The organism is Vibrio sp. 1-2 (7-a), assembly GCF_013048515.1.
Taxonomy (GTDB): Bacteria; Pseudomonadota; Gammaproteobacteria; order Enterobacterales; family Vibrionaceae; genus Vibrio; species Vibrio diabolicus.
The window spans coordinates 1-57,671 of sequence record NZ_VHSQ01000015.1; the positions used below are offsets into that span (position 1 = coordinate 1).

Genomic DNA, 57,671 nt, shown 5'->3' on the forward strand with positions numbered 1-57,671 from the left:
CATGAGACTACGACGATTGATGGGTGTAGCCGATCAGATCGTAGCTTCTTGATTTAGTTCCATCGATTTAAGCAACAAAGCCGAAAGCTTCGATGCCGCTTCGAGTTGGGTTCTTGAAGCAAAAGGCATCGCTGTGTGAATTTCATTTGATAGGGTTTTTAGAGCTTGAATGTTCATGCTTCTCCCTTTCGGTTTGTTCATAAAAAAACCCCAACGCTAAGGCCGGGGCTTTTTCTTTTTGCCCTTGCACTAGGCTAGGGGCTTATGCATGCTGTTTAGTCGTGAAGCTAAAGGATAAACCAAGAGCTGTGACGATAGATAGCAATGTTTTAAGGTTTGGATTTCCTTTGGAACTTAGAGTTCGGTATAAAGTCTCGCGAGACAATCCTGTTTGAGCGGCAAGATCTGTCATGCCTTGTGCTCTTGCAACGACGCCTAGAGACTCGCTGATAAAGGCTGCATCACCAGTTTCAACAGCCTCGTTGATATACGCCTGAATTGATTCAGGGCTATCTAGATACTCGGCAGGGTCGAACTCTGCGAGCATGGCTGTGTTTTTTGACATGGTTATAGTATCTCCCAATAAATAGTATTTAATCCGAGGTTGAAGATAAAGCCAGTGGTTAGCTGGCTTTTCGGTATGATTACAAATCAAGTTCTTTTGCAAGCTCTTTCGCTTTTTCAATGTCCTTTGATTGAGTCTTCTTATCTCCACCACATAGAAGCACAATGACTTCATTACCACGTAGTTTGTAATAGACTCTGTAACCCTTGCCAATGTGAATTCGTAGTTCGCTGATTCCGTTTCCTACGGGCTTCACATCGCCAGTCAATCCTCGGGTTAGTCTTTGCACGCGCGCGGCGATTGAACCTCGCGCCTGACGATCTTTTTGATTCGTCAGCCAGTCACTAAAGACTTTAGTGCGTAGAACGGTAAAGTTCATACCAAGTATAGTAGCTTAAAAGCTACGTAGCTTTCAAGCTACAATTTACACCTTAATGCTCAAGTGGACAAAAATCAACCATTGTTAGGTAAAAAGGCTGGTGGTGTATCAGTATAAAGGGATGAGTTCGGCACGTTCTGACGGTGCAACCGTAATGAATCGGCCTTTGAAAGCGCTCGATAAGTTGATGAAGCTACTAGAAAAGTATTGCTCAACGGCAGGGCTCCAATATTTGGCTCCCTCCGGTGCTACACGTTTGATTGTCTCGATATCCATAGACTAAGACTCGCCATTCTCTTTAAGCCAGTTACGCAGCGTTTGGGGCGTAATGCTTTGGCCAGTGATAACGGTAATTTCTCGCAATATATCGATCTTCTTCTTGCCTTGCTTTAGGCCGCTTAAGATCCTGTCTCGATGCGCGTCGAGTTTGTGCTTACGCTTTTTGATTGTGGTCATGGTGATCGATACATTCCTGTTTGGTGTTAAAGACAAGCTCATGGCCTGTTAGTTCTAGAGAGATACCCAAGGCGGTAGCGAGTCGAACAAATTGATTGTCCATTCCGCTAATAATCATGTGTCCAGCGCATTGTAAGTGTCGCTTTTTGTGACAGACGAATCGATCTGATTCTAGTATCTCTGTCATGCGTTCCCGTCCTAACCAGCCTTTTAGAGCGTCCTTTTTGAATGGACAGTCTCGGCAGGGCTTTTTAACGTGGGGTAGGTTGCTCATTCGGTTCATGGTGTGTAGTGGCCTTACTGTAGGTTGCCTATTGGTTCTTCCACCAGCATTTGGTGATACTGCATATTGAATCCCGCCTCAAACTGCGTCTTCCCTTGGTTGTCAGGGGCAAACACTTGCACGTATCGAATGCCATGCTTAGGGCTCACGAACTCCGGTAACATTCTGTAGAATTTGTAGGCTTGAGTAACGTAGTTGTCGATAAGGTGATCGTTATACTCGATAGGCTTGATGTAAATTGCCATATCCCGACCGGATTCAGGGGATTCAAATAGATCAGTAATACGGCCATCTCGGTAGCCTTCTTTCAACCAGCTCTGAAAGATGGTGTTGAAGATATGCAGGGCAGCGGCTTGTGAGACGTTCGTTGCAATAAGATCAGGTAAACCCGATTGTGATGCACCTAGCGTGTAAGAAAATCCAAGTTCCCCAACTGAGATGATGCTAATCCCGATGGTTTGGATGTTGTGTCGGTGAAAGTTCGTCGCTTCCACGTTCCGTTTTAACTTGTCTAATGGGGTCATCATGTGGCCTTTTCAGAGAGTGAGTGGACTTCCCCGTTTTTGAATAAGGTGATGCGGTCGCCTTTGAGTACGACGACCGCACCTTTTTTGCTCAATCGGTACAAAGAATTAGCAGGACGGTTTATATGTTCTGCAAACGCTGCAACCGTGCCAAAGTATTTTTTTGCAAAGGTTTCAATCGTATACGCTTCCATTAATGATTTTCCTTCATTCTTTCTGCGTACCCACCATTCCCTTTTGCTTCCGCTATGGCTAAGGTTGCTTCTTGTTGGGATGCACACTCAATGGTTTGGTCGGGACTGGTCATAGATGCCATATCTTTATCGCAGTGCCATATGTGGACAATTATTCCTTCCAAAACTATTTCCTCTTCTCTCATTAAATTACTAACAGCTTTTTACTATCGGCGGTAAATTTAATTCATTAAGTGTATTGTTGCAAGCTGATATGATCTGCATTCATTAAATTTAATAAATGATTGAACTAAGATCCTCTCGCTGATATGCTTCGCCGTAATTCCTAACAGAAAGTGCATTATTTGATGAAAAAGTACACGTTCTCTTTGAATGACAAAGGGCATTGGTTAGAAGTGACGAGAAAGGGAGCAATACTGACCTTCACTGTTTTTCTGAATGGCCATGTGAACCACATTTCAATCACTGAGCACTATGGAAAGGAAGAGGCCGCGAAAGCTGCTTTGAGCGAGATAAACGACCATAACGTTAAGCAGGTTATGAGTAAGTTTTCTTTCTCTTCAGCGTTCACGAAACAGATGATTAACGCACTGAGCAACGTTAAGAAGAATGGCAATCCCCAAAAAGCAGTTGAGCTTGATTATCGAGCTTATGGAAGCAATGCCTATGGACGGAACGGAATACGAAACACCGCCACAGGTAGAACTTATCCCAAACGATGAAATCTATATTGGTTATTTTGACAAAACCGTCATTGATAAAATGCAATTCGTTGGCCTTATTGAGCTGGTGGGTGTTTTTGATGATGAGAGGCAAGCGTTAAAGCTTATCCAAAGAGATGATTTTCTATCAAGTTGGGAGGCTGGCGTCAGAGAGGCGAGGTTAGGTAACGATCTGCACTACGCCGACTACAGCAACAACCAGTATGCGTTTAGTGCCGGGTACGAACACTGGCATGCGCGAAACAAGAAAGCCTTAAAGGGTCGCATGATCCACTACTCAAGCGAGGCTGAGTTTGTCTGTCATGGCTTCATTGATGCCACTACAGGCGAGATACACAAGCAGTATTAACTACACACAAGCGAGCAAGCAAATGAACAAGAAACACAAGAAATCAAATCCTAATGAACTATCCCCGCTACAAGAGATCATCTTAGCGACATTGGCGACAGCAAAGGAAGGCTTATCCGGTTACACCTTGACTCAAGTTCTCGGCCCGGTATGGGCTGCAAGCCATCAACAGGTTTACCGAGAGCTTAACAAACTGGCCGACCTTGAGCTGGCCAAATGGACGTATGTACCACAGAACGGCAAGCCAGATCGCAAAGACTACAGCATTGCAGATGCCGGGCTTGAGCTTTACGACTTCTTGAAAAATGAAATACCCGAGGCCGTCATGCTTGATCCGCAGCGTTGCGAATCACTCAGTAAGCTTGCTCTTGGGAATTGGGCTTACTTTGAGGTGTTGGTAGAGAAACTAAACGGTCAGATCACATGGGCGAAAGAACTACTAGCAGACGAGCACACTGTTTATTCGACACCTTATGGCAAGTTGCTGCTTGAGCGAAGCCTTTCGCATTGGCAGTCAGAGTTAGAGTTTGCGACTAAAGCACTGGCCTTTACCACCAGCGCAGCACGATAAATCGCAAGCATAAAAAAAGCCGTGAAATGAATCACGGCTTTCTTTAATGGTCAGGCCCAAGCAAAGACCATGACCAACTACACACCAATGAGCGCGAGCAAAGCGACACATTGATGGCCAAAATAGTAAGGTGTTTTTATGGCGAAGACAATAGAAGAGAAGCGAAAAAAGGCTCAAGAGGCGCAAAAAGCGGCCAGAGATAGGGCCATTGCACGCCAATTGGCCAAGCAGAAAGATCCCGAGTTTAAAGAGAGGCAGCGGAAAAAGGCACTGGCTACCGCCAAGCGCCAGCAAGACAGAGCGATAGCTAAGGCTAAATCGCCAGAATATCAGGCACAAATCGCCAAAAAGCGGGAGGAAGCACGCGAGCGGGCCCGCACAAAGGCCACCAGCCGCAGAATTAAGCCAGTTCAAAGCAAAAAGCCAGCTAAGGCTAGTCGAGGCTTGAAAGGTAGAACACCAACCGCTGAAGAAAAGCGCATTATGGACGCAATTTGTAAGCTACCTTGCATTGCTTGCTATCTACAGGGAAGAGAGAACCCGGTTATTTCGTATCATCATATTGATGGCCGCACTAAAGAACTGGCACACGCGAGAGGCTTACCGCTTTGTGCGCATCACCACGACACGCCAGCTGACAAAGCAGTGATCGAGCAATATCCTGACTTAATTCCCGTACACGCTCGCGGAACGGTCGGAGGTAAGCGTGCTTGGGAAGCCATTCACGGTACTCAACAATCGCTTGTTTTACGCTGCTATGAGATGGCCGGGATAAGCGTTCCTGTCGGTCTTTTTGATTAACCCATAAATTCCTAATCACTCCCCACAAACACAAGTAAAAGTTGATGTGTTTGCGGGGTTTGATGCTAAACTAATCACGCCCCAACCTAGAAAATACGCGCTCACTAAAGGATATGCTCATGTCCCGTAAGCGCATTGCCGTTGTCACGCTTTCCACCGGAAAAGCACGCCTCATGCTGTCTGGTGTTCAAGATGGCGCGGTCCACATTGTTGAATGCAAAAACCTACCGAGCAACATTAAAGAGCTTAATAAGACACTGCACAAACGCTTGGACGCATTAAGACGCCAAGGCTTTATCGTGATCGTTGATGAAGTGTTGCCGAACTTTGCCAAACATGGCCGGGCGGTCCGTTTGGATGGTGAATCCGCTTCAGGTACACCGATTGTTGTTGAGGCGATGAAGACATACCAAAACCTCAAGAAATTTCAGTCCATCTCATTCCCGGCCAATGCTGGTGGCATGATGGAAATATCAGAAACCCTCTATAACGAGGTGAGAGGTAACGACGGCAAGGTCCAATATCGCATTGATTGGCACTCTATCAAGCCTGAAAGCGTGGCGTTGCTACTCACGGTATACACCGCTGTTAATCCCTCTCTTGGAGATGCACAGAGCTTTTCTGACTTTCTGAATGTGTTGGGGCAAGGCTCTGGCCACCAGCAACAAAGTCCAATGAATCGCTTTTCTAACATCATCAAAGCAACCAACGAGCGCATGCTGTCAACGGATCCGCTTGAGAGAGCGTTGAGAGGTGAGCATGAGTGATTTGCCTCGCCTGTCTGACTTAAACATCCAAGACGATATATTGCGTTCGTCCTATTACCGGATTGTGCTGGATTACGTCAGTAGTGCCGACAGTGATCTGGCCGAGTACGACGTCAAGATTGATGAAGAGTTTCGCCCGGACCTGATCAGTTACCGCCATTACGGTAGCGCAGATTTAGGTTGGCTCATTATGTTGATTTGCGATCTGGATGATGCCACCGAGCCGCTACCAGTAGGAGAGACGATCTATCTACCGCCTTCAGCATGGGTGAGACGAACCATGCGGCAATTCATGGATGAGTTGAGGCTGTAGCCATGCCTAAGTTCGAGAAGCTAGATAATGGCGCGTTCGACTCGTCGGGATTGACGGCCAAGAAGTTTAACCAGCTTTTTAACCAGATTGAAAAGGCGCAAAAGAAAAACCGCCGCAATGCCAAGCGCACGCTGAATCGTGGAACGTTCAACAATCCAACCAGCAAAGCACTTAAGGCGCTTGGTGAGAAAGCAAAGGGCATGGGCTTTACCAAGTCCGATTTAGAAGCGTTCGACAAATCTCGTAAAGGGGTGGCCAAGAAGTACGACTCCCGAACCGCCGGGATTGTGTATGCGTTTTTGGTAAAGAACTCCCGCCAAGTGGATATCGACCGCTCTAACAACCGGGTGGACGATGGTACCGGGGTGCAGTGGGCCAACCTAAAAGGGGTTAAAGGCAATGAGCTCATTATGTCGGTTGATGCCTCTCAAGTCTCAAAGCACCAGCATCACCGGGTCAAAGTGCGCTTGGAAGAGTGGGACGACTACATGGCGTCGCCGCCTGACGGGGATTATGCCAAGGCGGTAAAGGCTGCTTGTGCGGGTCGTATCTCGATAGATTGTGATTGTGGGCGTCATCAATACTGGTACCGATACATCGCCACGATGGGTAACTACCAAATCAAGCCACCAGCTGAGTTTTCTTTTCCGAAGATCCGAAACCCGGAGCTCGCGGGCGTCGCTTGTAAACACATCCTACGTGCTACCCGGATGATGCAAACGCCATCCATACAAAGGCAGCTTGTGAAGCAGATGAAGACACAGGCCGACAAGGTAGGGTTTGGCAGTGACAACCGGACACAATTCATTGATGAGAAAACGCAAGCGCAGATACGCCGAGCGAACCGAGGCAAGCAGACCGACCGCAACAAAGCGGATAGAGACTTTGCCAAGTACCAAAAAGCTCAAAAGGCACTGGACCGTAAACTCGCCGCACAAGGCAAGACTAGCGACAAGGTAAAACGCCAAGCGCGAAGACTACGGAAGCAGCAAAACCAGTTAACGCAAATGAAAGACATGATCGTGTTTGGCTTTAACTCGTTTGCTGATGGCTACAAGGCCCAAGGCAAAACCAAGGCGCAAGCAATCAACGATTACGCCAAGCAATTAAATGTCACGCCGTCACGTTTGAAAGGGTTATTGAAATGACGATGAGAAAGGCCAGATTTCATGGCCATGAAGCACTAAACGCCGCTATCCGTAAGGACTGGCAAACTGCTATTGCACTCTCCCCGGATTCGTTCGAGGCGTTCCTTTATCGACCGATAGAAAGTGCGCCCAATGCTGGTGGCGGTCACTATGAAGAGGATCAGGTTACAGACATTGACGTTAACCAAGAAACCTTGGAGTACGCCGATTATGAAAAGGTCGCCGTGTTGGAGTGTCCCGACGAAATGGAGACGTTCTTTGTTCAAGACAGTGGTACCGCCAACTTGGGTGAAGGTGACGGCGTGCTGTTACTGCGTATTGCGAGTGATAGCGTGCCTCGGGGATCGGCATTGGAGTGGGACGAAGAAACCGCAGACGGGATAAGAACGGTTTTCTGGTATGTACAGCAATCACTTGGTTTTGGTACGGCGAACGTCGGCAACCTATACGCTTGCGTGCCGTTGAGAAACTTTGAGGCAGAGCCAAGCGCGACAGAGAACGAAACGGCCACCAGCGGCGAACCAGAAGCCAATACAGAAATGGAAGTTCAACCGAGCACCAATGACGGTAACGAAGCAGACGAATTAATTGAAAACAACGGAGTAACGTACCTGTAATGAATTACGAGCAACCAAGAGCAAAGGCCGTCGTGTATATCTCTGGACCAATGACAGGCATCGAGCAATACAATCATCCCGCCTTTAACGAGGTGGCCGAAGATCTTAAGGCTCACGGCTATGTGGTATTGAATCCCGCCACGCTTCCACTTGGGTTAACGGATGAAGCCTATATGGATATTGGTCTTGCCATGGTCAGAGCGTCAGATTGCGTTGTATTGCTCGATGGTTACAAACAATCAAAAGGCGCAATGGCTGAAAAAGTCTATGCCGAACGGATTAAGATTCCGTGCTTACCGATTGATGAGTTACATTAAAAACAAGCTCCCCGCTTAAGAGAACGCCACACTCGCTATTTAAAGGTGGCAACCATGAAAAAGGCTTTCTCTGTAGAAGATTGCATTCAAAAACTTCCAAACCTCGTTAACGGCTGGCCAATTGCCATGACGGTACTTAACGTGCGCTCGCAAGGCTGGCCAGAATACGAAACACAAGCGCTAACTAAGCATGATGGCGTGAAAAAGCAGGTGATCCACTTCCTTCCTGATAGCGAAGATGAAGCGTCATTGACGACACTCGAACAGGTGAAAGGGCGCGTTGTTGATGTGGCCGTTAGTGCCAACGTTTTAAATCAAATGACCAATCTTGATGAAGGGCTGGCAGAGCTGGCACACGTCCCATTCGAAACGCTGGTGATTCAAATTCACGAAGGCAACCGCAGTGGTAAAGCCAGTGGTACCAAAAAGCGCAACACTTACCAGAAAAACCAGCCAATTGAGGCTTATGTGCGTCCAGTACAGCAAAACTTTCACCGATACGACATTACGTTGCATCGAGCGGATAACTGCATTGTTGTTACCAAGGGCCGCAAATACTACCAGCTAGACGATACCGAGGTATAAGCCAATGAGCAGTCCGTTAGAGTCATTGGTCCTCAATGAGAACGTGAATATCTATACGGGCCTCACTGAGCACACCGACTTGGAGGATGTTGACCGTGCCGTCGCGGGATTCTTCAAGGCGGTGGTTAGCTCTTTAGTGGTCACGGATACCGAACGCAGAGAAAACAAAGAGTTTGCCCGATTTGCCGAGCAGCCAAGCAACCGAAAGATCTACATGGGAAGCGCACCAGACACACAACAGTTCGTGCGTAAGCTGGTGGCCAAGTTAGCGGCAGGAGAAAACGCCATTCCACGCAATGAGTTATTGCCAGCGGTCCTCATTACTCGAGAGCCGGGCTTTACCTTTTCTAACGGTGTGGATTACAGCGACCTTACCGGGTATGGCGAGTTGAAAAAGGAAGACGGCAAAGCCTACGCCCAAATCAATAAATCCTTTGTGAAGCTCATCTACACGGTAAAGGCCGTTGCATGGAACCGACCAACGTTAAACCGTCTCGCCCTTGGCATGATGATGTGGATACGTCACACCAAGCAAGGGTTAAAGCATACCTTTCAGGCTAAAACGATGCTGGCGGGCGTGCCGCTCAATGTGTCGATATCCATCGAAGGGCGACGAGAGGCCGCACTGGAACCGGAAGAATTCGACTTTGAATCTAATCGTGTGATGGCGTTGCCGTTTAGTGTCGAAGTGGTTGCCGAGGTCTACGAAGCGGAAGAACTCATACAAAAGCCGATTGTGGTTGATTTGATGGAGGGGGATTTCATTGAGTAACCAAGAGCGTGAGTATTTCTTTGTCCAAAAGGTAACGGTAGAAGGTGAGGATATCTTTATGCCTCACGTTCAATCGTGCGCTTATATCGAGAACGCCAGTATGGAAGGGGTCAAACTCATCCTAACGCTAATGGACCAAGCGGGCACGTATCGAGACGACTACAACCTAGGGGAAGGACAGGAGCTAGAGATCACCTTTGCCGAACCGGGCGGGCGAGGTGATGAGATTTGGATAGAAACGTTTGTTGTGGCCAAGCCTGAAGCGAAAGAAGGGCTATTGGTGATCAATGGCTTTGCCAAATCGACGCACGCCTTAAAACAGCCAGCGCTCAAGCCTCGATTCTTCAGCCAGAAACAGCCGAAAGACATTCTCTCTCAGTTGTTACCCGGCTTAAAGGTGGATGCGGATACGTTCGAGCGGGGTGGTACCTATCACTTGTTACCGGGCGTGCCACCAGCAAGGCTCATTCGCTCGATGGCAAGAGACTATGGCGCAGCGTGCTTTATTTCGCGGGGAACGGTCTATTTTAAAGCGCTCAAGCGCTTAACCATGGCCGAGGATTTTAAGATCGAGTACGGCAATCCAAACGCCGACTACAGCTTTTCCCGGTACGTGATGTTAGGTGAGCGGTACCTAGATCAGCGCTTGCTCAATAAGTCATACGTGAGTTGGGATACCGTGGAAGGCATGAAGACCGCCGTTAATGGTTCTAGTGGTGCCAAGGTGTTAGTGAGTGTTGAGCAACGAAAGGCGCTTAACAATCAGCATATCGCCATCATTCCATTATTGGATGTAGAGCTGGTGGGTAACTCAAAGCTGGCTCCGCTTCAGGTGGGTACCGTGTTATTCCATAAGAAAATGCCACAAGACCAGCTCAATGAAGCGCTACCAGAAAAGATGCTCATCAACTCTGTCACGCATTACGAAGACGGGAACCGGTATCTCTGTCGGGTAGAGCTTGGGGAGGTGAACAAATGAGTGAGAGATTGCAGGGCCGATCTAATGTCACTAACCGTCTTCATGGGAGCTATCAAGCTGAAGTGACAGGCGTTGAGCATCCCGACGGTTTATTCCTGGCACAAGTGCGTTTACTTGCCCTATGGGATGGGGTCAATTCAGACGATCTTCCATGGGCTGAATTCCTTTTGCCAATTGGGGCGAAGCCGAGTAACGGTCACGTTATACCTGTCGAGGTTGGGGATTATGTGTGGGTCGATTTTCCAAGAAATGGGGATACTCGATACCCACGCATTACCGGGAGTCTTTACCATGCGCCCGACTATCAATCTAACTTGCCAGATGAGGTAAACGGGACCGCCTATGAGCCAAAGCGGGCGAAAGGTGAACCCGTGCCACCAGCGTACACGCGCAAGGACTATCTCTATGATCGTTTTGGTCTGCGTGAGCATCGAACCGAAAAGGGTGGCTACTCGCTCACACATAAGGCGACCGGGACCGCAATTGAAGTGACGGAATCCGGGCAAATGGTGATCCATACAGAGGGAGACGCTTTTCAAAGCGCAACGGGTAACAAGAGCGAGCAATACGGGAGCTTGACGATTGTTGTGAAAGGGGATGCCACGATCAAATCTGATGGTGCAGCGACCGTGGAGTCGGGCGGTGATTTGAATCTGGTGGCTGGTGGTAACGTCAATCTAACCGCAGCGGGTAACTTTGCCGTAACCGCAGCCGCAGCACCTTGGAAACTTGGGTAAGGGGAAATATGCCAGCAGTATGTCAAGTAGGTTCGGTTGATTCTGGCCATGATGGATTTAGCCCCGGTAGTGTTGTTACCGGGGAGCCACTTTTTACCGTGAACGGGGTGCCACTGTCGAAAACGTCAGACATTAGCGTGATGCACGTAAAGCCAAATAACCCACCTCATGTGGGCGTGATTGCCGGCTCAAGCTTGCTCACGGTGAACGAGGTGCCTTTAGCGCTTGTTGGGGATCCGATGGCGTGCGGGGCCGTCGTGGTATCCGGGCAAGATTTATTTACGATTGATTGAGAATAGCCATGATTACAGAAGATAAAATTGATAGTTTCATTGCCTTCCAGCAAGCGGGCGGGCTCAGTAAAGCGGAGAACTTAACAAAAGGGATGGCGTTACTATCTCTGTCAGGCGCACTCAGTGCGTCATACGCAGCAACAGTAGAGCAAGAGGCCGATTATGCCGCCGATGGTGTTCAGCGTCTTCCTGATGCCATCCAAGCACTCTCTAACGAGCTTGGTTATGCCGCTTCCGTGCTTCCCGGATGGAATGAGTTCATCTCTCTTGCCAGCGAGCCAACCGATTTAGAACAAGTGTCCCAAGGGGCAAAGGTGTACCGAATTGTCGAAGGGGTGCCAAATGATACGCTGTGGCCGTCGGTGTTACCGATCACCAGCAAAGCCGAGTTGTTAGCACTAGAAGTGGCAATTAATGCCGTCAAAACGCATATAAACGCCGTGCAAGCGCTCATGACTGAAATCAATGCGTCAGTGTGGCCAGATGAGATCGTTGTTGTGGGTCCAGATGGAAGTGAGACGTCAAAGCGAAACCCGGTACCACTTACTAGCCAGCAAAAACAGGCCTGTTTGTCGCTAGCGTATACGCTCGATCTCGAGGTCGGTAAGGTGCAAGCAACGGCGGCGGTCATTGATGGCATGGTGAAAGATGCCACCAGCAGCCGCGCAACTGCATTGGATTGGTTCCAAAAGGCGGTGGCATTCACGATTGCCAACAATCAAGTTGATCGCGAAGATATCGGCCCGGCAACAAGAGAAGTGTTCAAACATTCCTAATCAGTTCTGTTACAATGCCACTTTTACAGCAGTCAGTAAGAGATAGGTAATAATGGAGCTTTATTTGGCGGTCGCTTTGTTCATGGCGCTGGTGGCGTTGTTTTTGAGCTTTAACGGGCCGTCTGTTGGGGTAATCAAAAAGAGCGCAAAACCGGGCGTGTTCTACTTTCATTCCAAGACGTTTTCCATTGCGTTTGATGAAGTGCATCGAGAACACGGTGAGATTTACTTCTTGAATAAAGGGGAGATCACAAGCTCAATTCGTTGTGGTTTGGCGGTGATTGAGCGTCAGGTTCGAATGATTGAGAAAGAAACCAACCTTTCTGTAAAGGCTTGTTAGTCTCAAAAAAGAATAAAAAAAAGCCGCTCAATAAAGAGCGGCTTGAGCAAAGTCAATTGGAATAGTGCAGATATAAATAAAAAGATAGTTTTACTATCTATGTCTATGTCTATGTAGAGAAATAAATTTATCAAAAATTCCTAATATGTACAATTTTTTCTTAACCAAAATGTTTTAACTAGCATTAAGGAGTGACAAAGATGGGCTTTGACAAGCTGTTTGACCGAATTATGGGTCATGAGGGTGGCTTATCTCTAAATCCGAAAGATCGCGGCAACTGGACCAGTGGCATTGTAGGTGTGGGCGAGCTGAAAGGCTCGAAGTATGGCGTGTCTGCTATGTCTTACCCGGATTTAGACATTGCCAACCTGACGCGAACAGAGTGTAAAGAGATCGTTTACCGCGACTTCTACAAAGCGCTTGGTATTCATCATTTTTGCGATGCGATGCAGTTCCAAATGATGGACGCGGCCTACCACCATGGCATGTATAACGCGACAAAGATTTTCCAACGTACCGTGAAAACAAAAGACGATGGCATTGCGGGCCGTAATACGATGAAAGCGGCGAAAGCAATGTCAGAGAACGACAAGCTATTGCGCTTTGCTGCGTACCGCCTGTTCTTCATGGCCAAGATTGATTCATTCGATGAGTTCGGTCGTGGTTGGAGTAACCGAGTGGCAAACAACCTACTGTATGCCGCAGAAGACAATACCGAACCGGTATTAACTCAATAACCAATAAGGAAAAGTGATGAGCTTTTTTTCTGAACTGCTTGGCCTGTTTAAAGTGGCGGGCGTTGATTCAGTAACAAAAACCATTAATGACGTCTCCACTTTGGCAGACAAGTTATTTACCAGCGACGAAGAGCGTCTTCAGTGGTCGCAAGCGATGGCCAAGCTTAACCAAGCAAGTCAATCCGCAGTGGCACGAACGGCGCGAGGTTCGTTAATTTGGGCGCTTGCTATCAACTTGGTTTACTCCGGTGTGGTCCGTGATGTGCTCATTGGTTTTGGTTTAAGCCTACCACCTTCAGCAATTGATATGGCCGAGCTACTCGAGAAAGCCATGTTTCTGCTAACTGGTGGCGCAGCTTAATAGACGCGCTCCCCGCCGTCTTAACCATCATTTTGTTTAAAAAAAATATCCAGCATTAATTCCCTCCCTTATTCCTATCTAATTTAAGTCACTTCATGGCTTTATTGCTCAAAAATCATTACCTGACAACAAAACACCACCAAACGATAAATAAACCTTAATATACAACTAGTTATATCACCTTTAGGCGTGGTTCTAATTCATTTTTAAACCTTCTAATATCGAGAGTTGGATACATTTCGCCGCAATCATGCGGGTTTTAAATTCCTAATAACATTCTCAATAAAGGGTTATTTAATGAGTGTAAAAGAAAGTTTTCAAGAGCGTATTGGCTCAATTGCCAATTTTGCAAGCCGCATGAGAAACCTCAGCATCGAGTCACAATTCGATCCTGAAACAAATGCTTTCTTAGCTGACGATGCAGCGCGTATGGGCGGTATCCGTACCGCTATCGCTAACGAACCAATGTTTGAAAGCGTGCAAATGTCTGACGAGGCTAAAGTGGGCGTCGTTACGGCAATGCAAAGCGCAGTACGTAACTATGAGCAAACTCACGGCGAACTGCCACGCGATGAGATCATGGCGTCAGCTTACAAAACAGTAAGCAATATGATGCTGCTAGAAGGTCGTTCAGCGAACGGCTCAAATGGCGCAATGATGCTGGAATCTATCGGCCAATCGCTATCAGAATCAACGGGCGTAGAAATCCGCGCAAAAATGGTTGGTCTAGTGCTGCCTGTTCTTCTAGAGACAGCAACACTTGACGCTGTAACCTTGATCCCGGCTGGTGCGAACGAAGCGGAGATCTTCAAGGTTTACCGTCGTGCGGGTTCTGACTTTGGTGGCTACAAGAAAGGTGATGAAATCGACCAGACAACGGTTGGCCATTACACCTCAATGAAGCAGCGTTACCCATTCGTAGCGGGGCAACGTCCAGACGGCACGAAAACGTCATTCGTGTTCAACAGTGCAACGGATCTTCCAAACACCTCTATCCCAATTCCATTCAAGAAAGGCTCTGTGTCTCTATGGGTTAACCGTAAACGCATTGCACGCGAATCAGCAAGCGGTCAAACCACGCTGGTTGGTAAGGCACTGATTGAGTCAACGGAATACACAATCAACGTAAATATTGACCGTTCGGCGGGCAAAGTGACGGTTGCGCCAACGTCGGCACTGCCTGAAAACGTAGAGCTTCACGTTGAATTCGAAGTTGATATCGAGTCGAAACCGGAGCTTATCCCGGTAATCGATCACGACATGGACTCTCAGACGATTCACCCAAGTCAAAACGTAGTAGCAGCTGACGCGACGATTCAGGCGATTTTCACGATGCAGCGTGAATTCAACACTGATATCAAGTCAATGCAGATGAGCCACATGCGTAACACGCTGGCGGCTGAAAAGTCACAACGTCACCTAACAGACATGAAGTTTGTCACTTACAAAGAAGAGACATTCAACATTTACACGCCTGACGGTGAAGATTGGCGCATGAAGCGCGAGCGTCTACACGAAGTGCTGCTAAGCATTTCTCAGAAGATCCTTGCAGATACAAAAGTAACGGGCATGACGGGTATGTTTGCGGGCTCTTACGCTGCAACCATTCTTAAGTCGCTCGGTGCACCTCACTTCATCCCACCAGCGAACTACCGCGAATCAAACAGCATTCACTACGCTGGCCGTCTGTTCGGTGTATGGAAAGTTTACCAAGCGCCAATCGTACTCGATGCGGGCGAAATCATTTGTTATGGCCGTGGTGCCTCTCACTCAGAAGCAGGTTACGTAGCGGGCGATGCAATCGCAGCAACCATGTACACGCACCCAATCGGCGCAAACATGCGAGCGCGTAACACGCTTTACGAACTGGCCTACGGCGAAGTTCACCCATACCAAGGCGAGGAATACTTCTACCGCCTCAACATCATCGACGAAAAGCCAGCAGCACAAGCGGCATAACTAGATGAGAACGGATAGGGCGACGAACGTCGCCCTTTTCAGGAGTAACCATGAAAAAGCAATACCTCGTCTCTAACCATTCTTTCATTCAGCGCAGCATCAAAGGCTTGGTTATCCCGCCATACGCGAAGGACATCCCTGTCTCTGAATCGCTGTTTAACGAGCTAAAGCTCCTTTATCCAAACATCCTGAAATACAAGGTTGTGGAAGGTGAAGAAACTCAACAATCGCAAGAGCCTGAAGCAGAAAACGCACCTCAAAAGGACACTTTGACGCTGGTGGCCGAGCTTGAGCTTAGTGCCTCGGTAAACAAAGCGCTTCAAACCGCGCAGATCACTGAAATCAGCCAGTTAACTGAAATGACTTCAGAAGACGTCATTGCCGTTAAAGGCATTGCTGAAGCGGGCCTGAATGAAATTGTAGCGGCTCTTAATGCCATTGGCCTCACACTAAAAGAAGGTGAATAATGACTCAAAGTATCTCATTTCAAATGGGTAACGTGTCGGGTACCGCTGTTGCGCCTATCAATGCAGATGCAACGGTAGCAAGTGGCGCAGCCAGTAACGCCCTAACGTTTATCACGCCTATTATCGCTCAGAAGGGCCGACCTAATGAAGTGATCGCCGTAACAAGCGGTAACGTTGATAGTGTTCTAGGCAAAGCGTATCACTCGAGCTTTGGTCCAAACGCTGACGGTCGTCGTGTTCTGGATGAAGCGCTTAAAGGTGGTTCAGGCTACGTGGTGCGCGTCGTCCCGGCAACGGCCACTTACCCGGCAATCAAGTTCACAAAAGGCGTCGATGATGCTGTTACTTCAGTAAAAGAAGCGATCAACTACAGCACCGAGCTATCTCTAGCGGATAACGAGTTCTTTGCTCTGGCCATCAAAGACGGCGCAAACTCTGATAAACGCACAGTCTCTATCAAGTCAGCAGATGCAGCAGTATACGGTGCGGGCATGTACTCAATCGTGCTCAAAGAGTCGAACGATGCAGGTTCAGAAGTCGTGTTAGAAGAGTGGATTGTTTCATTCCATCCTGAAGCAACAGACTCTATGGGCTCGCCAGCTTACGTTGAAACCGTTCTAGAAAGTAAGTCTGACTACCTTGAGTGTGTTGTTGATGCCTCTGTTACCTCTGAAGCGGCGTTTGTTTTCAGTGAAGTTCTGGACTCGCCATTCACAGGTGCCAGCAATGGCAGCATCAAAGATATTACGACCGCAGACTTTGCGAAGGCTATTGAGCTCATTGATACGACGACCGTGTCATTCAATCACATTGATGCGTTCGGTATCTATGACACTGACGTACAAAAAGATCTCATCGCTATCGCTAACGCTAAACGTGTGGGCTGTTTCTTTGACCTCGATCCACGCCTGACGTTTGAAGAAGCACTAACAGCGAAGCAGGGTTTAAACCTGAATGAGCATCGTGCGTCGTACTACCACTTCCCATACACAGCCAAGTGTCCAACTTACCAAAACAAAACGGTTTGGGGTCTATCTGGTATTGCGTTTGCGGCGAAAGCAAAAGGCTTGTCACGTAACTCGCCAACTCCGGGCTGGCACTACACGGCGGCAGGTGTGGACCGCGCAACGATCTCTCGTACCAACCTAGCGCCAATGAAAGGAGCGGGTAAGCCTGACTATGAAGCGATGTACAAAGCTCGCTTGAACAAGGTATCGAAAGACGAATCAGGCGTGCTGTTTATTGACGACTCTCTAACGTCAGCAGCGCAAGAGAACTATCTGCGTTTTGAGCAAGCGGTATCTGTTACCGATGCAATCTCACGCGAGTTTAATTCTCTGGCCAACCGCATCAAACACAATCCTGACGGCATTACTTTCGACGGCTTAAACGATGGCATGGGCGACATTCTGGATGCTTATGACTCCATTGGTGCGCTCGTTACGCCACGTAACCCGGAAGTAGATGGTACCGAATCCTACAAGTTTGAAGTGACTCAAGTGTCAATCGACCACTGGAAAGTGATTTGGTCTATCTGTCCAACTGGTTCAGGCCGTCGATTCTCTGGTGAGCCTATCTTAGTGCAATAAGGTAACAAGCAATGAGTAAATCTATTTTCCAAGAGGGCGGTTTGCTAGACCGCCCATTCCGAATTCCACAGGTAAAGCAAGAGCCTGAAGTTCAGCCAATCACAGAGCAAGCATTCTTTGAGTCTGTAGAGACAAAAGATGCGCTTTTTGAGTCTGTATCAGCAATGGCCACCAGCCAAGCGCGTCAAGATGCAGCCGCAGCCGTGGTGCAGTGGGTAGAAGGTGGCGACGCCGACTATGAAGAGCTAGACGCTTTACTGTTTGGCATGGTCGAAGGCGGTGATTCTGACGAAGAAGCCGAACTGGACGATATCCAAAACGAGCAGTACGAGCAGTTGACCAAGTTTGCCTCCGAGTTCATGGCGACATTCTCAGGTGTAGACGGTGCCGACGTTGCTCTTATGGGCGAAGACGACGACGCAGCCGAGCGTGTGTATGAAGCACTAGAAAGCGCACTTTCTGACGTCGACAGTGACGAAGCTATTGCCGATTTTGCCGTGCGCGAATCCGTAATGATGGAGTCAATGAAGAAAGTTATTCGCGATGGCGAAGTGACTTATGTAAAGAAGCGCAAGCGCAAACGTCGCATGAGTGCAGCACAAAAAGCAGCACTGCAGAAAGCGCGTCGCAAGTCAAACAGCAGCGCAGCGCGAGCAGCACGCAAGAAGTCTATGCGTGCGCGTAAATCTCGCGGCATGTAATAGCGTATGGCGGTCATTTGCGGTGTACCAAGTGACGACGGCATTTCAGACTTTCTGAAGTGCCGTATCACTCAGTCCATAGGTGGCGCAGACGTTACCGTCGTTGGTTATCTCACTGAAGAGTGCACCCTATCTTTGACGTCGCTTTGGGAAAGTCCCTTTGAAGGTGACACCGTAGGTAATGCGGGCGTGATCGACAAAGGGGCGTCCATTGTCCAAGCGCAAACTGAAAAGACGTCAAAAACCCAATGGAACAGCCAGCAAGTGTGGGAAGGCATTGAACCGCCTGAAGTCACGATTCAATTGTTGCTGGTGGCGTACTCCAATGCGTCTCAAGAAGTCGATTTGCCGATCCAATATCTAATGCAGATGGCAAGCCCGGAACTACTGAATACCTCGCCAATATCTACCGATTCGGTAGGGGGTCGAGTGCCAATGGCGGCGGTGTTCAATATTGGGCGCAAGTTTATTTCACCAATGCGCATTAGTGACGTCAGTTTCGATCTGAATGCACCCAAAACAAAGATAGGCGACTACGCCTACAACACGGTGACTCTGACCGCTTCACCTAAAAACATGATTAATAAGTCTCAAATTACTAACTACTTTTTCTAAAGGTATATAAATATGGCTGGATTTAACGACGCAGCAGGAAACATGGCTTTCCTCAAGTCAAAGTTCAACAAAAACATCGCGGCGGGCGAAAAGTCCATGGCGACCGAGTTCGAAATGACCATCGAAGAGTACCCGGAAGTTACCGTGCGTGTGCGTTCTACGCAAATTCCGGGCATGGGTCGTGCCGATGTGGAAGATTTCGGCCCTATGGGTTTAGGCGTCAATCAGCAAGGTCCATTGGAAAACAAAGGTGAGATCGCGGTGACGTGTGTAGAAACCCTACAAGGCCCGATCATTGGCATGTTGCGTGAGGTTGTGCGCGATAAAAAATACCTAACCGTCAAGATTCAAATGACACCGGAATCCTTAGAAGGCAAAGCGCCTGACGCTCACAAATTCCGTCTGCTTCACTGCAAACTGCGTTCTGATCCGATTGACCTGTCAACAGAAGATACGGCGGCACTGGTTAAGCCAGCTATCACGATTGCCTACAACTGGGTTGATCTCTAATCCAACACGAGTAGGTGTGTATCTCGGCGTGTTTCGGCACGCCATTTTTTTATGTGAGGTATGAAATGACCAAGCCAGCCGAACTACTGGAATCTGTTGTCGGGCGCTTCCCTATGCTGCTTCACAACGAGCCAGCCGCGCTTAACGCTCTGTTGAAGAAAGCCATTGGTAAATACCAAGACTTAGCCGGGTTCATGGCCAAAGCTCGCATTGACGAACTGGACGCAAAAGGCGGTACGTACTCGCTACCCGAGCGCTTCATGACGCGAGTCACTATCAAAGATAAAGCGGGCCGCTATGTCAGCGCCGAGGTGTGGGGGAGCCAGTTAGAGCTTGATTTAAGTGGCAGTGAAGAGTTTCCGCTGACGTTGCTCTACTTAGAAAATCTACGCGATGCGGATTACACAACGATTGAGCTACCAGCCAGCTGCGTAACGCTGATTAGCGATTACCTAGAGCTGTTAATTATGTCGCCTAACAGCGACCGCCTACGTCGCGTCTCGGTAGCGGGCAAGCTCGATGCGAGTGATATCCCGACAGAGGCCGACCTAGCAGCGAGACGTACCGAGCTCGAGGAAAAAATCAAAAGCTCACAAGCCATGATTCCAATGATCACCATCTAGAGAGGCCAGTGTGAGTAGTTATCGTACCTATGGTGGTGGTAATTCATCGCCATACATGAAGGTCGCCAAGAAGGTGGTATCGGATTATTTTTCCCGGCCTTGGCTACAGGGTTGGCAATGGTCCATCGAGATCGTTGCACCAGACGCCCCAAACGACGTTGATATCTACGTCAAGGACGTTTCGTTTGGTGCGGGCTCTGTAGATAGCGACGTAAAAGTCATAGGTTCCGGGGGTATTGCGCTCCCAACAACATCAAGCGTCGGTGAGATCACTATGACCGTGCGTGATGAAGACTCGCTAGTGATGAATGAGTGGTTTGATAAGCGCCTCGCTCTCGTCAAAAACAAAGACGGCACCATCAACCTTCCTTATGAATACGTGTTTGAAATACGCATGTTCACCATTAGCTCCGATGGCACCAAAAAGTTGCTGAAGTCCTATCAAGTGTTTCCAACCAAGAAAGGCGACATTACTTGGTCGCGCGAGGAAGTGAACACCGTGGCTTCATTCCCATTAGTTTTCCAGAAATTCAGCTCTGTAGGTAAGAAGGTGTTTTAACAATGCAAGTCCCACCATTTCCTTTGCCATCTAACATTTCGAAAGTCATTCATTTCCGGGTACCGACCGTTGATGATGCTTTGTCGTTCGCTGACCTTAGTCCCGAACAAGAAGAAATGCACACAACGCAGTACCTAAACCAGCTGCAAGATACCGCCAAGCAAGACGGGAAGGTTTTCGACTCCGCAGAGTGGACCGGAGAAGACCGCCGAACCGCTTTGTGGTGGATATTCATTGCGACAAGAGAGTATCCAGATATCACGGTGAGCTACCACTGCGAGCATTGCCAGCAGGATCATTATGTCGATATCAACGCGATTGATTTAGCGGATACCTCAACGGCCCATAACGAATTGCCGACGCATACGTTTGACGCCCGCATTGACGGTCGTGTCGTGAAGGGGGTTGAAGTGCGCCCGCTAAAAGGTAATGCGTGCGAACACCTCGAGACGATGGCCATGGGTATTAGCACAATCCCGGAAGGTACCAAAGAGCACAAGCAAGCTCAGTTCAATTTCAAGATTAGCCAAATCGCGCACCACGTAACGCTACCGGACCAGCCTAAAGATGAGCAAGAGGCTTACAAATACAAGGTAGAGCAGATCCGCAAGATGGCGGTCGATACCGAGTTTCGTTCCTTCTTTGCCAATGTCGAGATTGGCATTCGAAAGCAGCAACACGGCTTGTTAACTCGTTATTCCAACGGCCAATACATGCTGGTGGCCAATCATAAGAATTGCAGTGTGGCCATCGAGAACGGGGAGGACCAAAGCAAGCTATTGCTTGTTCCCTTTCGGGCTGACCACTTCATTTCAACGCTATAGCGAAGCAGGTTGGCAAATCCTCATTGAGAACATGACGATTTACGGCGGGCAACCAGCCGACGCCATCTTAGGCACTTATGAAGGATTGGCTATTAAGTTAGACCAATCGCTGAAGGATAAGATCAAAAATGGCTATTAACGAACGCGATGATATCGACTTGTCGCTGGTGGTCGACTCGATAAAGCAAGCCAGTGACCGAGAGCTAAAAATACTCTCAGAAATCAGCAAAAAGCTCGATACGCCTGTTGTATCGAGCGGGCTGATTAGTCCAAGCCATACGACAAGCTCTGAAGAGGTGAGCGCACCACAATCAGCGCCAAAACAACGAAAGCGACCAGTGCGACGAACGGCAGCAAAAAAGCGACCGGGCGAAGTAACCGCGCAGCTGGCCAAAAAGCAAAAGCCACCAGCACAAGAGGAAACTGAAAGCCTCAAACAAACGGAAGCGCTCGATACAACACTACCAATGCCATCAACCGGGTTGGAGCTCATGCAGCAACAACCAAAAGAGGCTGAATCGGTAGAAAAGCGGGAGTTACCTGTCTCGGCGGCGACACAGGTCCAGCAAAGCAAGCAAAATGCGCCAGAGCTTCCAGCTGTTAGCGTAAACGTGGATGCGCCAGAGTCAGACACCTCGAACATTGAAAAAGCCATTAGAGACGGTTTGAGCGAGTTTGAGGATTTCTGGAAAGATGAGAAAGGCCGCTTGCGTCGCGCCAATGGCACCTATGCCAGCAAGGAAGAAAACGCCCGGTACCAGAAAACAGCGGAAGACATTGCCAAGGAACGTGAAACCGAAAAGCAAACGTCAGCGCTTGCTCGAGTTGTGGGTACCTTTAGGACCGCCGTGGACATTGGCCATGATACCGCAAATAACGATGCGGCCGATGCAGCCGGGGCCGCTGCGGGTGGATCTTGGTTCTATGCAGCAAAAGAGTTGTACACCGTCGGTGAGAACATCCTAGAAGGGGCAGACAACCTCAAGGAAAAAACCAGCGACTTAAAAGAGCAATGGCAATCAAACAAAGCGTTTTCCTTTGCGAAATTCTTCAGCAAAGACAAGGAAGCACAAGAAGCCTTTACCAGCTCAGAGCAAACCGACACGGCGAGTCAATCTAGCGCCTTGTTGGAGCAATCTAGCGGCCCGGCGAGTGTTACCAATACGATTAGTGAAACCGCATCGCGTGAATCGTCAAAAAGCAGCCAACAAAACGCCAACTTAAGCCGTCTGGAAACCAGAAAGAGCCGATTCTTTGAGAGTTTTGGATCATTGCTAGGTGGGGTGAATGGGCGTGACACGTTAACCGAGCGCGTTAGTACCAGTAACAATGCTTCCTCATCATCCGTGGTGGCGAACACGGTCGACAAACAAAGCTCAACGACACAAACGTCGTCACTACTGGCTGAAACCAAACGACAGTCCTCACAAGAGAACCAGCGCGAACTCATCCAAGAGCAAACGCAAGAGCAAAAGGAATCGAATGCAGAAATCATAAGCCTGTTGGATGACATTAGCTCTAACACCAAGGGAGAGAGTACAGGCCTGTTATCCGAGCTGTCGGATATCGGTTCATTGTTTGAGGGGCGCGGGCGTAAAGGTCGTGGTGGCCGTCGTGGTGGTTTATTTGGCAAAGAACGCGCATCAAGCAAAGTCAGCATAGGCCGACCAGAAAAAGCGTCTCGATTTAAGTCCGTGTTAAACGCGACCGGGAAGAAGGGCGCAGGTATTGCCGCTGGCGGTATGTCGATGGCGGGAACGGCTTTTAAAGGTGTTTCAACGCTGGCCAAAGGTGCAGGTAAAGCAATCCCATTGCTCGCGCCAATGCTGGCAGCGTATGACGCTTACAGTGGGTTCACGGACAAGGAAGCGCAGAAAGAAACCTTCAACCTCAAAGAAGGGGAAGAGGCGACGACCGGGCAGAAAGCAGCAATGGCCGCAGGATCATTGCTCGATATGGGCGGGCTTGTGTCTGGTGCCGCAGGGCTGGCAGGTGACGCACTTGGAGCGCTTGGGTTTGATGGAGCCAAAGACGCACTGACTTTTGAGGCGGGTGATATTGCCAAGGGCATTTACGAATTGTTTACGGGCAAGTCGTCAAGTGACAAGCAAACATCGACGTCGAGCGAGAGTGTTACCAGCTCAAACGAAAGTCAAACGTCAGCATCGAGCGTTACCAGTGCCAACTCAAGTGAGAGCGCCACCTCATATCAAAGTGACGTTGATCAGCTGGTGGCTCAGGGTGTGCCATTGGCCAAAGCTGAAGAGCTGGCCAAGCAAAAAGCTCAAGAGCAAGCGAGCAACGCTACAGCCTCGAAAACTGACGTCGTTCCCGCTAATCAGATGCGCGTCGATGGGATGCAAGTTGCCACTGTTTCTGCAATCGGTAATCCAGTAACCGGTTCCAAAGAAAGTAAAGCCACCAGCACCAAAGAATATGTATCTGATCAAGCCGTCAGTAACTCTAGCGACAACGCGACCAGTGTTAAAGAGTTGGAGTCGCTTGAGTCAATGCAATCCGTGGGTTCGGCACAAACCACCAGCAGCGTGAGCAAGGTGAGCAGTAACCAATCGGCTAGCTCTGTTTACGCAGAACTGGCTCAAAAGGAACTGCAAAAAAGCGGCAAGCCAAATGTCATTCAGTTGGACAAAAAGAGCGTTGAAGACTTGGCCAAGGGCATTAAGAAAGCCAACTCGGAAACGTCCACAACGACCGTCGTGCAAGCCTCGCCAGCGATTCAGAAGGGAAGAGGACCAAAGCCAGCTGCAACAAATAATCCTGGTACTGGCAGCATTCCAAACAACTTTAATGACCGCTCGTTACAGCGTCAAAGCGCCGACTTGGAGTAACCGATGGCAGATGAAATTTACTACAAAATGACCGCCACCATTGACGGGGTGGAAACGTTCACGGGTGGCAATGCCAAGCTTGCCCGTGTCGCTGAATGGCTCGATACGCCACAAGGTCAAGTGTGGGGTGCGCCTCAATGGGGAAACCGTCTATCTCAATACCGACACAATCCATTAAACGGCGATACCGCAGCGGCGATAGAAAGCCATATCGCGATGAACTTACCGCAAGACATTGCTGATGCGGCAATTAGCTCGATACGAGTTGAACCCGTTGAAATGGACCGTTGGAGCATTCGAATCTCACTTAGTGGCGTGGCCACAGAACTAAAACAGGAAATCCGTTTATGAGCACTGTTAATGAAATCCGCAATACGATTGATGCGGCGTTAAGAAAGTCTTCTTGGTGGCAGCGATTCATTGGTTCGCAGTTTGTTTCTTACTTAGCTTTGTTTATGGCTCAAGTGGTCAGTCGTTGTGAGCAAGCCGCCGCTCGAGCACTTCAAAACTCATACATTGCGACCGCAACCACACGAACGGCGATTTTAGCAGGGGCAGAGAGTCGCGGGCATATTGGCAGAAAGTCGAGTCCTTCAACGGGTAAGGTATTAGCCACCAACCTAACGGATGCGCGGATCACATCGCCTTCATTGTTGCAGTGTTCAGCGTCCAACCAAGTGAAATACACCATAACCGACAATATTGATATTGGTCCGGGCGCGAGTGTTGAGCTTAACGTGTCGCAAATCAGCATTGAAACGCTGACCTACGTTGTAGAAACAGAAGAGAACTGGCTAACCGTCGTGGTGCCGATTGAGTACACCGACCAGCTGCACAAAATGGTCGTGCGCGTTAACGGGGAAGAGTGGGCCGAGTCTTTCAAATTCCGAAACACAACGGGCGAATCTAAGGTTTACATGGAAACCTATAAGTCGACCGACCAATACGCGATCCGTTTTGGTAACAACATCAACGGCAAAGCGCCAGACGCAGGTTCCACCATCGAGATTGATTTGTGGCTGACTGACGGCGAAACAACGCTACTGGATAACCAAAAGCTCGTGATTGATGAAAATCAGGGGCTACGTTTTGGCTCGTCTGAATTGGCGTTAGTGACGTCAACGCAGATCACCGGAGGGGAAGAGCCTGAAGATATCGAGTCAATCCGTAATGGTGCGCTGTACTCATCCATTTACGACAATCAAGTCGTTTGGGATGGCGATTACAAAGCCTACATCAAGGCCAATATTGCAAATCTGGTTTGGGTTGAAGTGTGGGGCGAGCAAGGCCAAGAAAAGCTAACGGGAGTGAAAGACCTAAACAACATCAACAAGATTTTTATTTGTGCTTACTCTTCAGCGAAATCAGATGAATTGTTAGGTGAAGAGATCTTAGCTCTGTTTAAAGGTAAAGAGGCATACAACGAAACCTATCATATGGCAATGCGAAAAGATGCGCCAATCACAGTGGCGGTAACTGGTAAAGTGCATGACGGTTTTAACCTGTCAGACGGCGAACAGGCGATTATGAATGCGCTTGATAGTCTGTACGGGAAGGACGTTAAAAAAGAATCCAGCGTGCACCTCAAAGATATTTGGGAGGCGATTAACAAGGTTGCCTCAGATAACGGTATTTATCAGTTTAACGTCGACGCTCAGGGCATTTTAGAGAGCGTGCCGATAGATACTTACCAATACATCGACATTAAAGGGTCCACAGTAACACTTACCTATCCAGAGGTTTAAGAATGACGCTTTCAGAGCTGAAATCATGGCTACAAGGCCAGCTCACATCAACAAAAGCCAGCGAACAAAGCTGGCTTGATCTGGCGGGCGCACTCGCCCAAGGCATTCATGATCATGTAGAAGGGTACTTGGACCGATTAAAGTCTAGAAACTCGCTCTACGACATGGAGAGAAAGGATCTACTCAAAGACACAGAAGAGTTAAGAAAAGTCTTCCCGATTTCGGACGAGATTGAAGAGGCCGACTTGCCTCACGTTATCATGCGCCGACAAGATGAGGTGCACTTTAAAAAGACTGTCTATCCGCTGGTGGCAACGCTAACGCGAGAGTTTTCCGGGATGCAGGTATCTTGGGAGCCACTATACGCGCCAATTGACCAAGAAAAGTACCCATATGGTGATTTGTTTATTACTCAACATGAAATGGACAACTTCGAGGCGCAAGGGCTAACAAAAGACGACTTTTTTATGACAAGTCGCGGGGTCATTCGTATCCCAATGAACGAGATTTACGGCGGCTCAGGTGGATTGTCAGAGGAAGAGATCCTTAAATTTGAGGAAAAGGTACGTCGCGTTATTTACCCGCTCGTTCCCCTTCGCATCGTATGTGACGGGCAAAGCTACTTCATTGATATACGGCTGGTGGAAGTGGCCGACTTTATCCGTCCCGTTACCTCTCATATTGTTGATGAAGCGTATAGCGTCACTGAAACAGGCGAAAGTAGTGCGCCGGGTACGTTTGAAGTTGAAACAACGCTTGTTACCACCGATGAAGTGAAGGCGTCACCTATTTACGGCACACCTCGATGTGATGCTGTTCCTTGTGATGCAATTGCGCTCGATAGACGATATTATTAACGCGCTCCCCCGCCTAAAAGAACGACCTAACTCATCCGTGAGGTGTTATGGCCGTTGTTTTAGAAAACAGCACGCTGCTGAATAAATATTATGATCTACGGGCTTTATCCAGCCTTCCCAACCAAGCGCCATTCTTTCAATTTGGTCAAGTTGATTGGGGTTATGATCTTATCGAGACAATTGATGGCCTACCTAGCGCCATGGATATTAGTCTCGATAAAGCATCCATTGCCAACGTGTTTTATACGTCGAACGCTGCGTATAGCTATGTTAATGGCAAGATCATTATCACGACTTCAATCCCGGCAGGTGCACTAGATACTCAAAAGCAATTCTCTTGTGTCGGCATTAAGGACACTCAAGGCAACTTGATTGCGGCAGCGGTTACGCAGCCTGTTTGGTTGTACGCGCATCGTAGTATTACGCTTGAAATCGTGATTGATACAGCCCGATCTGACGCGCTGCAAGTGGCCAAGGGGTAATCATGACTATTGAGACGATTACTCTAAATCCAAGGGCGTCCGACTCGGCAACGCTGGACCTGATAACCGATATCCAATATCTAGAGCCGTTTACGTCCACCAGCTTGAACCGCAAATTTTGTGGTGTTGTTCGTCCCGGAGTGTTCCGAGGCTTCAGCTGCGAACCGGGCAACGGTTTAACACTGAATATCAAGCATACGCAGAACCAAGACGGCAACGAGGTCAAATACGGCGTCGCTCTTGTTGAGCGTGACGACTACTTGCTTACCGTTCGCCAGCAAAACGACATAGCGATTAACATCCCAACAGGGCAGGTTATGTATGTCGTGCTTGAGGCGTTCTATCAGTTTGGTGTTGAAACCAAGCAGGTTAACTTGGATTCTGACGTTGATTCCGCAACAGTGCGGGTGCTTCCTCAGTCACAAGTGAAAGATCACCACGTTATCTTGTGTACGGCGAATATTCCCGACAGTGCAACTCAGCTGCTTGCCGAGCATTTGAGTTTTGATGGCCGTATGTTGGGCGGGTATGATCTAGATTCTCACTTATCTGATACTCATCCCCATAAGCAATACGTCAGAAACGACGCTGATTCTGTTGTTAATGCCAACCTTCGCCTTAGTGATTCATATAAGCTGTCACTTGGTAACGGCGATGATCTAGCTCTGCATCATGACGGCACTAACTCGGTTATTGAAAGCAAAACGGGCGATCTGTTTTTAAAGCAAAATGCAGCAGGGAAAGGCTTCAATCTACAGGTTAAAAATGCGTCTGGAAGCCTCGTTAATTCTCTGTCAGTAGTTGGCGGTGCCAATCCATACGTAAAATTGCGTCATAGTAATACAACGCGCTTAATGACAACTGGCGGCGGTGTTGCGGTAACTGGCGATATCATCGTTTCTGGCGAGGTTCATGATAGCGGTGCGCGAGTATTTAGCCCGAGTAATCGCAATATAAGCGATTCAGCAACAACCGTTAGCTCAACGGTATACGCCAGCTTAACATCCGTAAAAAAGGCACATGACCGTGCAGTTGCGGCAGAAAACAACTCAAAAGCCTATACTGAAGCCCGTATCAGCGATCTGCTTGGTGGTGCGGCATCTGAAGCGCTAGACACAATCAAAGAGCTTGGGGATGCGTTATTGGATCAGGGTGATGCGGTAACAGTCATTACCAACAATATTGCTGAACACAAGGCCAATAAATCTAATCCACACGGCGTAACAAAAGCTCAAGTTGGCTTGGGTAACGTGCCGAACTACGGATTTACCTCTTCGGTGAGTGATGCCAGTAATACCAAGTTTGCGGCAGCGGGCGCGGTTAAGAAGGCTTACGATCTTGCTCTTACCAAAATCACCAAAGCGCAAGGTGATAATTATTACTTAGCGATTGGTGCAAATGCCAAGAGCGCAAGCAAGTGGGCTACAGCTCGCACAATCACACTGCACGGCGATTTAAGCGGCTCGGTATCTCTTGATGGCAGCGCAAACGTGACGCTTTCTGCGGCAGTTAAAAACGACAGCCATACGCACAGCTATATTCTGGCCACTGACGACCGTGACGTAAAACCAAGCACAACAGGTCTTGATAAAAAGCACGCTGCGAAAGTCTATTTTGTTTCATTACGAGGCATGAATGGCGAAAGGGGCAGTAGTGACTATCAAGATTTGATGGTGTTTGACACGTACACGGACGCAACCGGGGGCAATGTCAATGCGATTACGCTAGATAAGCAAAACGGTGCGATGAGATTATGGTCTGCTAAAGGTGATGCTACAGCTTGGGGCACTGGCCAGAGAGTCTTTGCTGACAACTATCATCCAAATGCGGATAAGTGGACCAATGCCCGTACGCTGGAACTGACTGGTGATGTTAGTGGTTCTGTCTCGTTTGATGGCAGCAAAAACGTGACGCTGAATGTCACGGTGGGGGATGACTCGCACACGCATGATTCGCGATACCACACAAAGTCAGAAGTAGACTCAATTAAACTCAGCTTACAATCGCAAATTGATAGCCGTGTTACATATGCTGTCGCTGGTCTTCCAAACGATGGTCGCTATAAGGCTGCTGGCAAAACCTCAAGCAGTGAAACGCTAGATTTTAATGATATTGACCAAGCTGGCATATATAAAAACTTAACTCGCAGCGACTCCATTAACAAGCCTGACAATAATACAGGGTTTGCTTATATCCAGAACTATACATATGGTTCTACAAGCAATGTAACTCAGCTTGCTATTCCTTATGGTGTTACTTCTCGCACCGGGCGTATCGCTATCAGAAGTCGATACTCTGGCGAATGGCAACCTTGGGATTATTTATACAGCACACAATATAAACCAACGCCTGACGAGATTGGCGCCCTACCAAAAGGGGCCGTTGCTTCGGATGTTGGTGCGTTATCTTTAGCTGGTGGTACCTTAACTGGTGGCTTACTCATTGATGAGGGCGCAAGCAACGTCTCACAACTTCACTTAGGCCATGCTGGTAAGCGGTTCCATGTGGAAACGAAAACGGATGGCACCTTTGAAATTGTAGAGTCTGATGTTTCTAGCCGCTTAAAGATCCGCAAAGGCGGTGAGTCGACATTGTACGGGTCACTGAACGCAACAGAGTCGGTATCGTCTAACCGTAGTGTTGAGGTTCAAGGTACAAAAGCTGGCAATACCGTTCCATCGAGCGAGCAAGTTAAGTTAGATGGATATGGTGTGATTGGTAATCGCCGTGCTGTTTACTTTACCAACGGTTCTAATTCATCTGACGCTTACGTTCAAATAGCGGTGGGTGGTGCTCATAATGGAGGGGTGGCCAAGTTAGATCTGACTCGCTCAGAGCTTAATTCCAATGTCCCGATCAAGATTCAAGGACAAAAGGTGATCACCGAGGCAACCAACCGTACCAAAGTTGTCCGTACCTCTCTAGGGAGTGATAATTCTTGGTGTCTGGTTGCTAACGTAACGATGCCTCAATCAAGCTCTACTGCGGTTATTGAGTTCTTTGGTGGCGCTGGCTTTAACACTGACTTGCACTATCAATCTTCACGACACCAAATGATTCTGCGAGCCAGTAATAACAACCCTAAAGGTCTAAATGGCCAAGTGATCACAGACCATCCTAACGGCTTGCCATTTAGTGAATTTGGTTGGGTGAATACTGGCGGCGATAATTACGCAATCTATGTGAAAACACGTAGTGCCTACAGTACGAACATTCTTATTCGATACATGTGCAGTCACGCCATTACGCCATACGTTAGCAATAAGGGGGCAAGCCAGCCAGCGGGTATTGTAAAAGGGCGAATGGTCACTAGCTATACGTCATACAACAAAGATTTAGGAGCAATTAACTCTGTTGACGGAAAGGGTTTAGAGCTTGATTACTCTTCAATGAAAACTTGGATTGGCTCTCGTAACACCTCATGGTGCCACCTACAAACAGAAGCTCCGGGTGGTTTTTATTTCTACAATCCAATCGTGGCCGCTTCGGGAGTAAATGTAAATTTAAACAAAACCTTGGACTTTGGTGGTAAGAGCGGGATTAGAGCTACAGATGGTTCTTGGTTGCGTATTAATGACTTGGGAGAGTTCACTTCTGGTATTTTCTGCGGTAATTCGTTGCTACGAACCGATGGCGAAATGACAGTTGGCTCATGGAGTGGTTCTAATGATGCTGTTCGTATGGATAATAGCTTTACGGATTCAGCATGGGCTGCCAACGGTCGAGCTGGCTTTAGCATCAACTGTAAAGATAGTATAACCGCCCACTGGATTTTGGCCTCTTACTATGATGGCACCAATATCCGCTCTGGCATTCAGATCCTATCTAACTCTGAGGGTCGCATGCGCTTATACACTAACCGTCGTAGTAAGTATGTAGACGTTAAGGACGGTAATGTATATGCAGGTTCAGCTCAAAGTTCGGCTAGTAACGCATTAACACGTAAAGACTACGTTGATAGTAAGTTGGCGGGCGTTTCATCACGCGCAGGTGAGGCCGCTATTGGTAGCGGTGGACAGCTAAAGGCGGGCAATCTCACAGTTGGTTCTACTACATGGGAATACAAAGATTGGGTAGGGAAGTACCTCGATCCGTTTGACTTGGTTAACTACAACGCCCCGGTTGCTGGATTTGATATTCGTGTCGAAGGTTATTACGAAATTGAATGGACACCGATACGACGCCGAAACGCCACGAATGACGCAGTGGTTTACTCTGCCATTACAAAAAACGGCGTCATCATTTCAGAGTCAGAGAGTTTGACTAACGACTATTGTGCATCAACGATTACTTGTCGATGGGTAGGAAAACTATACTACGGCGAGCTCATTCAGTTCCTAGATAGGGGTGCATCAACAGCAATTAAAGGTTCACACTTCTCGATCCGATACATCAAGCCTTAGAAAGAAACATAAAGGGACCAATTTGGTCCCTTTTTTAATAGTTTGGCATGCCAAACTTTCTCATTTTTCGCCATTCATACTCTTCCATCTCACACGCTTTTACCTCTTTTTGAGTGATTAAAAAATAAGTAACGCTAAAGTTTGTTGTCCCCTACAAATTCCTAATAAAATTTAGTAGAGACACATAAAAGGGGAACTTAATGCCAGTAATAGATTTTGGCGAGAGCTTTGCTTTTAGCGTTCTAGCTCTGTCCATTTTGAGCGGTGTTGGGTCATATCTCCAAGGCATACGCGAGCAACGTCTAGCTGGTGGATTCCTAGACTTTTTGACCGAACTAACACTGGCGTTAGTCGTCGGTTTGATTGTCGCATACATGTGCGAGAGCGAAGGGGTAGAAGCGGGTTATACCAGTGCTTTTGTGCTTATCGCCTCAAACAACGGGGCCGACTCAATCAACTTTATACGCAAGCTAGCAAGCCAAACGTTAGCAAAATTCTTTAATACCGGAGGGCAAAGCAGATGATGGAATTTGCAGTGATGGGCCTAGCTATTGCTGACCGATTTTTGCTTAAACGAAACACAGTAAAAATACTGCACGCTAACCAGATGGACGACGCCGAAGTGATTCGGTTTGTTCTCGGCTATCAATCCAAGCGAGCTATTACCAGTGGGACCGTGACTTACTCGTTACGCAGTAAAAAGCGTCCGAAAGCCATTATCACTCGAACGCGAAAACTCGACTTTTCGCATGCAGGTGAAAACAGTGAATTCCTAACGTTTGACCGCAAGCTACTCGAGCTCGAGGCCGGGGAAAAGCCGCAGGGGGAATGGGTACTAGACATCAAAATTGAGCGCTCTTGTTCTCTGGTAAATCCGCTGTACAAGATTTTCCCAACTGTCACGCACCACCAAGAGGAATTTTACATTGAGTAGATTATTCGCATCGAGACAAAGCCAAGGTTACGTCGTTGTCGATTTCAATGATGTGACCGAACGTGGGCTTAAATCGTTAATTACCGAGCTAAAACGAGCGGGTGAGCCCGTTAATGACGTTCAGGCCGACAATAAAGCGCGTCGTAAAGACATGCAGCAAGTCAAGCAAGCCAAGCTCTATTTTGAGAATGGCCAAAGCATGACGCTTTTCATTGGCTCTGAAGGTGATGTGTATCAGCTTCAGCTCAACTCAACCAAACAGCCGTTGCCAGATGCCACCAGCGACCGTGAGCTTGCAAGAGACATGGCAAACATGCTCAAGCGAAACCAAGCCAAGTTCGACAAGCAGCTGGCACGTAAAGCCAACAAAGCCATTAAAGACACCTCAAACAGCAAGCCGTTAACTCGCAGTGTCAGCAAGCGACTTGAAGAGGCGAAATCAAGCATTTCAGCGCTTCAAGAAAACCAGCAAGCCGTTGTCGCATCGTTAAATGCAGCGAGCCAGCAAAGCGCCTCCATGGATGAGGAAATTGCGCGATTGTCTGAAACGCTTGCCGCAGAAAAAACAGAAACCCAAGAATTAGAAAAGCAACTTGAGGAAGTGAAATGATGTATTCACACAATAAGCAGATCAAGGTTGTCGACCGAGTGGAGCACTTCCTAAAACCTTTCACTGAAGGTGAAGTGACGGCCATCATGGGTGAAGATACTCAATCTATGCTGCTTGAATCCGTCGACATTGTAGATATTGAGCAAGCCTATGCTGGTGGCTTTGAATTGCTGCCAGATATGATGCTGGAAGCAATCAAGGCGAAAGCGGCCCGATTGGAAACCCGTATCATTGGTTTTTCAAACACGCTAAACAAGTACCTAAAGCCAGCGGGCATTGAGGTAACGGGTCGTGAGATTGGCAAGCCTCGTAAAAGTGGCTCAGTGGCCGTGCAAGTGGCCAAGATTAATCTGTCTGATGGTCAGTCCATCTCTTTAGTGTTCCACGCACCAGATAACGATCCCCTAAAAATCAATGCAGACGATACGCTGATTGCGTTCCGATTCTTGGTAAACAGCCGCGATGTGACGCACGCCGTTTCACCTTCTGGCGGTCGTGATATCTCTCGTTCACAGATGGCGCTCGCGCTTAGTAACTTGGTAGAAAAGAACTCAGAGAAGTTTGCCGCACGCCAAAAGAAAAACGAAGAACAAAAGCAAGCGCTAGAAGAAGCTCAAGCACAGATGGAAAGCATTGAAGCTGACATTAACGAAAAGTCAGATCAGCTTGATTCTATTGAGTCTGAAAACGAGAAGAAGAAAAAGCGCATTAACACGCTTACCAAGCAAATCAACAACCAAAACGAAATCCAAGAAGAGTTACGCAAGCAATTAGCTCGAAAATCGGCATCGAGCTCGAGCGCAACGTCGGGAGATGGCCAAACGAAGACAACCGATAGCAAGTTACTCGAGTCGCCAGCATTCAAAGCTGCAACTGAAGTAGTCGTAAAAGATGGCAACAAAAACATGCTGACGGCTTTGATGAACATTTCAGGCATTGATAGCAATGATCCGAACTTGGCAGGTTTTGACCGTTCTCTGTTTGTAAGCAACCTTGCCAATCGCCTGAAAACGCTCAAGCGACAAGGTAATCAAGAGCAGGTGAACAACATACTTACCATGATTGCCGAGTACAACAAAGTCGCCAACAAACCAGCATTCACTAAGCGTCATTCTATTTGGAAACTTGGTGAGGTTAACGACGTCCCGGCAGTGCCAGAGGATGAGCCAAACGAAACGGAATATCCAGAAGACCAGATCAATACATATGGCTATTTGGCGCAGCCGACCACGCCATCTAACGGCCATTCATTTAACAAAATGAAGGGCAAAGATTTAGATACCGGTCATTACGTAATTGAGTACGACGAGCACAACTTTGTGACCATCTCGCGCACTGAAGAAGGCATCTCTGTTGAGTACGTACTAGGCGGCGGTCTGAATGTTCAAACTCGCGTTTACGATAGTATCTCTGACGTGAAGCATTTCGGCCCTAGAGATTTCAGCACGTTCTCACAAGCTGTTATCGACAACCTGACCGAAAACAACTTTTCAAAAGAACGACTCGAGCAAGCAGCAAGCGGAGCGCTCATTCCAAATCGACAAGTTGATGCAAGCGGCGAAACCCAAGTGCAAGAAGAGCAAGATGAGTTGCACTGGTACGGGCTACAAGCTCGACCTTATGGCATGGGTACCACGCCAAGCGATGCTCAAGCGGTGAAAGTGCTCAACGCTGAAGAGGCACAAGCACAGTTCCCGAATGCGGGTGTGGCCATTCGTCATGGCGCAATTGGTTACGCCCAAGAGCTAACACCAGAACAGGTCAAAAGCTTTGAGTTAAAGCCGTTAAAACAAGGCCAAACGGAAGAGGGTTCACTAGCCGATAGCGATGCGGCAGAGCTGATCGTTCGTAACTTCTTCTATGACTGGATGGAGAGAAAAGACCTAGAGCGCATCACTCAAGCTCAACTCAATGACATTCTAATGGTAGCGAAAGATGGCTTCCAAAAAGCGTTCCCGGAAGTGTTACGCCAACAAGCCGAATTCAAAGAGCGTAAGAACGATGTAGAAGCCTACAAAGTATGGCAAGCGTCTCTATCATTGGTTACGCCTCAAATGCTAGAGGAAGAAGCTCGCGCTATGGGGATTGTCGTCTCTGATGTTCGAGTGAAGAACGAGAAAGCGATTAACGCTCTGTCAGAGCTGGTGAAGGGTAAGAGAATGGCGAGCGGTTGGAATATTGACCGTTCAAGTTTGGATACCGCCGGGCTGAATCTTGATAACACGATGTACCTGACTGTTAACGTGGAGTCGCCGTTATATCGCATTGATGCGCTAAATCCTCATGGTGACTATGACATCCACTATCACGAAGATGGCCACTTTTATTTGACGTACTCTGAAGGTTCGCCAGTAGAAGGTGCTGAAAACCTCAGTGATTGGTCCCAAGTTAAAGACGCTTTGCAATCAGCCTACGTTGCCGATCTTCAGCTTAAAGAGCTGGCCGATCAGGTTATTGGTACAGATTGGTTGGAAGACTTTAACGAGATGCGCAAAGAGCAAGGCTTGCCAGAGATTAGCGGCCTCGATGATACAGGCGAAGAGACAAAGCAGCATGAAGATAACAACTCCAACTTTGTCGGCTCAGTTCGCGCACTGATCACCTCAGTTCAAAATGGCGTGCTAGCGCTTAAAGACGCGAAGTTAATGGTCAAAGAAACGCTCATTCACTCGATCCCTGAAGGAGCTCGAGGCGACTTGCTAGAGCGCTCAAATGCACCGAAAAACAAAAAGCGATGGATTGAAGCGCTTAACTCATGGGTAGAAAGCAAAGAGCATTACGATCCCAATGCGCCAGTAGTTCAGACGTCAAACGGCACCGTGAACTTTAACGAAGATACTTACGACGTTATTGATGAGCTAGGCATGTTTGGTAAGCCGCTGGTGGCTGTAGCTAAAACTAAGCCAGAAAACCTAGTTCAGCTTTTCTCTGATCGCTCGATGTACAACGAAGAAGATTCAGAGCGACTTGTACAGGCCGTTCAAGCTGCTTACATGAAGCCAGAGCCACAACCGGAGCCAGAACCAGAGCAGGAACCGGAATCGGAACCACAGCCAACGCTAGAACTGAAGAAGAAGAACGATCTTGTTTATATGGGAAGCGGTCGATACATCATTGATTCAATTCTTCCTAACTCTAACCAAGCGGTATTGCTCGATTTTGATGATCGCGAGGAAGTGTTTGTTCATAAAGACGACTTAGAGCGTGCCGGGATTTACATCGAGGGACTTAGCCAATTGCCGTTCGATGATTCTATCGAAGATACGTTAAAGCCAATCCTTAAAGGCTTAGATACAACAGGCTGGTTTGAGGAAAATGGTTCGATGAACTACCAAGGCCAAGACGATATTTACGACACGCTACTTGCCAATGGTTATGACTCTGAAGGCGCACGCCAAACCGCTCAACGCATTCGCCTAGAGCACAACGGCGGCGAACGTCCGTTTATTGAGACATACACAGACCAACAGCCAGAACCGGAGTCAGAGCCAGTGGAAAACAACACTGAAGAGCAAGCGCTTGTTGAAAAACTACGTTCAATCCGTGATTACACCGGAGAGGCCACGCTAGATCTTATTGAGCAGTACCAAGCTGATTTCGAAACAGCGTATGAAAAGTTTGAGTCGGCGGGCACCTTAGACGAACACAACGACTTGCTAGAGGCTGCGTTTGCTCGATTCGTTGAGCTTCAATCGGAGGTGACGGTTTAATGCTTCCACTAAGCGAACGAATTAAAAAAACCGCTCGCGCCGTGGAAATACTTTCCTACTTAAAACGAGAAGGGGCCACCGAGCCCCTTTTCAAGCGTATGGAATGGTCGCGTGAACGGTTGAACATCATTGCGGAGCTAAGAGGCAAGAAAGGGGCCAGTGATTTAGACGCCGAACATGTTCAAGTGGATTCTGTTGCAACCAAGGGCCGCGAATTGATGGCGTCGCTTGGTATTACGATAGACACCACGCTCAAAGACAAAATTGGCAAGCAAATTAAAGAGAACGAGCGCATTAACGATTTGATTGAGGTCCAGCCATGGAGCAAACCAAAGAAAACGCGCACGCTCGATGCCATTACCAAGCACGCCAAAGCCTACGATGTTTACCGCCTTGTTGGTGCTGACCGGGCGCAGTCTTCAGCGACACACACGTTTGGTATCTATGAAGAGGTTCGAGATATCCACCGGGAGAATTACGTCAGTGCGGGCCTAGAGTTATCAGAGATTGTTCATCAACTCACTCTAAATTCGCCAGTAAGTATCAACGATGGCTATCAAATGGCGATGCGTTCCGGGTTCGACAAGTTGGCAAACAACCGCTTATCCCGTCAACGTAAAGGCGACTTTACCGGGCGTGCGGGTAAGGCCAAGCAAAAGCTGATGCTTGCTGCTGGTGAGCTTTATTCGCTGGTGGCGTTTTCTGGTGAGCCAATCAACTTCACGGTAAGAAAGGCGCGACAGGATTACTCCAACTCTGATCGCTCTATCAGTATCGGTGAAGGTTTTACCAAGAGAGTTCTATGGCATGAGCTTAGTCATTCTCTTGAACATGATCATCCTGAAGTGTTGGCCATGGCTAAGAACTTCTTGAAAAAGCGTCTAGCTCAATCCAATGGCATTCGATCATTACGCGATATCTATCAAGACAAGTGGGGCTCTCAAAAGGGCGTTAACTATTCGCCTGACGAGTACACGATTGACGATGGCGCATTCACGCCATACGCGACCAAATTTTATAACGAGGCCGATCCATTTGACATTGATGGAGCTCGAGCAACCGAAGTAATCACGATGGGTATTGAGTCTCTGATTGACAATGAATCCAGAGGCCGATTAGCCGTCAACGATCCAGAACATTTTGAGTTCATTGTGGGCGTGATTGCTCATCTACACGACAAAGCAAGAGGTAGTAATGATCCGACTGAAACTAACTAGCAGTGACGAAAGAGATTGTTTCGTGTCGTTTTATGATAGTTACGAGATGAACGAACCGAGCGAGCCAGAGTTTGATGATTTAGGTATGCAATTCCCTTGGGATGAAGTGCCTAATATGTATGGCCATATGCCAGATGACAGCAACAAGATTTCGCCAGAGGACTTTATGTTTAAGGCATTCATGTTTGGATTTGCAGTAGAGGTGGCCTAATGGACTTAAAAGCAAAACTTAAGTTAAGCAGACAGCTAAACGGCCTGTTAAAAGAGTTGAGCGACAAGTCTTTGCCGATACTTGAACGGATCCAAAAGGGCAAAGAGCGTATTTCTATTCTGCGTGAGCTCAAGGCCAGTGTAAAAGACGGTGCCGCACGGCCTAAGATTGGTGACGATATCCCTAATGCAGAGATTACTCGCCATTCAGCAACAGATATCGAGATTAAACGTCAGGTCGATAATGGCGAAGTGGTTATATACGTTAAGGTTAACCGCGAACGTGGGGAAATAAGTGTCACAAATGACACATCCAAGTCTCTGAATAAAAAGCCTGATGTATTTGATTACTCTGACCGTTATTCCTCGTTTTCTGACATGGTAATGGTGGTTAACCGCCACATTATTGCAGAACTGGACTCTCTTGAGTTGGTTAAGAATGAGTACGACAAGGAAAGAGAGAAAGGAAAATCCCAAGTCGAATTCGATGTTAAGGGTGAGCAGATTGCAGGTTATGAGGCGCAAGCTGAAACGCTTAAAAAAGCGATTGATGCTTATAACGGCATGGTTAAGCGCGACAAGGAAGGCAAGTTGCCAACAAAAGCGCAAGAGCTCGAAATGCGTGAGGCTATTCTTGATTTCGGTCCTACGGCTGCTGCTTATGATGGCTTGGGTGGTTTGTGGAGAGCGGGAGAAATTTTCCCAAAACGTCTAGCCAACATTCAGTCAGAAATAGCGGAGCTTAAGGGCCAACAGGGAAGCTCGATGGCGGATAAGTTCATTGCAGGTGAATACACGTCAAGCGAGAAAAGCGCATTCCGTCGTGTACTTGAATTGCTCAAAGATAAGTTAAGCCTAGAAGAGCTAAAAGAAGGGACGCTCAAATGGTTTGAGTATCATCAAAGCGAGCTATCCGATAGCAATGAGGTGGCCGCATGATATTGACCGCAATTAAGCGGGCTTCATCATTTAAACAACTACTGGCACTGTTTGACGGTGCCAGTGAGCAAGGCCGAGCGAGTTTTGTTGTGACAGCCAAAGGTGATGAAGTCGAAACCGCATTTAAATTAGTGGAAGCCGATCAGCTTATTCCATCAAACACACCAGACGGGAAAATTAACCCGGCGTTCCCTGAAGAACTACAGCCACGCGACCGAACGCGCCAAGCGTCCGTTATGCAGATCAGTAAGATGGCGAATAACTTAAGGCCCGCTCAGTTAACTGATAGCGGATTAAGTTCGCACGGTGCGCCGATTGTTGGTCCTGATTTGGTTGTAGAGTCAGGCAACGGTCGAACGCTGGCAATTTTGAAAGCCTACTCTTCAGATAAAGGGGAAGAGTATCGCCAGTTTCTTGTCGACAATGCGAAACGATTTGGCTTTAAATCGGCAACCGTTCAAAGCATGACGTCGCCTGTTTTAGTTCGTGAGCGTCTAACGGATATGGACCGCGCCACCTTTGCGCGTGATTCTAACTTATCAGACTTGCAGCAAATGAGCGCAGCTGAAACCGCTTGGGTCGATGCTGAAGTGATGGACGATAAAATGATGGCGCAATTCGAGCCGTCGGAGTCTGGTAGTTTGCTGGCTCGCAGTAATCAGCCGTTTGTGCAATCTTTCATGCGTGCGCTAGGCGACACATCGGCGGCGGGCTTAGTAACGGCAGATGGTCGCCCTACCCGTCAGCTTTTAGATAGGATGCAAAACGCAATTTTTGCCAAAGCCTATAAGAATGACAGGCTGGTTAAGCTGGTGGCTGAAGAACCCGATCCTGAAATCAGAAACATCCTGAACGCCTTAAACAGTTCAGCGGGCCAGTTTGTTGAAATGCAGTACCTAAATGGTGTGGTGCATAAATCCGTTTCAGATGGTCTTGTAGGTGGCATTGAGTCGCAAGACGAGTCATTAGCCGACAAAGCGCTTAACTCGCTTGTGAGCGCAACAGAGCTGGTCAGACAGGCAAAAGACAGCGGTCAGGACATTAACGAGCTAATCGCGCAATCTGGTTTATTTGGTGACAACGATCCTGAAGTTGAAGCGCTTGCTCGCTTTATCTCTGCGAACAACCGCAGCGCTAAACGCATGGCTGAAGCGTTCAAAGAGTTAGCCACGGTTATCAATGAACAGCTACGCAAAGATGGTAGCGCTATTGGTGATATGTTTGGCGGCGGTGAGGTGACGCTAATTGAAGTGCTTGCACAAGTTGGCCAGCGCTTAGAAGAGCAAAGTTCCGGGCAAAGTGGCTTTATGTTCGAGTCAGCCAAAATAGACAAATTGGCGAACCGAGCGGCGACCTCGCCTAAAAATGACTTACCAGAACCGAGCCAAGAACAGTTAGAAAGTGGCAACTACGCTACCGGGTCATTGAAGTTTGCTGGTTTGCCTATTGAAGTAGAAAACCCGAAAGGCAGTGATCGCAAAGGTACAGATGCCAACGGAACCAAGTGGAAAACACGAATGAATCATCATTACGGTTTTATCGCAAACTCACAAGGAGCTGACGGTGATGAAATTGATGTGTTCTTAGGTGAAAACGAATCTCCGAAATACGTTTATATCATCAACCAAGTAGAGCCAGAGACGGGCGAATTTGACGAGCACAAAGTCATGTTGGGTTTTCATAGTCCAACCGAGGCAAAGCGAGCCTATCTATCCAACTATAGTGATGATTGGACCGGGCTTGGGTCCGTTGTGTCTATGCGCTTGGCTGACTTCCAAGAATGGGTTTACTCCCCGTTATCCGTTCTACCCGCGAAACGTTCAGCGCTTTAGTTTGGGAAACCACCCCCATGGTTTTGAGGTTGGTTGGTCTGAAATTGGGAAACCACCCCCATGGTTTTGGGGGTTGGTTGGTCTGAAATTGGGAAACCACCCCCATGGTTTTGGGGTTTGGTTGGTCTGAAGTTGGGAAACCACCCCCATGGTTTTGGGGGTCGGTTGGTCTGAAGTTGGGAAACCACCCCCATGGTTTTGGGGGTCGGTTGGTCTGAAATTGGGAAACCACCCCCATGGTTTTGGGGGTCGGTTTATTAAGATTGCTCGGTTTTGCTCTTTATTAGCTGTTCAATCTCTTCAATTAGAGATGGCGCGAGCCTTTTAAGGACAAAGGTTGTTGTTCTCTTGTCCGGGCTGGTTTGAATGATTGCAGCCTTTCGTTTGTCTTCAAATGTAACGATATCTCTAGATTCCGTCTTAGCCTTGTCAGCATCAAACTTTTCTTCACGTAGTTCTTCTAGTGAATCCATAACCGCTTTTTGTCTATTAGCCAAAGGCGCTTCATTATCGGTTGTGACTCTTGATAATGCTTCTTTGATGAACTCAGCGAGATCTACCTTGTTCTTGTTTACATCCTTTTCAACCTTAGCTAACTTTGCATAAAAGGTGTTTGGGATGCCATTACAGTCAGGAAACGCATGAATCAATAGCGGGTCAATTGTTGCCGCTTGTAGCAGTTTTCTGGTTGTCTCTTTTTTTCGGTTCAGGAACGCCGCCAACTCATCAACTGTTTTTAAGTTATTTTCAGCCATGATCGCTGGATATTTAATGCCTCGTTCTCTGTAAGAAATTGGCTTCTTAATTTCGAAAGAGCTAATTAGTGCGGCTATATCTTCATCTGAAATATCAGCGGTAATCTTCCAGTGTGGAAAGTCTTTTTCGTATTTATCTGCACACCATAGGCGACGACTACCCTCAATAACTTCGCATCGCCCGGTAGACTCATTAAATATTGTTACTGCGTTTTCTAGTACACCTTCATGCTCTATCTTTGGCGCGATATCACTGCATGCGTCAAAAGATAGATCTTCTTGTATTCTTGGATTTAACGGATGAACTGATATTTTTTCTTTTAGCTCTCGGTGCGGTGTAACCGTATGAATACCATAAACCACTTTGCCGCTTGCTAATGTGTACGCTCTTCTTGCGCTTTCATTGCCGCCGAGCGTTCTTTTGTTCATGTTCGCAAAGCCAGTAACCTTTTTACGTTCCATTCTCGTTATACCTCTTTCGCTGCTAGGGCAATAATTTCACTCTTGATTTGTCGGTACACACTTTCTACCGAGGAAATGGCCAAGTCGAATTGTTTAGGTGACACCATCTTTTCTGATTTCATGACGTCTAAAACTGTTCTCCCGGCACTTGCAGCGGCAGGGAAAAGCTCAGAGCGGTTAATTTGAGTTGATAGCATCTTGTCTTGAACGGTACGAGTTAACTTATCAAGTGTTTTGCGTTGGGAAATGCTTTTAGCATTGTAATTAACTGGTAGAACACGGAACCACTTAAGGTTTTCTCCACGACTAGGAAGGTCTACAAGTCGCTCTGGTAGCGAGGCGATAAAGTTTGATGTTGATGAGAAGTCAAACTCATTTGGCATGACAGGGATAAGAATACCATCTGCACACTCATTAATAGCCCAAACGATAGGTGCGTCGTGTGGTGCCGAGTCGACAATGATAATGTCATATTCTTTTTTGAGATTGCTGATCAGAACGTCACGGAATCGTTCGTAAAGGTGCTTGCCCTTCTCGTCTGAAGCTTTAGCGATCTCATCGTTAAATCGCTCATCATTTGGATGTGAAGCAATAATATCTAGGTTTGGAAGGTGTGTAGAGAAAGGCGCAGCAAGTACGATCTCTTCTTCAGAGTGACCAGATTGGCGATAGTAAGAAAACTCCCCTTCTGGTTCTTGTTCGCCAAGTACGATATCTATAGCTGTTAAGGTTAATGAGTTTTCGCAATCTGCATTTTGTATCAGGTTTGATGCTAACGTGCCTTGTGGGTCAAGGTCGACCAAGCAAACACGAGCGTTCAAGCTAAGGTCTAGGGCTGTTGCTACCGCTAGTGTTGTTGCGGTGCTTGATTTGCCTGTGCCGCCTTTTTGGTTCTCGATACACATAACAACCGGGTTATGATAATCCGAGTATTTAGGCGTCCCCATTTTCTCCATGATTTCTTGTATGGCATGACGAGAGTAAAGGTGGTTCTTACCTTGTTGGATTGGTTCAGCGATTTCGTTGTTTTCTTCAAGCTCGGAAAGGTATTTAACTAGCGTGTTGCGAGCAATCCCAATGCTTGCTGCTAAATCCGTTTTGTTTAGGCAGTGATTGTAAATAAGTCGGTCTACGCCATTTACCGTATCGTCGGTAACATTCATCACTCGTTCTTTGGCCAGCAAGTCTTTTAAAGAAGATTGCTCTTTAACCATTCGTTGGCCAACTGTTCTTAAGTCTTCGATTACGCTCATTATTTTTTACCTGCTATTTGGTGTGTAGTTATTTTTTCATTGTACCCACCATTGAGCGCATTTCAATGATTTATTCGCATTTATTGCTCAATCATCATTTTATTGCTCATTAATGCGATGAACCATGAAGCATTTTTACTTATCCACTTATCCACAAACATTGACCTAATAAGATCCTAATGGACCAAAAAGAACCAAAATGATCCGTGCGCTCTCTCAAGCCTTTGTTTTCAATGCTTACGAACTGATCTGGTGTAGTCTATTTGGGTAAGTGGTGTAGCCTATATGGGTAAAAGGTGTAGTCAATTCGGGTAAATGGTGTAGTCTATATGGGTAACAGGTGTAGTCTATATGGGCGAAGGAATACAAAGCTGTGGATGAAAAAAACATAACAAATCAAATCATTAACTCGATTGAAGAGAGTTTATACATATCTAAAACTGACACCGTTCAGCCAAATGTTTTGTTGAGAACGCCGCTATTTGTCCCGGTTGGCAAGCACAAAGGAACCATTGTCAGCAACGATATAACGGAGAGCTTTCGCACGTTAGAGTTATTCAAGAGCGAAGGGTATGACTCTGTAATCATTGAGGGTAAAAGGCTTAATCCTCAAACCGATTTTAAAGTATGGTGCGGTATTATCTTTGCCTTCTCTAAGTACGGCTACGACACTGACGCGATTAACCTACCATTTTCGGACTTTGTTAAGCTCTGTGGCTATCCAAGCAAAAGGATCGATAAAAACCTTAGACTTCAGATAGAAGCCTCTCTAGGGCGCTTGCAGGGCCAAAACATCCGATTTAAAAGAAAGGATGCTAAGAAAAGCATATCTACATCGCTTGTACTTAAGGCGAGCTACGACTTTGACGAGGATGTAGTATCTCTTGTTGGTGATAAAGAGCTCTGGGAAGTGTATCGAGTCGATCACCAAATCTTGGTAAGTCTCAACGTGTTGCAGAAAATCCCCAAGTCAGAGACGGCGCAATGTCTGTATCTGTTCATCGTTGGCCTACCACAAAATCCATTACCAATAACCTTGAGCCGCATGAGAGCGCGATTGCTGCTTAACATGCCAAATAAAGAAGCGAACCGCAGTATCAAAAAGGCTATAGAAAAACTTGAATCCATTGGGTACCTAAAAGGGGAGTGGGTCCAGTTTAACGGCGAGGCTGCGTATTTGGTCCATGTAAGGGATAGAGAACTACTGGCACACTCAAAAGGTGTAGTCTAAACGGGTAAATTAGGCTTTCTTTGTTACTCCAATTGCGCCAAAACCTTGCTGTGTAAGGCTTTGGCCATGGTGTAGTTTATATGGGTGTAGTTTATACGGGTAGCGCCTGAAATGGCGTAAAAGCCCAGCTCATTAGCCCGAAACCCTTGCTATATAAGGGCTCCCGAGGGTGGTGTAGTCTATATGGGTAAGCTTTAGGTGTAGTCTAAATGGGCGATAGGGCCAGGAATAACGTGTGATTATCAAAGTCCTTGATTAAGAGGTAAAGCCTTATTCCATAAGGGTTGATAGGGTGGTGTAGTTTAAATGGGGTGTAGTCTAAATGGGTAAATCGTGACACGTTTCCCATTTATGGGGTGTAGTCTATATGGGTAGAAACGCCATCAAATTTCTCAATGGCGTTCCATTACTGCATGTTAAGCAGCGTTCCCAAAGAAATATTGGATCACTATCATGATGGCATTACTCATCAACGTAATGGAATCAGCAATATCAGCAACGCTAAAAACAAACTGCCATATAGCAAGCCACTTCAAGCAGGAACCAATGGATTTAAAGAGGTCGGTTAGGCTCTGTACTTTTTCTTCTGGAACTTCGTCGGCTTTCTTGTAAATCGCTAAGCCAGCTGCGATACGAGCTAAGAAATTAGTCATATTTTTTTCTTTGACTAAAACTTAGAAATTCAAAATCACTAAGTCAACAGAAGAGGAAAAATAATTCAAAAATATCGTGAATATATTTATTTGAATATGAGCGCTTGCAAAAATTTCTTTTTTGAGGATAATTAATATTAGGCATTTAGAAAAACCAATTCTAATTGTAATAAATATAACTATCCCCTAGTTATATATTTTAAAACTCCAACTATTAATCTCATTCAATTCGCAGCCAGCAATAGCCTTATTGCATTTGGTTCGTTTCCGTATGTCGCAAGATTGAGCAGTTGCGTGAAGAGATCAACGACATTAAAGAAGATTACTCTAACTTGATTCGCACTCTATTTTTCTAATTCGATATAATGCTGATCAATCCTGATGTGATATGAGCAAGGCTTTTTCCTGTGTGGCTACGGTTTCGCCGTGAAGAGAGCCACGGATTTTAATAGAGAGTTAGTGCAGCACTGCGTTTGTCTTTATAGTTAAAGCGTGCTCTGGCGTGCTTGTATGATTAAGCATATCAGACATGATGACTTTGATTCACTTTGAGAGAAAGTCCTGTATCGAGCGCTATGTCGGCGTGACTCCAATTTTGAAAATAGATCCGTTCGGTCCTGTGTCCGTAACTGCATTTAGTTTTTAGTGTATAGTTGTCACGTATTGGGGATGTCTGCTTGTCCGGGTAGATGTTGGAAGGAGTAAAAGAAAAATTAATTTTCTGGAAATATTTTTTTGGGCGGACTTATAAACTCAAGTCACTTTGTGTAAATTGGTTCCAATTAGATTGAAGCGGTTGCGGCACTAGAGAGCGCAACCGTGCTAACAAACATAAAAAAAGGCTGAGTTCCAAGAACCCAACCTTAATTTATTCAGGAGGCAATTATGTAATCACCAACCAAGCTAGAAGCAGCTAGAAAGCTTCACTTCGTGTATGCGGGTAAACAATGGTTGCAGCCATTAAAAACCCTTGTGCGTTGTCTTTCGCCATAATCCTTTGGAGAGGTAGATATGGTTAAATTAGTAGATCTCTTGATTGCTTTAATCAAGTTAGTAACAGCCATAGTGCAAGCACTATCAAGCTAATCAACTAACGGGGGCGAAAGCCCCCAAACAACGGTTAATCATAACCAATATTATTAAAGAATTGAACAGAATCAAGTTAAAGTTCAATTTATGCTTGGTCAAGCAAGATACTTCATTGCTTCTAAATCGGTATCTTCTATCGAGTAATCAAAGGGTTCATCGTCAATTGTGAACGGGTGAATATTGTAACCTAGCATCTGCATATCCATGATGTGTTGCTGGTAGGCCCATGCTGCACACATCAAATCAACTGGATCATCGTAGTTAAAATGCTCTCGAGTGATCGCCTCATCGTCTTCACCATAATCAAAGCCGCTTGCCTTAAGCAGAGACTTAACCGCCCACCAGTACGGGCCGTAACTGCGGTATGACTGCGGATTCTTTTGGAGTAGGGTAGATATTGCCGTCAACTGCTTGTTTAGCCATGCTTCGGCGGTGGTACCTTCTAATGCTTCATCTCTTAATGGTGCCAGAGCTTCAGCTGGTGGCAATTCAATATTAGTAATCATAAAACTTCCTCGGATAGAGAAAGTTTGGCATGCCAAACTTTCCCTTTCTTCACTTATGCTACGGCCATGATATCTTGATAGAACGATTCTAGATCGCTCTCAGAATCAATGAACCACCAAGCCCCAACAAAATCATTGCTAGGGTCGCTGTTAAACTTGGCTCCATACTTTTCTTTATTGTCTGCGTTCTTTCTACCCATAAGCAGCTTGGCCAGAGCGCCTTGCTTCTCATTGATATCTTGCAGCCCAATACCTTCATAGGCTTTGATGGATATTGTCTTGCGCTTGTACTTCCAAGATAAATCTTGGGTAACAGGCTGGACAGTAATGCCAATCTTCGCCAATTCCGTCTTGAGTGTGTCGACGCCTTCAAAGTCGACCGATAGCACTTGTTCAACTTTTTCCTTCTGGCGATCAGTAATAACCGGTTCCAGCTCGGGCGTCTCTTTCTCCCCGTATAGCTCATCAATCTTTTGGTCGAACACGTTACGGTAATTTAGGCGCACACTATCCCACTTGTCTAAAGCGTTTCGTCGCGAGTAGCTGGCTGTTGCGAGTAGAGCCTCACCACCTTCCAGTTGAGCGTGCCTTTCCGTGACGGTTAGATCTGCATACGCTGAAACAATCGCGCTATTATCGTCAGGGTAGAGCGCGTCAATATCGTTAATAAAGTCATGGCTTCGCTTGCGTCGCTGCATTGATTCGTTCAGCTTAATTAGTCGCTCTTTACGGCTTGGGTCGCTTTTAACAAGAGCAATGTAATCAGCAAAGAGTTTATCAATGACTTCTTGGCGCTTGATGCGTCCACGTTCTTTGAATGCACTGCGGTAGTCTTTCATCGCGTCAGAAATATAACCACGAATTTGATCGCGGTTCGAATAGCCCGTCCAATCAAGTGCGTTTAACTCATTCTGTACCCATTCAACGACTCTGATTCTCGATATCATGTAAGAGCTCGCAGCTTCAATCAAATCTGATTCTAGATATGGCTGGTTTGCTTCATCACGCTCAACGGTGTTTATTGCGTTTTGTACAGCGGCCACAACGTCACTTTGTGTTGCAACGTTCCCGCCCGATTGTGCTTGTTGCATCCAATCGTCACCAACAAGCGCTTTAATTGTTCCATGCTCGCAGAATGTAACTATCCCACGACTTTCAAGATCGGCACTTGCTTGGGTGATAAGCGCTTTAACCAACGACTCGTCGCTTGGGTCCGGGTAAATCAAGAATGCGCCGTCAGGGATCTCCATGCTATCAAGTTGCTTCACGCGCCCATTGGTCAGGTAAACCAGTGGGGTTTTGTGGTGGCCATACTTTGACAACAATCCGCGCTTGTGGAAATCAAAGAACGTCTCCCGGTCGATGGTGGACGGGATAGCACTAAGTGGGATGCCACTTGCAATTCGAGATGCCAGCTCTTGCTCTGACTGATTCACATCGGCCAGCTGGTACCATTTTTCAAACGCGATGTTTGATTTACGGCTACCCGCGCTCGCGGTTGGGTTCTGTTCGTTTGGCTTGCTGACAATAATGCCTGTTGCGGTGCCTTCATTACGATTGAATTCTGATAGCGTGAGAATGTATTCCTCATGCTCGCCATCTTCTTTCCAATAATGAGTTGGAACGTTAACGTGATAAGTGAATCCCTTACGTAGAACGACGCCATTTTTCGTAGCATAAAGCTCCGGGTGTGTGGTGATATCGTCATAACCCGCCAGCGTACCATCTTTGACTGACGCCTCAATAACTGACTTCAGTCGCTTGATTGCATTGCCCGCCTCGTTAGATAGCTTGATGGTTTTCTGAAGCTCTGCACGTTCCTTGGTTAGACGGAATAGCGAGTCTTTTTCTGACTTAAAGCGTCGGTATTCATAAGAGTTTCGTTTTTCGCCTTGAGCGTTTTCTTCCGCATCTTTCGTGCGTTCGGTTTGCGTCTCGATCTCTTCCACCAGCTCTTGTAGGCGCTGGCGAATTGGATCGAGGTCCGTGTTTGCAGCAATGGACGCCTGAACGTACTTGCTTACGTTAATCGCGGCTTGTCGCTGCTCTTCGCGTTTAATTCGGCGTTCGCGCTCGATGCGTGCTTGCTCGATACGTGCTTTCGCCAGTTCTGGATCCGCTGCCAGCATGATTGAGGTTTCGCTGCCATCGTCAGCACTGCCGTTTTCAACATAGCTTTCGTCACCAGAAAACAAGTCCTGAATCCATCGCGCTTTACGCTCGATAGTCTCGATACGGAACTGGTCAAATGATCCTTTGCCAGCGTAGTAATGGACATTGACGTTTGCTGCTTTTGAGCCGACACGCGCACCACGACCATTACGCTGAGTCAGGCTGGATGGAGTCCAAGGAAGGGTGAGGTGGTGAATATCAGTGGTGCCCCTGTGCAGGTTCACGCCCACTTCCCCTTTTTTGTTAAGAATCATGAACTTGTATTTGCTTGAGTTGTAAGCCTTCTCAAGCGCAGCCAAGCCCGCCTCTTCATCATCTTCCGTGGCTTTAGAGCCTTTTTTACCCGCTACCGTGTCACTGTTTAGAATGCCAATTTCTGACATATCACAACCGATATAATCGGCCACCATGCGAGCGATTTTAACGTGCTGCGTCTTCTCTTCAGTGAAGATTAGCTGCTTACCACCAGCCAGATAGCTTGCCTTGGCTGTCTCTAGGAACTTGGCGTATTTTGGTGATACCGGGTGTGAGAATTTCAGGCCCGCATCGCTGCATAGTTTAGAGAATTGCCCGTCCAGCTCTTGAGCCAGTTTTAGCTCAAGGAATTTGCCATCGGTATTGATTTGGTAGTTAGCTTCAATCTCGACAGTTTCAGTAACCGCTTGCCCGGCGGCGTTAAGCACTGGCTCGCCTTCGTCGTCCAATTTCTCTCGACGGACCTTGATCGTCTTCGGCAATTTATCAACAACTTCATCAACCTTGCTCTTATCGTCTTTGTTGAATCGGTAAGTGACGACGCCGTGATATAGGTCCATATCGGTATTGGCCTTGTCCATCATTCGGATCAGGCTGAATACTGAGTCGTTCGGGTACTGCTCAATGATTTCTTGGTTTTCTGGCTCGTCAGGATTGCTCAAAGCGTCGGCACGCTGGCGCAACTCTTCATACACTTCCTTTTGTTCATCGCTCATTTCAACAACGTTGGTCATTGATTTAAGCGTTGGGACATGGACGTCAGAGCGAACGTCTTCCGCGCTCATGGCGGTGGTGTAACGTCGGAAGATAGAGCGCAGAGCATCGAGGTTTTGGAAGCCAAGTAGTGCCTCTCGAGTGTCCACCTCACCAGATAGCTTGGTTACGGCAGTTTCCCCGGTGTGGCCAAACAAACGGATAAAGTCGTCTGCATCCACAATACCCATATCGGCTAGGGTTTGAGGTGGCAACACTTGGGATAGCATGTTGAACAGGTCAACCGGACTATTCACGGTCGGTGTCGCTGTTAGCATGTAAACGCCACGCCCATCATTGCGGCTCTTGATGTGGTTGTTCTTGATCTGCATATCAAGCGCACGGTTGGCCTGAGCTGCATTAGGCAAGTAAGCAAGACGGTTGCCGTAGCCGCCCATTTTGTAGCTGTTTCTGAAATCATGCCCTTCATCGACAATTACGCTGTCGAATAGCAAGTCTTCAAAGTAGGGAAGGGTTTCTTTTTTGGCCGTGCCGTCGTCAGAATGTTTCTGCTTAAACTTCGCGTTTTTCTGAGCTTCGCGGTATGTCTTCGCTTCCTTGGCGTACTTGTTTGAACCAGCGACAAGGCCAGCATCCACCATGTTTTCCACGTTCTCGGTGATCGTGGCTGGTTTCAAAGGAATAGAGTTGTAAACGTCCTTGGTCATGAAGACCATTTGAGCGCTGCTTTGTGCCAGTGCGTGAAGCTGCTCGGCAATCTTCTTGCCGTTGGTGTTTACTTTGATTTTAGGGCGTTTGATTAAGTCGCCTTTCGCGTCTTTTCTCTCGTTCCCGTCTTCATCGAGTGCGACCTCTCGAACCAGTGCGCCATCGTCGTCACGCTCGAATTCGATGCCAATGAACACCTTGTTTTTTAGGTTGGCTTCACCAAAGAAAATATCCGACTCAAACAACCAGTTATCGAGTACCGATTTCGGCATAACATAAGCAATACGGCTCGCCTTGTTATGCTGTATGAGATATTGGCCTAAACCCAAGGCTGTCAGCGTTTTGCCTAACCCGGTACCAAGAGCAAGAATACCGTTGCCGTCAGCTGCGTGCTTACGGATAGTCGCGTTCTGGTAAGGCATAAACTTGATAGCACCAGAAACGTCCTCGAGGTCGATGCTTGTCGTCTCGTATGTCGGTTCAATCCAACCATTGAAAGCATCGTTGTAATCGCCTTCGAGTTCGTCAGCGTAAACGCTCGATGCACACCAGTTCGTAAAATCTCGATCTAGGTTTCGCATGCGCTCACGAACAATCGCTTTTTGTTCGTTGTCAGAGCCACCACGAACAGAGCCATTGTTTAGGTAGGATTCTACTTGGCGTTCGAATGCTTCATCTTGAGAGCTAACTTTCTTACCATCTCGCCAGCGGTACCCGGTGAACGTGTCGCCGTCGCCGTCTGCAACAAAGTCTTCAAAGCCTTGCTCATCAACCACAAAGCGGCCTAGCTGAAACTCCGTGTAACCTTGGTCATGAAGAAACTCAAGCATGATTCGCTTAGGGATCCACTTGTCGGTGAGTTTCATTTTGATCTGGTTAATTGGAATGGTGTTGCGCTTCTCATCAATGGTGTTTATCTGCTTGATGTAGTTCGCACGCAGCACTTCACTGTCGGTATTGGCTACCGCTTCGCTTAGGTTGCGTTTTTTGGCTGCGACATTGCCGCTGGTGGCCACACGCATTGGGGAGAAAGAACCGTCTCGATTTACGGCGACGTTTTCCATTCCCGCTAGGTGTTTCGTCAGCTGGTCGTCGTCTAGTTGAGAGGCTTCATTGAGGTAAGCCATTCGAATGTCAGTGAGACGAACAGAGCTCATTCCTTTGTCGTGCTCAAAGAAATGCAATACATCGTCGATGCGCGACATATCGTATTGCTCCGCTTTGATAACGGTAAGTTCACCAGTAAGCAGATCGGAAAGCTGGCCATCTTTGCTCACTGAGTTCTGGTAGCGCAGCCAGTGAGAAGTGAGCTTGTCGTCAATGCCCTTGATGCCAGCGGGTAGGTTGCGTCCATGCTGCATGTGCATTGCCATCACATCGGCGCTAAGTTTGATGCGTAGTGCGCTAACCTCATCATTATTGATAGATAGCTCGTTGTCTGTTCGGCTTAACTCAATAACGTTTTGTAGCTGCTCGATTTGTTTGCCAATCAAGATCCCCTTGTAGGCTTTTTCTCGAGCGCGAGGGGGTAGCTTTTTGATGTTGGCGACAATGGTTTTGAATTCGCCATGGCATAGATGGCCATAGTCGTCATTGAGTGCAATGGCTTGCTCTGCGGTGAGTTTGCTCATTGCTTTTGTTGTGCTGGTGGCGTCACCAATCCCGTCGATGTGCTCAATGCCATAAGAGGCTACATCAAGCGTCTTTTGTTGCTCGGTAACGTGTACCGGGTGCCATTGCCCGGCGATGTATTCCATCTGCTGACCATTATGGAAAATGGTATCGCCATCGCTGTACTTATCGCTGATAGGCTCAACCGTATCGAGCTGGTCCCATTCGATGCGAGATTCAAACTTGTGTGAGAGCGCCTTGGCAATTTGCTCGTTAGAACGATTGCCACGATCCACCAGCTTACGACCTTGGAACCCGATAGTTTGAGTGCCGTTGATGAATCGCTTGCCTTCTCGGTCAAACCAATGGCCATCAATCCAATCGGACCAAAGTACGTTAGATTCAACCAATGTATTCTTGTCTGCATTCGCGATGCGTTCTGCGGCATCTTCAGAGTGTTTGCGCCAGATAACTAGGTCCGTAACCACACTAGAGCCGTCAAATACGCCAGAAGGTAAACGGTGCGCACCAAGGAATTCTGCTTTCATGGCCGTGCGCGTTCTGAAGCGTTTTAGCTTGGAACTGTCACAAATTTGAGTAGGTAGGACCAAAGCAATAAGACCGCCCGGTTTGGCCTTGTCGATAGAGCGCAATACAAAATACTGCTCGTTCTTCTTAACGTCTTTGTATTCGCTATCTTCAGCAATCGTGTCTGAACGGTCGCCGTATGGAGGGTTCCCGGTTACAACGTCATAGTTGCCGTTGTGTGGGTCCGTGGCGACGGCTTCAAAGCCACTAGAAATCACGTTGTCGTCAGGGTGAAGGATTTGGTTTATCGCTGAACTGGTCGGGTCCATCTCAACGGACGTCATAAGCGCGTTGTCTGGTTTGGTTTCGCTGAATACGCCCACGCCCGCAGCTGGTTCTAGGATGGAACCACCATTAAAGCCATAAGCGCTCATCGCTTCCCATACGGCACTTGCTACCCATTTAGGGGTGTAATACTCGTTAGTGGATCCACCAATGCCGCCCCAACCGGAATAGTCGCGCAGCTGTTCGCGTTCCTCTTCAGTAATTTGGCTAAAGTCGCCTTTAACGCGCTTAAGAATGGATTGTGCTAATTCGTTGGCTCTGACTCGAGCGCTTGCGGTTTTGAGGCTTTCAGGTGTGATGGATATGGAGTAGGTATTGAAGACCGAAAGTAGCTCACTGTGAGAGTTTGCCCCGAGCACTGCCGATCTGAGTTTTTCTAACATGGAATTTTCCTCAGTTAAAAAAAAAGCCGAGCACTTGGCTCGACTTTTTTATTGCTCCCCGCCTAAAAAAAACGCATGGAAATTCTGAACAACTAGGTTGTTCGCCATAATCTTTTTAATAGACAGTGCTCATTATTCCTAACAACTTTTTTACGGGCAATGTTATTTAGTTTGCAAATCTGTATGTAACGCTTATTAAAAAATAAGCCTTGTGGGATTTAACTCAAGACTAAGTTATTTTATACACTCATTTTTTAATGCTTCCCCGCATAAAGAAATCGCGTCCTTCTATTGAGGTCGCACAATGGCTCCGAAAAGCGAAGGTTCGCTAAAAAACCTAATGAAAATGGCGTTTCCTTTCTTCAATGAGGAAGATAACGCTAATGCAGGAGTGTCCTACGAGTCAGGTGCCGGGTATGGCGCTACGGCTTTCACTGAAGCTCATTCAGAACCGGGGCACTCTCCGCTTACAACCACTGGCAACAAAGAAGGCGATGTAGTCTCCCTTGTTCGCCTACCCAAAGATCGCTTTCTCAAATACGACATTCTTCAAGAGATGGCCGAAGACAGCACGATCTCTTCAGCTCTTAACTTGCACTTGTCTTATGCGCTTTCTACGCCGACTGATGGCGGGATGTGCATGTACCTCGAACCAATAGACGAGAAAGACACGGAATACGTGAAATCGCTCGAGCGTGAAGTGTTGACGCCAATTGCTCGCAATGCGTTTAACTGGGGCCGAGTCATGGCCACGTTTGGTGTGAATTACATTCGACCATATGCGGTACCGGGAAAAGGGATCACGCACTTTGAAAACAACTATTTCACCACGCCGCGACAGATACGAGAGTTTGAGCGTTCGGGACAGCTGGCCGGGTTCACTTCAGAAAGCCTGAAGCAAAAACCCAATGGGGATGAGGTTCGTCTTGCCGAGCCGTGGACGCTGGTTGCGTTGAAAATGCCAATGTACACACCGGATATCTATAACGAGCCAGTGAACTATACGGGTGAACAATACTCGCTGTATTCGGATGCGTACTCCCGAAGCGCTATAGAAACACAAAACTATGGTACTTCAATCCTAGAGTCTGCCTACGAATCGTGGACGCTCATGAGACAGTCTATTGCCTCTCTTTCAGCCAGCCGTGTGAATGCAGCCATGATTGACCGCATCATTACCGCCGAGATGGAGGGGTTAGATTCTGGTCGCGCAGCTGAATACATCAATGGTATCGCGCAGCAGTTCCAAAAAGACCGGGACAACATCATCAAGCACGCCAGCAAAACGGGCGTCGTTCCCACGGTAATTAACCGCATTCTTCCGTCGCTGTCTCCGGGTAAAGGGGGCTTAAACATCGACACGTTCAGTATCGATCCAAATATCGCGCATATCGAAGACGTTATGTTTCACCTTAAACGTATGTCGGGCGCACTTGGTATCGATCCGTCGATGCTTGGTTTTGGTGATCTGCTTGCTGGTGGTTTAGGTGAGGGTGGTTACTTCAGAACGTCCATACAAGCGGCCCTGATTGCCAACATGATCCGCACTGCATTTTCAGAATTGGTGCATCGCTCAATAGACATTCACACCATCTTCAAAGACGGCAAGGTCTGGACGGACCAAAACCGCCCTTATCGTCTCAAGTTCCATTCCGTGAACACCGCCATGCAGATTGAAGAAGGTCAAGCTCGAGAAAGCGCAGCAAATTACGCGACAACATTAGCGACCGTTCTCGACATGATTGAACAGTCTTCTATCTCCAACAGCCCATCGCTGAAAAGCCATTTTTATACGTCTGTTCTCAATATCGACGCAGAGAAATCCAAGCAGTTTATTAGCGAGCTTTCCAAGAAAGTGAGCAGTGACGATCAGCTTTTGGAGTCGGTCGGGCTAACCAAAAACGATGACATAGAACGAATGATTAAAGACGTCGTTCTCGATTTTCTTTCAAACATGTAAGAGGTAAAAATGAAAGGATTACAAAAAGTTAACGACCGATTCAGTCTGTTTAATCACGGTCGAAGAGTTGGTGCTAACAAGCGCAAATACATCGTGCAAGCCGTTCAAAAGCTCTTTGATACCGAAGAGGTGAAAGAGGCTTTACGCTTGGGCGAAGCCTACGGTTACTATGGCCATGCTCCGCGCCAGCGTGCGGGCAAGTTATCGTTAGGTGAAACCGAAGTAATCAACATCAACAACAAGCCTGTTGTTGTTGAGAATATTCCTTCAAACCGCACGATTATGATTGCTTGTGATAATGACGGTATTGTCTCTCACACAGAAGAATTTCTAGAGACGGAAACGGGCCGTATTGCGCGTTCTCTGCATCAAAGCAAAGCTGGTGGTTGGAGTTGGGCGACGGGTGGCCATGACAGCGCAAGCAACGCTATTGCGACTAGCTTCCATGGTGTTGATTATGTTCTACAACCTAACTACCTATCACTGGATCATCCAGCCATGATGTTAGAAAGCGTCGAACAGAAGAATGAAATGCTGCTTGAGTCGCTTCAGTCGGTTGGTGGGTTTGATACAAACAGTGCCGCTAACATCGTGGATTCATTCAATAATCAAATCGGTGTTTCACCAGAAATTATCACTGAGCTGGAAGGCGACAAAATGTATCTTGAAGGCGTGAATATGGAACTGAGAACGAAGCTCGATAGCGAGTCTCGATTCCGTAACATGCTGCTTGAGTCATTGAACAAACTACCGTTCTACATTACAGATGAACAGAAAAACGCACTGGCCAGCATGAGCAACGAGCATGACTTTGAAGTCGTAAACGCGATGTTTGAGTCTATGGGGTCCACGCCGCTAGAAACGTTGCCGACAAGTCAGTGCAAGCCAACCTCGCTTTCAGCGCGTTCGTTAGGCACTGGTCGCATTGAAGGAGAGATCAAATTTGACACCCCTAGACGCTTCACGTAAGTCACAAAAAGGATCTAAACCTTCATAAGCAAATAATAAAGATTTGTTAGTAATTGAATGGGAGCAACTAGGCTCCCATTTTTTATTACATCAAAGTAGGGGCAATAGGTTTTAGGAATAGTTTGTTTTTCTTCCACTTCACCGGACGCCAGTTCCAATCCGCAATAGTTACTTCCTTGTATACGCCGTGAATGTAACTAATCACACGAATTTCATCGACGCCTTTATCAAAGTTGATTTCTGAGTTCGAACACAAAACAAGCTGATTAGGCGTTTGTTTATGGACGTTAAAGGCGCATCCTGACAAAGTTATTAACAATGACTTATCGAGTGTTGGCGCGTTCTTTTTTGGCACCTGATTGCGCTTGCGTTCCCGTTGTATCTCGTCTGCTTGTTCTTGGATTTGAGCAATTAGCTGGTCGGTTTTATTCATAATTAACAGAGTTATCCACAAAAATGATTAGGAATTTATGAGGTAAAAACCAAGAGTAGAACAAAGAAAAAGAATAGAAAAGTGATTTCTTGTTAGGAATAAAGCTTTGTTGGAACGTATTGAAGTCTGTTTTTAGGTGATCAATAATAGCCGCCGCTGTAGATCTTCTCGAGAATTGGATCTAAAGTATCAGGCAGAAAAAAACCCGCTGGCAGGCGGGTCTTTTCAGAAAAGTGAACAAGCGATGTTAGCGCATCCTTGTTCTGTTGTGTGGCAACAAAGTTGCCATGCGTACGAGTAACGCACTGGTGATTATAGCAACGCTCGATCTCCGGTGCAAACTTCCTTATGGAACAAATATGGATTTTTGCGTAAAAAATGCGCTAGAACTGAATCCGCGCTTCCTAAAAAGCGGGTTTAGAA

At 47.3% G+C, this 57,671-nt stretch carries 59 protein-coding genes and 1 pseudogene (1 of these 60 running past the window's edge); 45 read left to right on the top strand and 15 right to left on the bottom strand.

The genetic code is table 11. The features are described from left to right. Positions 1 to 33 precede the first annotated feature (33 nt). The 9 genes from FKN08_RS21250 to FKN08_RS21290 form a co-directional block, all read right to left on the bottom strand. Complete coding sequence (locus FKN08_RS21250; RefSeq protein ID WP_164667020.1) at positions 34 to 201, bottom strand: hypothetical protein; 168 nt, start codon at positions 199 to 201, stop codon at positions 34 to 36. Between the two features lie 61 nt (positions 202 to 262). Beyond that, positions 263 to 565, bottom strand: a complete 303-nt coding sequence (locus FKN08_RS21255; RefSeq protein WP_140365142.1) for an addiction module antidote protein — start codon at positions 563 to 565, stop codon at positions 263 to 265. 79 nt (positions 566 to 644) lie between these two features. Further along, the gene (locus tag FKN08_RS21260) at positions 645 to 944 is read right to left on the bottom strand and encodes a type II toxin-antitoxin system RelE/ParE family toxin (RefSeq protein WP_140365141.1); all 300 of its coding nucleotides are present in this window, start codon (positions 942 to 944) and stop codon (positions 645 to 647) included. A gap of 108 nt (positions 945 to 1,052) precedes the next feature. Next, positions 1,053 to 1,220, bottom strand: coding sequence for a hypothetical protein (locus FKN08_RS21265; protein ID WP_170892843.1), 168 nt, complete (start codon positions 1,218 to 1,220; stop codon positions 1,053 to 1,055). Positions 1,221 to 1,223: 3 nt separating this feature from the next. Further along, positions 1,224 to 1,400: a hypothetical protein gene (locus tag FKN08_RS21270; RefSeq protein WP_164667019.1), complete on the bottom strand. Its 177-nt coding sequence runs from the start codon at positions 1,398 to 1,400 to the stop codon at positions 1,224 to 1,226. Continuing rightward, entirely contained in the window at positions 1,378 to 1,683 is a 306-nt protein-coding gene (locus tag FKN08_RS21275) for a DUF6283 family protein (protein ID WP_338115537.1), read from the bottom strand. Before FKN08_RS21275 ends, FKN08_RS21270 begins: the two co-directional genes overlap by 23 nt. A 14-nt stretch (positions 1,684 to 1,697) precedes the next feature. Further along, the gene (locus tag FKN08_RS21280) at positions 1,698 to 2,210 is read right to left on the bottom strand and encodes a DUF4262 domain-containing protein (RefSeq protein ID WP_164667018.1); all 513 of its coding nucleotides are present in this window, start codon (positions 2,208 to 2,210) and stop codon (positions 1,698 to 1,700) included. Further along, positions 2,207 to 2,401, bottom strand: a complete 195-nt coding sequence (locus FKN08_RS21285; protein WP_140365138.1) for a hypothetical protein — start codon at positions 2,399 to 2,401, stop codon at positions 2,207 to 2,209. The genes FKN08_RS21280 and FKN08_RS21285 overlap by 4 nt, the downstream gene beginning before the upstream one ends. Next, positions 2,401 to 2,565: a hypothetical protein gene (locus FKN08_RS21290; protein ID WP_164667017.1), complete on the bottom strand. Its 165-nt coding sequence runs from the start codon at positions 2,563 to 2,565 to the stop codon at positions 2,401 to 2,403. Before FKN08_RS21290 ends, FKN08_RS21285 begins: the two co-directional genes overlap by 1 nt. Before the next feature lie 445 nt (positions 2,566 to 3,010). Between FKN08_RS21290 and FKN08_RS21295 the strand changes: the two genes are divergently transcribed. From FKN08_RS21295 to FKN08_RS21490, 40 genes are all read left to right on the top strand, one after another. Continuing rightward, positions 3,011 to 3,472, top strand: coding sequence for a hypothetical protein (locus FKN08_RS21295; protein ID WP_140365137.1), 462 nt, complete (start codon positions 3,011 to 3,013; stop codon positions 3,470 to 3,472). A 22-nt stretch (positions 3,473 to 3,494) separates the two neighbouring features. Then, positions 3,495 to 4,043 carry a PadR family transcriptional regulator gene (locus FKN08_RS21300; protein ID WP_140365136.1) on the top strand — a complete coding sequence of 183 codons (549 nt, stop codon included), beginning with the start codon at positions 3,495 to 3,497 and terminating at the stop codon, positions 4,041 to 4,043. A gap of 138 nt (positions 4,044 to 4,181) precedes the next feature. Next, positions 4,182 to 4,844 (top strand): Ref family recombination enhancement nuclease, encoded by a 663-nt coding sequence (locus FKN08_RS21305; RefSeq protein ID WP_164667016.1) that lies wholly within the window; start codon positions 4,182 to 4,184, stop codon positions 4,842 to 4,844. Positions 4,845 to 4,963: 119 nt separating this feature from the next. Next, entirely contained in the window at positions 4,964 to 5,611 is a 648-nt protein-coding gene (locus FKN08_RS21310) for a hypothetical protein (RefSeq protein WP_164667015.1), read from the top strand. After that, on the top strand, positions 5,604 to 5,924 hold the full coding sequence (locus FKN08_RS21315) for a baseplate protein (protein WP_140365133.1): 321 nt from the start codon (positions 5,604 to 5,606) through the stop codon (positions 5,922 to 5,924). Before FKN08_RS21310 ends, FKN08_RS21315 begins: the two co-directional genes overlap by 8 nt. A gap of 2 nt (positions 5,925 to 5,926) precedes the next feature. Beyond that, positions 5,927 to 7,072, top strand: coding sequence for a phage tail protein (locus tag FKN08_RS21320; RefSeq protein ID WP_164667014.1), 1,146 nt, complete (start codon positions 5,927 to 5,929; stop codon positions 7,070 to 7,072). Between the two features lie 2 nt (positions 7,073 to 7,074). Next, on the top strand, positions 7,075 to 7,689 hold the full coding sequence (locus FKN08_RS21325) for a hypothetical protein (RefSeq protein WP_164667013.1): 615 nt from the start codon (positions 7,075 to 7,077) through the stop codon (positions 7,687 to 7,689). After that, positions 7,689 to 8,006, top strand: a complete 318-nt coding sequence (locus tag FKN08_RS21330) for a DUF4406 domain-containing protein (protein WP_164667012.1) — start codon at positions 7,689 to 7,691, stop codon at positions 8,004 to 8,006. Before FKN08_RS21325 ends, FKN08_RS21330 begins: the two co-directional genes overlap by 1 nt. A 54-nt stretch (positions 8,007 to 8,060) precedes the next feature. Beyond that, a complete protein-coding gene (locus FKN08_RS21335; protein ID WP_140365129.1) occupies positions 8,061 to 8,591 on the top strand; it encodes a hypothetical protein in 531 nt (176 codons plus the stop codon). Positions 8,592 to 8,595: 4 nt separating this feature from the next. Beyond that, positions 8,596 to 9,363 (top strand): hypothetical protein, encoded by a 768-nt coding sequence (locus tag FKN08_RS21340; protein WP_164667011.1) that lies wholly within the window; start codon positions 8,596 to 8,598, stop codon positions 9,361 to 9,363. Further along, positions 9,356 to 10,342: a hypothetical protein gene (locus FKN08_RS21345; protein WP_170892844.1), complete on the top strand. Its 987-nt coding sequence runs from the start codon at positions 9,356 to 9,358 to the stop codon at positions 10,340 to 10,342. Before FKN08_RS21340 ends, FKN08_RS21345 begins: the two co-directional genes overlap by 8 nt. Further along, entirely contained in the window at positions 10,339 to 11,079 is a 741-nt protein-coding gene (locus FKN08_RS21350) for a phage baseplate assembly protein V (protein WP_164667009.1), read from the top strand. The genes FKN08_RS21345 and FKN08_RS21350 overlap by 4 nt, the downstream gene beginning before the upstream one ends. An 8-nt stretch (positions 11,080 to 11,087) precedes the next feature. Then, positions 11,088 to 11,372, top strand: coding sequence for a PAAR domain-containing protein (locus FKN08_RS21355; protein ID WP_164667008.1), 285 nt, complete (start codon positions 11,088 to 11,090; stop codon positions 11,370 to 11,372). A gap of 8 nt (positions 11,373 to 11,380) precedes the next feature. Further along, complete coding sequence (locus tag FKN08_RS21360) at positions 11,381 to 12,148, top strand: hypothetical protein (protein WP_164667007.1); 768 nt, start codon at positions 11,381 to 11,383, stop codon at positions 12,146 to 12,148. Between the two features lie 52 nt (positions 12,149 to 12,200). Continuing rightward, the gene (locus FKN08_RS21365; RefSeq protein ID WP_164667006.1) at positions 12,201 to 12,488 is read left to right on the top strand and encodes a hypothetical protein; all 288 of its coding nucleotides are present in this window, start codon (positions 12,201 to 12,203) and stop codon (positions 12,486 to 12,488) included. Between the two features lie 200 nt (positions 12,489 to 12,688). Continuing rightward, positions 12,689 to 13,225, top strand: a complete 537-nt coding sequence (locus tag FKN08_RS21370) for a glycosyl hydrolase 108 family protein (RefSeq protein WP_164667005.1) — start codon at positions 12,689 to 12,691, stop codon at positions 13,223 to 13,225. Positions 13,226 to 13,241: 16 nt separating this feature from the next. Next, positions 13,242 to 13,586, top strand: coding sequence for a hypothetical protein (locus tag FKN08_RS21375; RefSeq protein ID WP_164667004.1), 345 nt, complete (start codon positions 13,242 to 13,244; stop codon positions 13,584 to 13,586). A gap of 297 nt (positions 13,587 to 13,883) precedes the next feature. Then, positions 13,884 to 15,545 (top strand): hypothetical protein, encoded by a 1,662-nt coding sequence (locus FKN08_RS21380; RefSeq protein WP_164667003.1) that lies wholly within the window; start codon positions 13,884 to 13,886, stop codon positions 15,543 to 15,545. Between the two features lie 50 nt (positions 15,546 to 15,595). After that, positions 15,596 to 16,012, top strand: a complete 417-nt coding sequence (locus FKN08_RS21385; protein ID WP_140365119.1) for a DNA-directed RNA polymerase subunit alpha C-terminal domain-containing protein — start codon at positions 15,596 to 15,598, stop codon at positions 16,010 to 16,012. After that, positions 16,012 to 17,601 carry a hypothetical protein gene (locus FKN08_RS21390; protein ID WP_164667002.1) on the top strand — a complete coding sequence of 530 codons (1,590 nt, stop codon included), beginning with the start codon at positions 16,012 to 16,014 and terminating at the stop codon, positions 17,599 to 17,601. The genes FKN08_RS21385 and FKN08_RS21390 overlap by 1 nt, the downstream gene beginning before the upstream one ends. Positions 17,602 to 17,612: 11 nt before the next feature. Further along, the gene (locus tag FKN08_RS21395; RefSeq protein ID WP_170892845.1) at positions 17,613 to 18,302 is read left to right on the top strand and encodes a hypothetical protein; all 690 of its coding nucleotides are present in this window, start codon (positions 17,613 to 17,615) and stop codon (positions 18,300 to 18,302) included. A 6-nt stretch (positions 18,303 to 18,308) separates the two neighbouring features. Next, the gene (locus FKN08_RS21400) at positions 18,309 to 18,917 is read left to right on the top strand and encodes a hypothetical protein (protein ID WP_140365116.1); all 609 of its coding nucleotides are present in this window, start codon (positions 18,309 to 18,311) and stop codon (positions 18,915 to 18,917) included. Between the two features lie 12 nt (positions 18,918 to 18,929). Next, positions 18,930 to 19,427, top strand: coding sequence for a baseplate protein (locus tag FKN08_RS21405; protein ID WP_164667000.1), 498 nt, complete (start codon positions 18,930 to 18,932; stop codon positions 19,425 to 19,427). A gap of 65 nt (positions 19,428 to 19,492) precedes the next feature. After that, on the top strand, positions 19,493 to 20,050 hold the full coding sequence (locus FKN08_RS23690; RefSeq protein WP_205521426.1) for a hypothetical protein: 558 nt from the start codon (positions 19,493 to 19,495) through the stop codon (positions 20,048 to 20,050). Between the two features lie 10 nt (positions 20,051 to 20,060). Beyond that, a complete protein-coding gene (locus FKN08_RS21415) occupies positions 20,061 to 20,609 on the top strand; it encodes a phage tail protein (RefSeq protein WP_140365114.1) in 549 nt (182 codons plus the stop codon). A gap of 2 nt (positions 20,610 to 20,611) precedes the next feature. Further along, positions 20,612 to 21,433: a hypothetical protein gene (locus FKN08_RS21420; RefSeq protein ID WP_164666999.1), complete on the top strand. Its 822-nt coding sequence runs from the start codon at positions 20,612 to 20,614 to the stop codon at positions 21,431 to 21,433. A 128-nt stretch (positions 21,434 to 21,561) separates the two neighbouring features. Then, positions 21,562 to 24,282: a hypothetical protein gene (locus FKN08_RS21425; RefSeq protein WP_164666998.1), complete on the top strand. Its 2,721-nt coding sequence runs from the start codon at positions 21,562 to 21,564 to the stop codon at positions 24,280 to 24,282. A gap of 3 nt (positions 24,283 to 24,285) precedes the next feature. Then, positions 24,286 to 24,633, top strand: a complete 348-nt coding sequence (locus FKN08_RS21430) for a hypothetical protein (RefSeq protein WP_140365111.1) — start codon at positions 24,286 to 24,288, stop codon at positions 24,631 to 24,633. Further along, positions 24,630 to 26,027 (top strand): hypothetical protein, encoded by a 1,398-nt coding sequence (locus tag FKN08_RS21435; protein WP_140366974.1) that lies wholly within the window; start codon positions 24,630 to 24,632, stop codon positions 26,025 to 26,027. Before FKN08_RS21430 ends, FKN08_RS21435 begins: the two co-directional genes overlap by 4 nt. Positions 26,028 to 26,029: 2 nt before the next feature. Next, complete coding sequence (locus tag FKN08_RS21440; protein WP_140365109.1) at positions 26,030 to 26,884, top strand: hypothetical protein; 855 nt, start codon at positions 26,030 to 26,032, stop codon at positions 26,882 to 26,884. Between the two features lie 47 nt (positions 26,885 to 26,931). Beyond that, positions 26,932 to 27,366 (top strand): hypothetical protein, encoded by a 435-nt coding sequence (locus FKN08_RS21445; protein ID WP_164666997.1) that lies wholly within the window; start codon positions 26,932 to 26,934, stop codon positions 27,364 to 27,366. 2 nt (positions 27,367 to 27,368) lie between these two features. Then, entirely contained in the window at positions 27,369 to 31,769 is a 4,401-nt protein-coding gene (locus FKN08_RS21450; RefSeq protein WP_164666996.1) for a tail fiber protein, read from the top strand. A gap of 200 nt (positions 31,770 to 31,969) precedes the next feature. After that, positions 31,970 to 32,293 carry a hypothetical protein gene (locus FKN08_RS21455; protein WP_140365106.1) on the top strand — a complete coding sequence of 108 codons (324 nt, stop codon included), beginning with the start codon at positions 31,970 to 31,972 and terminating at the stop codon, positions 32,291 to 32,293. Further along, positions 32,290 to 32,703, top strand: a complete 414-nt coding sequence (locus FKN08_RS21460) for a hypothetical protein (RefSeq protein WP_140365105.1) — start codon at positions 32,290 to 32,292, stop codon at positions 32,701 to 32,703. The genes FKN08_RS21455 and FKN08_RS21460 overlap by 4 nt, the downstream gene beginning before the upstream one ends. Further along, a complete protein-coding gene (locus FKN08_RS21465) occupies positions 32,696 to 33,313 on the top strand; it encodes a hypothetical protein (protein ID WP_164666995.1) in 618 nt (205 codons plus the stop codon). Before FKN08_RS21460 ends, FKN08_RS21465 begins: the two co-directional genes overlap by 8 nt. Further along, positions 33,310 to 37,023: a hypothetical protein gene (locus tag FKN08_RS21470; RefSeq protein WP_164666994.1), complete on the top strand. Its 3,714-nt coding sequence runs from the start codon at positions 33,310 to 33,312 to the stop codon at positions 37,021 to 37,023. Before FKN08_RS21465 ends, FKN08_RS21470 begins: the two co-directional genes overlap by 4 nt. Then, positions 37,023 to 38,240, top strand: a complete 1,218-nt coding sequence (locus tag FKN08_RS21475; protein WP_164666993.1) for a hypothetical protein — start codon at positions 37,023 to 37,025, stop codon at positions 38,238 to 38,240. The genes FKN08_RS21470 and FKN08_RS21475 overlap by 1 nt, the downstream gene beginning before the upstream one ends. Further along, on the top strand, positions 38,218 to 38,451 hold the full coding sequence (locus FKN08_RS21480) for a hypothetical protein (protein WP_164666992.1): 234 nt from the start codon (positions 38,218 to 38,220) through the stop codon (positions 38,449 to 38,451). Before FKN08_RS21475 ends, FKN08_RS21480 begins: the two co-directional genes overlap by 23 nt. Then, complete coding sequence (locus FKN08_RS21485) at positions 38,451 to 39,389, top strand: hypothetical protein (protein ID WP_164666991.1); 939 nt, start codon at positions 38,451 to 38,453, stop codon at positions 39,387 to 39,389. Before FKN08_RS21480 ends, FKN08_RS21485 begins: the two co-directional genes overlap by 1 nt. After that, entirely contained in the window at positions 39,386 to 41,221 is a 1,836-nt protein-coding gene (locus tag FKN08_RS21490) for a hypothetical protein (protein WP_164666990.1), read from the top strand. The genes FKN08_RS21485 and FKN08_RS21490 overlap by 4 nt, the downstream gene beginning before the upstream one ends. Before the next feature lie 257 nt (positions 41,222 to 41,478). Here the strand turns inward: FKN08_RS21490 and FKN08_RS21495 are convergent, their stop codons facing one another. Together FKN08_RS21495 and FKN08_RS21500 are read right to left on the bottom strand one after the other, a co-directional pair. Next, positions 41,479 to 42,438, bottom strand: a complete 960-nt coding sequence (locus tag FKN08_RS21495; protein WP_140365097.1) for a ParB family protein — start codon at positions 42,436 to 42,438, stop codon at positions 41,479 to 41,481. Between the two features lie 5 nt (positions 42,439 to 42,443). Continuing rightward, entirely contained in the window at positions 42,444 to 43,691 is a 1,248-nt protein-coding gene (locus FKN08_RS21500; protein ID WP_164666989.1) for a ParA family protein, read from the bottom strand. Positions 43,692 to 44,064: 373 nt separating this feature from the next. Here FKN08_RS21500 and FKN08_RS21505 point away from each other — a divergent pair, with 373 nt between their 5' ends. Then, on the top strand, positions 44,065 to 44,922 hold the full coding sequence (locus tag FKN08_RS21505; RefSeq protein WP_238959149.1) for a RepB family plasmid replication initiator protein: 858 nt from the start codon (positions 44,065 to 44,067) through the stop codon (positions 44,920 to 44,922). Positions 44,923 to 45,338: 416 nt separating this feature from the next. On the opposite strand, the gene FKN08_RS21510 is transcribed toward FKN08_RS21505, so the two are convergent. Continuing rightward, complete coding sequence (locus tag FKN08_RS21510) at positions 45,339 to 45,575, bottom strand: hypothetical protein (protein WP_151514239.1); 237 nt, start codon at positions 45,573 to 45,575, stop codon at positions 45,339 to 45,341. 272 nt (positions 45,576 to 45,847) lie between these two features. Here FKN08_RS21510 and FKN08_RS21515 point away from each other — a divergent pair. After that, a pseudogene (locus FKN08_RS21515) lies at positions 45,848 to 45,931 on the top strand (chromosomal replication initiator DnaA); the annotation flags it as partial. Positions 45,932 to 46,759: 828 nt separating this feature from the next. Here the strand turns inward: FKN08_RS21515 and FKN08_RS21520 are convergent. After that, positions 46,760 to 47,170, bottom strand: a complete 411-nt coding sequence (locus FKN08_RS21520) for a hypothetical protein (protein WP_164666988.1) — start codon at positions 47,168 to 47,170, stop codon at positions 46,760 to 46,762. 53 nt (positions 47,171 to 47,223) lie between these two features. Further along, a complete protein-coding gene (locus FKN08_RS21525) occupies positions 47,224 to 53,886 on the bottom strand; it encodes an SNF2-related protein (protein ID WP_164666987.1) in 6,663 nt (2,220 codons plus the stop codon). A gap of 304 nt (positions 53,887 to 54,190) precedes the next feature. Here FKN08_RS21525 and FKN08_RS21530 point away from each other — a divergent pair, with 304 nt between their 5' ends. Next, on the top strand, positions 54,191 to 55,846 hold the full coding sequence (locus FKN08_RS21530; protein ID WP_140365091.1) for a portal protein: 1,656 nt from the start codon (positions 54,191 to 54,193) through the stop codon (positions 55,844 to 55,846). 9 nt (positions 55,847 to 55,855) lie between these two features. Continuing rightward, positions 55,856 to 56,815, top strand: a complete 960-nt coding sequence (locus FKN08_RS21535) for a head processing protein (protein WP_164666986.1) — start codon at positions 55,856 to 55,858, stop codon at positions 56,813 to 56,815. An 85-nt stretch (positions 56,816 to 56,900) separates the two neighbouring features. Here FKN08_RS21535 and FKN08_RS21540 read toward each other — a convergent pair whose 3' ends face one another. Next, entirely contained in the window at positions 56,901 to 57,248 is a 348-nt protein-coding gene (locus tag FKN08_RS21540) for a hypothetical protein (protein WP_164666985.1), read from the bottom strand. A 359-nt stretch (positions 57,249 to 57,607) separates the two neighbouring features. Between FKN08_RS21540 and FKN08_RS21545 the strand changes: the two genes are divergently transcribed. Continuing rightward, positions 57,608 to 57,671, top strand: partial view of a hypothetical protein gene (locus FKN08_RS21545; protein WP_164666984.1) — the beginning only. The gene runs 857 nt beyond the window's last position; the window shows 64 of its 921 coding nt (coding positions 1–64); it begins with the start codon at positions 57,608 to 57,610; its stop codon lies beyond the right edge, outside the window.

Bases quoted from the DNA above. Each gene is read 5' to 3' on its own strand.
- FKN08_RS21250 (WP_164667020.1), bottom strand. From the start codon at position 201: ATGAACAAACCGAAAGGGAGAAGCATGAACATTCAAGCTCTAAAAACC.
- FKN08_RS21255 (WP_140365142.1), bottom strand. From the start codon at position 565: ATGTCAAAAAACACAGCCATGCTCGCAGAGTTCGACCCTGCCGAGTAT.
- FKN08_RS21260 (WP_140365141.1), bottom strand. From the start codon at position 944: ATGAACTTTACCGTTCTACGCACTAAAGTCTTTAGTGACTGGCTGACG.
- FKN08_RS21265 (WP_170892843.1), bottom strand. From the start codon at position 1,220: ATGGATATCGAGACAATCAAACGTGTAGCACCGGAGGGAGCCAAATAT.
- FKN08_RS21270 (WP_164667019.1), bottom strand. From the start codon at position 1,400: ATGACCACAATCAAAAAGCGTAAGCACAAACTCGACGCGCATCGAGAC.
- FKN08_RS21275 (WP_338115537.1), bottom strand. From the start codon at position 1,683: ATGAACCGAATGAGCAACCTACCCCACGTTAAAAAGCCCTGCCGAGAC.
- FKN08_RS21280 (WP_164667018.1), bottom strand. From the start codon at position 2,210: ATGATGACCCCATTAGACAAGTTAAAACGGAACGTGGAAGCGACGAAC.
- FKN08_RS21285 (WP_140365138.1), bottom strand. From the start codon at position 2,401: ATGGAAGCGTATACGATTGAAACCTTTGCAAAAAAATACTTTGGCACG.
- FKN08_RS21295 (WP_140365137.1), top strand. From the start codon at position 3,011: ATGGCAATCCCCAAAAAGCAGTTGAGCTTGATTATCGAGCTTATGGAA.
- FKN08_RS21300 (WP_140365136.1), top strand. From the start codon at position 3,495: ATGAACAAGAAACACAAGAAATCAAATCCTAATGAACTATCCCCGCTA.
- FKN08_RS21305 (WP_164667016.1), top strand. From the start codon at position 4,182: ATGGCGAAGACAATAGAAGAGAAGCGAAAAAAGGCTCAAGAGGCGCAA.
- FKN08_RS21310 (WP_164667015.1), top strand. From the start codon at position 4,964: ATGTCCCGTAAGCGCATTGCCGTTGTCACGCTTTCCACCGGAAAAGCA.
- FKN08_RS21315 (WP_140365133.1), top strand. From the start codon at position 5,604: ATGAGTGATTTGCCTCGCCTGTCTGACTTAAACATCCAAGACGATATA.
- FKN08_RS21320 (WP_164667014.1), top strand. From the start codon at position 5,927: ATGCCTAAGTTCGAGAAGCTAGATAATGGCGCGTTCGACTCGTCGGGA.
- FKN08_RS21325 (WP_164667013.1), top strand. From the start codon at position 7,075: ATGAGAAAGGCCAGATTTCATGGCCATGAAGCACTAAACGCCGCTATC.
- FKN08_RS21330 (WP_164667012.1), top strand. From the start codon at position 7,689: ATGAATTACGAGCAACCAAGAGCAAAGGCCGTCGTGTATATCTCTGGA.
- FKN08_RS21335 (WP_140365129.1), top strand. From the start codon at position 8,061: ATGAAAAAGGCTTTCTCTGTAGAAGATTGCATTCAAAAACTTCCAAAC.
- FKN08_RS21340 (WP_164667011.1), top strand. From the start codon at position 8,596: ATGAGCAGTCCGTTAGAGTCATTGGTCCTCAATGAGAACGTGAATATC.
- FKN08_RS21350 (WP_164667009.1), top strand. From the start codon at position 10,339: ATGAGTGAGAGATTGCAGGGCCGATCTAATGTCACTAACCGTCTTCAT.
- FKN08_RS21355 (WP_164667008.1), top strand. From the start codon at position 11,088: ATGCCAGCAGTATGTCAAGTAGGTTCGGTTGATTCTGGCCATGATGGA.
- FKN08_RS21360 (WP_164667007.1), top strand. From the start codon at position 11,381: ATGATTACAGAAGATAAAATTGATAGTTTCATTGCCTTCCAGCAAGCG.
- FKN08_RS21365 (WP_164667006.1), top strand. From the start codon at position 12,201: ATGGAGCTTTATTTGGCGGTCGCTTTGTTCATGGCGCTGGTGGCGTTG.
- FKN08_RS21370 (WP_164667005.1), top strand. From the start codon at position 12,689: ATGGGCTTTGACAAGCTGTTTGACCGAATTATGGGTCATGAGGGTGGC.
- FKN08_RS21375 (WP_164667004.1), top strand. From the start codon at position 13,242: ATGAGCTTTTTTTCTGAACTGCTTGGCCTGTTTAAAGTGGCGGGCGTT.
- FKN08_RS21380 (WP_164667003.1), top strand. From the start codon at position 13,884: ATGAGTGTAAAAGAAAGTTTTCAAGAGCGTATTGGCTCAATTGCCAAT.
- FKN08_RS21385 (WP_140365119.1), top strand. From the start codon at position 15,596: ATGAAAAAGCAATACCTCGTCTCTAACCATTCTTTCATTCAGCGCAGC.
- FKN08_RS21390 (WP_164667002.1), top strand. From the start codon at position 16,012: ATGACTCAAAGTATCTCATTTCAAATGGGTAACGTGTCGGGTACCGCT.
- FKN08_RS21395 (WP_170892845.1), top strand. From the start codon at position 17,613: ATGAGTAAATCTATTTTCCAAGAGGGCGGTTTGCTAGACCGCCCATTC.
- FKN08_RS21400 (WP_140365116.1), top strand. From the start codon at position 18,309: ATGGCGGTCATTTGCGGTGTACCAAGTGACGACGGCATTTCAGACTTT.
- FKN08_RS21405 (WP_164667000.1), top strand. From the start codon at position 18,930: ATGGCTGGATTTAACGACGCAGCAGGAAACATGGCTTTCCTCAAGTCA.
- FKN08_RS23690 (WP_205521426.1), top strand. From the start codon at position 19,493: ATGACCAAGCCAGCCGAACTACTGGAATCTGTTGTCGGGCGCTTCCCT.
- FKN08_RS21420 (WP_164666999.1), top strand. From the start codon at position 20,612: ATGCAAGTCCCACCATTTCCTTTGCCATCTAACATTTCGAAAGTCATT.
- FKN08_RS21425 (WP_164666998.1), top strand. From the start codon at position 21,562: ATGGCTATTAACGAACGCGATGATATCGACTTGTCGCTGGTGGTCGAC.
- FKN08_RS21430 (WP_140365111.1), top strand. From the start codon at position 24,286: ATGGCAGATGAAATTTACTACAAAATGACCGCCACCATTGACGGGGTG.
- FKN08_RS21435 (WP_140366974.1), top strand. From the start codon at position 24,630: ATGAGCACTGTTAATGAAATCCGCAATACGATTGATGCGGCGTTAAGA.
- FKN08_RS21440 (WP_140365109.1), top strand. From the start codon at position 26,030: ATGACGCTTTCAGAGCTGAAATCATGGCTACAAGGCCAGCTCACATCA.
- FKN08_RS21445 (WP_164666997.1), top strand. From the start codon at position 26,932: ATGGCCGTTGTTTTAGAAAACAGCACGCTGCTGAATAAATATTATGAT.
- FKN08_RS21450 (WP_164666996.1), top strand. From the start codon at position 27,369: ATGACTATTGAGACGATTACTCTAAATCCAAGGGCGTCCGACTCGGCA.
- FKN08_RS21455 (WP_140365106.1), top strand. From the start codon at position 31,970: ATGCCAGTAATAGATTTTGGCGAGAGCTTTGCTTTTAGCGTTCTAGCT.
- FKN08_RS21460 (WP_140365105.1), top strand. From the start codon at position 32,290: ATGATGGAATTTGCAGTGATGGGCCTAGCTATTGCTGACCGATTTTTG.
- FKN08_RS21470 (WP_164666994.1), top strand. From the start codon at position 33,310: ATGATGTATTCACACAATAAGCAGATCAAGGTTGTCGACCGAGTGGAG.
- FKN08_RS21475 (WP_164666993.1), top strand. From the start codon at position 37,023: ATGCTTCCACTAAGCGAACGAATTAAAAAAACCGCTCGCGCCGTGGAA.
- FKN08_RS21480 (WP_164666992.1), top strand. From the start codon at position 38,218: ATGATCCGACTGAAACTAACTAGCAGTGACGAAAGAGATTGTTTCGTG.
- FKN08_RS21485 (WP_164666991.1), top strand. From the start codon at position 38,451: ATGGACTTAAAAGCAAAACTTAAGTTAAGCAGACAGCTAAACGGCCTG.
- FKN08_RS21490 (WP_164666990.1), top strand. From the start codon at position 39,386: ATGATATTGACCGCAATTAAGCGGGCTTCATCATTTAAACAACTACTG.
- FKN08_RS21495 (WP_140365097.1), bottom strand. From the start codon at position 42,438: ATGGAACGTAAAAAGGTTACTGGCTTTGCGAACATGAACAAAAGAACG.
- FKN08_RS21500 (WP_164666989.1), bottom strand. From the start codon at position 43,691: ATGAGCGTAATCGAAGACTTAAGAACAGTTGGCCAACGAATGGTTAAA.
- FKN08_RS21510 (WP_151514239.1), bottom strand. From the start codon at position 45,575: ATGACTAATTTCTTAGCTCGTATCGCAGCTGGCTTAGCGATTTACAAG.
- FKN08_RS21520 (WP_164666988.1), bottom strand. From the start codon at position 47,170: ATGATTACTAATATTGAATTGCCACCAGCTGAAGCTCTGGCACCATTA.
- FKN08_RS21525 (WP_164666987.1), bottom strand. From the start codon at position 53,886: ATGTTAGAAAAACTCAGATCGGCAGTGCTCGGGGCAAACTCTCACAGT.
- FKN08_RS21530 (WP_140365091.1), top strand. From the start codon at position 54,191: ATGGCTCCGAAAAGCGAAGGTTCGCTAAAAAACCTAATGAAAATGGCG.
- FKN08_RS21535 (WP_164666986.1), top strand. From the start codon at position 55,856: ATGAAAGGATTACAAAAAGTTAACGACCGATTCAGTCTGTTTAATCAC.
- FKN08_RS21540 (WP_164666985.1), bottom strand. From the start codon at position 57,248: ATGAATAAAACCGACCAGCTAATTGCTCAAATCCAAGAACAAGCAGAC.